This window comes from Ruegeria sp. B10, assembly GCF_056539825.1.
Genome location: NZ_JBQFVP010000001.1, coordinates 277,816 through 334,871, shown reverse-complemented (window position 1 = coordinate 334,871; position 57,056 = coordinate 277,816). Strand labels below are relative to the sequence as shown.

The window sequence follows — 57,056 nt, the reverse complement described above, 5'->3', positions numbered from 1 at the left end:
GGGCGCTCAAAAACCCGCGCCTATGCCTACCTCACAACCAAGCCGCGCCAGAAACTGACCGCCACCGCCGAAAAGCGCCTGCGTGTTTTGGGGTCGCTTGATACGCTGGGGGCCGGGTTCACGCTGGCCAGCCAAGACCTCGACATTCGTGGGGCTGGCAATCTGTTGGGCGAAGAACAATCCGGCCAGATACGCGATGTGGGCTATGAACTCTACCAGTCGATGCTGGAAGACGCGATAGCCAAGATCAAAGCCGGTGAGATGGAGGGGCTCTCGGACGCCGATGACCAATGGGCGCCTCAGATCAATCTGGGCGTACCGGTTCTGATCCCCGAGGATTATGTGCCCGACCTCGATGTCCGTCTGGGCCTCTATCGCCGCTTGTCATCGCTCTCGACCAAGGTTGAACTGGAGGGCTTTGCCGCGGAACTGATTGACCGGTTCGGCACCTTGCCGAAAGAGGTGAACACCCTGATGCTGGTCGTCCGCATCAAGGCTATGTGCAAGCGCGCGGGTATTGCAAAACTGGATGGTGGGCCGAAAGGGGCGACGATTCAGTTTCACAACGACAAATTCGCCTCGCCCCAAGGGTTGGTCGAGTTCATCCAGAACCAGCGCGGCATGGCGAAGGTTAAAGACAACAAAATCGTTGTGCGGCGCGACTGGAAGAAAGATAGCGACAAGATCAAAGGTGCCTTTGCCATTGCCCGCGACCTGGCGGAGAAAGTCGTGGCCGAAAGAAAAAAGACCAAAACAGGCGGATAGCGGGGAAGGGGGCGCTGCCCCCGCCGCGGCAAGCCGCGACTCCCCCGGGATATTTCCGGCCAGATGAAGCAGGGGATCCGGACTTCATCTGGCCAAAAATACCTCCACCGGAGGCATCGCGCGCAGCGCGATTCAGGTCTGCATGGCGGACTGAGCGCAGAAACAGGATGCGGCGACTGCGCGGTCGGCCCTTGCCAGCGCCAAATCCAGCCTCTGTTTGATCTGAGGTAGCTCAATCCTATCGCCGCGTGCTTTCAGGCAGTCGTGCAGGCCCTTCAAGCTCCAGACATTGTCTGGGTGGATCGAGGCGCGGCTGAGGGTTCCGCCAAGGCCCAGATCTTCTCGGTAAACGGTTTCCGCCTCGGTCAAATGGCCCTGTTCGAAGAGCAGCGCGCCCAGGGCGTGGCGAGTGGGTTGCATCCATCCCCAAGGCTCGTCGTAGGGCAACGTGTCGTCCAATTCGACAGATCGGCGCAGGTGAGCGAAAGCGAGATCGAAGTTTCCCTTTCGGTATTCGATCTCACCGCGCAGCATTTCGGTTGCGATCTCCAGCAGGTCGATGACGCGGTTGTTGTGCAATCGCCGAGCCTCGGGCACACGGGCTTTGGCTTTGAGGAACAGTTGCTCCTCGGCTTCGGCTTTGGGCACATCCCCGGTCGCGGCGAAAGCAAGCGCGCGGGCGTAGTGGGTGGTTGCCGTCAGCGTGCGGTACAGGTCGGGGTCGTCGGGTAGCGCCAGCGCTTTTGCCTCCTCCCATCGGCCAAAGCGGATCAGGATGTGAGGCCCCATGGACATGTAGCTTTCAAAAAAATCTGCCATGGGCGGGCTCTCGATGCGCAACATCTCTTCGGGGGTCGTGTCCCAGATACCTTGGTTGGCCCGCAGGGCCGGTTCGATCTGACCCAGAAACATCGCGCCATAGATGGTGAAGTGATAGTCATGTTGCCGGTAGCCGGTGTAGATGTTGAACGCCCCTTCACGCTCATAATATTTCAGGTCCGCTTCCGAGGCTTTCTGGTTCCAATGCACCACGTTCTGATAGTGGCCGCAGAGGATATCTATATGCGTTGGCATATGCACAAGGTGGCCTGCATCGGGGACCAGAGTGCGTAGGATATCGCCCGCTTTCAAGGCCTTTTCGGGTGTTGGGGACATCTCCATCAGGTGGACATAAAGGTGCAGAAGGCCGGGATGAGACATGGCGTCGGGGTCGTTCTGCATGGCCCATTCCAGCGCCTCTTGCGCCTCAAGCGTGGCGGCACCTTCGGCGGGTTGACCTGTTGACAGGTCCCACATTTGCCACGGCGTCAGGTTGAGCAGCGCCTCGACATAGATTGTGCGCAGGTCCAGATGATCTGGCTGAGCCTTGAAGGCCGCGCGCATCGCGTCGGCAAAATCATAGTCCCACTCATGCATGCCCTCGGTCGTGTCGCGCTGCGGATAGCGGGACGGCAGGGCGTGGATCAGAGCCTTTTCAACCTCGGTACAGCCATCGGTCAGGCTCAGCGCCTTTTGCGTGGCTTCATAGGCCTTTGTCAGGGCTTTTTGCCGTCCCCGGTCGTCTTGCAGATCCCAGGGCAGGTTGTAGTTCGGGCCGGCTGCGTAGGCGACGCCCCATTGCGCCATGGCGCAGTTCGGGTCATGTTCGACAGCTTTTTCAAAGCAGGCGACGGCCTCATCATGGTTGTAGCCATAGGTCCAGACCAGCCCTCGGTCGAACCAGAGTTGGGCTTCAGCGGATGCTGTTGAAACAGGGTAGGAATAGGTGCCCAGATCGTAGTACTCACTCATAACTGACCCTCCGCCATGTTGGTCGGGACAGCGTAGCGCGTTTGATCCGGGCTGAAAATCCTCAGGCGAGCAGTCTGTTTTCGATGCGCCCCATGTGGATCATCAGGCTGAAGGCCAGGATACACATGGTCAGAATGCCGGTAGTCAAAGGCAAGATCGAGCCGTCAAATAGCAGCCCGACCGGTGCAGCAATGGCCGCGGCGAGCACTGTCGAGACCGAGCCGATGACAGAAGCTGCCATTCCGGCGATATGCCCCATCGGTTCCATCGCGATGGCGTTCAGATTGCCCATGGTAACACCCGCCATGAAGAAAACGGTGGTTTGCCAGGCAACGAACAGGCCAAACGAGGCGTCGGGCGACAGCGGGAAGGAATTGGTCACGATCACCAGCGCCGTGATGCCAATCTGCGCCCCGAGCGCCCATGTTACCATGCGGCGCATGCCGACGCGCACCACGAGGGCCGCATTCAACACACTGGCCGATCCGGACATCAGGGCGACGAACCCGAACCAGAACGGAAAGCTTTCGGCCCGGTCGTGGATCACGTCATATACGGGCTGAACCATGGTCAGCATGGTGAACAAAATCCCCATGCACAGCGTTTGCACCATGATGGACAGGCGCACGGTTGGATGTGCGAACATCTCTTTCGTTGCGGCGACCATTAGCGGCAGGCGGAAGGGGCGACGGTTTTCTACGGCCAGCGACTCGGGAAGGCGGGTTCCCATCCAGACGCAGACGATCACGGCGAACAGAATAAAAGACATAAAGATACCGCGCCAGCCGAACAGGGCGATCACTCCGGCCCCCAACATGGGTGCCACGGCGGGTACAAGCGTGAACAGCAGCATTGCGATCGAAATGATGCGCGCCATGATCCGGCCCGAGTACAAATCGCGGATGACAGCCATAGCCACAACGCGCGGACCTGCCGCGCCCAGCCCCTGTGCCACGCGGGCCGCCAGAACGAGTTCAAGCGAGGAACTGGCCCAAGCCACGGCCGAGGCCGCAATATAAAGCGCGACACCGCCATAGATGACCGGTTTGCGGCCAAACGCATCCGACAGAGGGCCGGTAAAAAACGTGCCAATCCCCATCCCAAGCACGAAAGACGTCAGGATCAGCTGCGCGCGATTGACGTCATCCGGGCTGAGCTGCGCGCCGATCTCGGGCAGGGCAGGCAGCATCGAGTCGATCGAAAAGGCGATGGTCGAGAACATCATTGCGATCAGCGCAATGAACTCTCCACGAGACATGCGGTTGGTCATGGGGACTCCTTACCTGATCGCGCTATCACGACGGATCAGGTTGCGCCAGACCGGAATTTCGCACAGACCTCTGTGCTTCTATGCAGAGGAAGCCTCAAGTTGAGACATGATTTCTCCGATCACTTTCTCCCACATTTCAGGAGGTTGCGCGCCCGGAACGGCATGTTGATTGGCAACAATGAAGGTCGGGACCGAGCTGACGCCCATCTCGCGTGAGTGGGTGTCGCGGTTGCGGATATCCTCACGGTCGGCGTCAGATTTCAGCAATTTCATTACCACTGCCGCGTCCATGCCAGCGCTATCGGCGATGTCGGAGAGGACCTCCGGGTCGCCGATATCACGCGCTTGAACAAAATACGCGTCGAACAGAGCATCGACGACGGCGTTCTGCTTGCCCTCGATACCGGCCCAGTGGATCAGGCGATGCGCGTCCAGCGTGTTTGGCGTGCGTTTCATCCCCTCAAAGTCGATCTTGAGGCCCGCATTCTCGGCATGTTCAACCACGGGCGCATAGGCCCGTACCGCACCGTCCTTGCCGCCGAATTTCCGTTCCAGATATTCGCGCCGATCCATGCCTGCATCCGGCATGTCGGGGTTCAACTGGAACGGGTGCCACTCGATCACAAACGGATGCTCCGGAACCTTTGCCAAGGCTTTGTCCAGATGGGTTTTTCCGATGTAGCACCACGGGCAGATCGGATCGGACAAGATATCAAGCTTGACGGTCTGGGTGTTTGTTTGGCTCATGGGGTGGACGCCTTGAAATAGGCCGGCAACGCGCGGCGCAGGAGTTTGCCGTTGCCGCCGGTTGGCAACTCGGGAAGGTGAACGAAGGCACGCGGCTGTTTGTAACGCGCCAGATTGGCTTGGACATAGGTGTGCAGAGCGTCTTCGTCCAGTCTATCGGGGCCAGAGTAGAAGGCCGCTATCACAAATGTGTCCTGTTTAACCTCGACGGCTGCGGCCCCGACCTGAGTGATGCCGGGAAAGCGGGACAGGACGGATTCGACCTCAACCGGCGAGACGCGGTAGCCGCCTGCGTTCATCATGTCATCGTCGCGCCCCAAATAGGTGATCTGCCCATCAACGGCCATGGCGCCCTGATCACCGGTAAGAAACCAGTCGCCTTGCTGGCGGGCGGCGGCCTCTTCGGGAGCGTTCAGATAGGTCAGCATCAGGCCGGGGTCAGAGCGGTGAATGGCGATGGTCCCCTCAGCCCCTTGCGGCACGGGTCCCTCCGGCCCGAGGATCGCGACGCGGCGACCCGGTTGCGGTTGTCCGAGGGCATCCCCGCGCGCAGGATGGGTCGGGCTGGATGAAATGAAGGTCGAACACTCGGACATGCCAAACGCTTCGTAAAGTTCTGTTCCGGTGGCCGTTTCCCACTGGGTATGCAGGGACCGAGACAGCTTTTCCCCGGCGCACAGACCGTGGCGCAGATCGGGCAGTTCGATCTGATCCGAACCGGACAGTATCTTTCGAAAAACACCGGGCGCTGCGGCAAAGATCGTCCCGCGGTTTTGGCGCAGCATCTGCGGTAATTGAGACATATCGGTGCCGGGTTCAGGGATCAGGGCTGAGGCTCCGATCGTCCACGGATCCATAAGCCCGGTGCCCAGCGTATAAGTCCAATTGAACGCACCCGCGTGGCACAGGCGGTCGTGTTCCGTCAGGCCATACCAGCCGTCGACCATCATTTGGCGCGCCCAAATCGCTCTGTGAGCATGGGCGACTGCGCGGGGCTTGCCCGAGGTGCCAGAGGTGTAGACCACATAGGCCAGACGCTCGGGGTCGCCCATATCGAACGATGCGGGCGGTAGGTCATGCATGGCGATCAGGTCATCCAGATGGATCTGATTGGGGTGTTCGGCACAAGCCACAGAGGGGTCGCGCAAGATGGCGGCGGGCGAAAGCTCCGCGATGATCCGGGCGGTTTCCGGTTCGGTCAGTTGCGATGAAGTCGGAACAGGCACGATGCCGACGGCGATAGCCCCAAGATAGGCGATCGGAAACTCGACGGTGTTTCCAAGACGCATCAGCACGATGTCTCCGGGGTGCAGTCCGGCCTGCAAAAGGCCCTGACCCGTTCCCAGAACAGCGGCTTTCAATGCGCGATAGCTCCAGTCTTCGGATCCGTTTTGACGCAGTACTGACAGGGCGGTTTTATCAGCCAGCTGATCCGCCTTGCCCAGCACATGAGCAGCCAGATTGAACGGGGTCGGGCAGGGCGTCGGTGGCCCCTGATCGAAGATTGAAAGCATGGCAACTGGCTAACCCGGCCCATGGCGCGTTGCAAGCGCGGCTTGTGCACCCTATAGACGATGGCATGAGTACCCAAGATCCCAAATCCCTGATCCGCATTGCCCGCGACGCAGGCGAACACACGGAACCCGAGCCTTTGGACCTGGGCGCCCGCGTGCGCGAGTTGCGCAAGGCGCGCAACTGGACGCTGGAGCAGGCAGCCTCGCAGGCCGGTCTGGCGCGTTCGACGCTCAGCAAGATCGAAAATGGTCAGATGTCACCCACCTACGATGCGCTGAAAAAGCTGGCCATCGGGTTGGAGATCTCGGTGCCTCAGCTCTTCACCCCGCCGCAGCGTGAGCAGGTGATTGGTCGTATGGCCGTGACCCGGTCCGGCGAGGGGGCTGCACATGCCACTGCCACCTATGAGCATGAGTTGCTGGCTGAAACCCTGACGAAAAAGCAGATGCTCCCCTATCGCGCCCGCGTCCGCGCCCGCTCGATGGATGAGTTCGAAGGTTGGGTGCGCCATGACGGGGAGGAGTTCATGTACGTCCTGACCGGCGTCGTGCGGTTGTATACCGAGTTCTACGAACCGGTGGAGATGCGCCGGGGCGACAGCGCCTATTACGACGGCAGCATGGGGCATAATGTGATTTCGGTCAGCGATGAGGATGCGACCATCCTCTGGGTGACATCACTCGCCTAGGATCAGTTCAATTCGCGGTTCAAAGACTCCGTGAACAGAAAATCCTCGACCTCTTCGTGGGCTTCATTGACAGTTAGGTGATGGCGTTCGGCCAGATAGGCTTCGAACTGTTTGCGATCCTTGCCGACACGCGGCATATCCTGGTCCCTCAGGTTGGGAAAACGGCGTTTAGCGCGGGCGTAGCACGCGTTCCAGTCTTGTGTCAGATCGGTCCAGTTCAGCATCTGCGAGCTTTCCTTCTTCGGGTTTCAGGACGGCTCTCCCCTAGGAACAGCGTACGGACGAGTTGACGCAGCGGAAGACATGACAAGATGTCGCACCCCTGAGCAGGTCGATATTATGCCGATTAGAGTCAGGTTTGTGCCGTGGGTTTGGTGCAAAACCCGGTCGAACGTCCATATATAGGGGCGCTTTGTGATATGAGCGCATTATTTTGCGTGCCGCGGAATGTGCCAGTTTTTGCCGATCACCACGTGCATAAGGTGTCAGTTCCGGTGCGTCACACCCTATGCGCGTGGTTCTAATCAGCGTACCACCAGACCTCGGGCATGTATTGCGGGCCATCGCCGTAGATCGGCAGAGTTTCGGGGTATTTCAGCGCACTGACATGGGCGATGCGGCCGACGTCGAAGCTCCAGATCGGGATCACGTATCGGCCCGCCGTCAGAACGCGGTCGAGGGCGCGGGTGGCGGCCACGAAATCCTCGCGGCTTTCCGAAGCCAGCATGGAGTCGATCATCCCGTCAACAGCGGGTGAGGAGACGCCCATCAGGTTGCGCGTGCCCGGTGCATCAGCGGACTCGCTGCCCCAATAGAGGCGCTGTTCATTGCCTGGTGACAGTGACAGGGCACGGCGGAACGGGGTCATATCGAAATCTAGCTCAGATACCCGCCCGGTATATTGCGCATTGTCGACACGCTCAGTCGTGACCTGAATGCCCAGACGCTCCAGCGCGCGCGTGTAGATCTCGACCGCTGTCTGCATCTCACCATCGCCTTGTTGCAGCAGAACGGTGATCTGAAACGGCTCGCCCGCTGCATTGCGCAGTACGCCGTCCTGAATGGTCCAGCCAGCCTCGGCCAGCAGTTTTACCGCCTTACGCAGGTTCGCGCGGTTTCGGGCTGAACCGTCGCCCTCGGGTGGGGCGTAGCCTTCAAGCGTTCCGGGGATCAGGTCTGCGCTATAGGGCGCCAACAGTTCCGCAACGCGACCTGTCGCCCGTCCCGGTTGCATCGCCAGATCAGAGCCCGAGAAATAGGATGAGATCCGCGACTGCGCGCCGCCGGTGATCGTGTCGTTTATGAACTCGAAGTTGAAGGCCAGCGTCAGGGCTTCACGCACGCGCCAGTCATCGAACGGAGCTTTGCGAGTATTCATCACCAGCCCGGTCATGCCCGAGGGCTTGCCATGCGGGATCTCGGTCTTGATCACATCGCCACGTTGAACGGCGGGGAAGCTGTACTGCGTGTCCCATTTGTCGGCGTTGAACTCGCGCACGGCCGAAAGCTCTCCGGCTTTAAAGGCTTCGAATAGGACGGTGGCATCGCCGTAGAATTCAATCCGGATGTCATCGAAATTCATCGTGCCACGGCGAAACGGAACATCAGCGCCCCAATAGTCCGGATTTCTGCGCAGGTTCACATAGCGCCCTGCCTCATAGTCCTCGACTACATATGGGCCGCTTCCAACAGGAACGTCGTGCAGCTCGGCGTCGGCAAAATCCTTACCTTCCCATTGGGCTTTCTGAAGGATCGGACGCAGCCCCACGATCAATGCAAGTTCGCGGTCAGCCTCGTTAAAGCTGATCCGGACCGAGCGCGGACCGGTCTGTTCGATACTGTCGATCTTGGACCAGAGACCGCGATAGCGCAGTTGCCCTTCGGTCCCGAGGGTTTGAAAAGACCAGATCACGTCGTCAACTGTGACCGGGGTGCCGTCGGAGAATCGGGCCTCATCTCGGAGTGTAAATTCCACCCAAGACCGGTCTGGCGCAGTCTCAACCGATTCGGCTAACAGCCCGTAAAGAGTGAAAGGTTCGTCCCAGGAGCGGCCCATCAGGCTCTCGTGGGTCCAAAATCTTAACTGCCACGGAGGGGTGCCTTTTTGCACAAACGGGTTCAAGCTGTTAAAGCCGCCGGTGTTTCCGAAAACGACTTTGCCGCCCTTGGGCGCCTCTGCGTTCGCATAGGGTAGAGACACAAAATCCGGTGGTAAGGCCGGGTCGCCATACATAGCTATGCCATGAGTCGATTCTGCCTGTGCCAGTGAGGACGCAAAAAGCAGGGCGATTCCCGCTGCCAAACCACGAAGCGGGTGTGAAAAATACGGGCTCATTTTGGAAACAATCCTGCTCTGGCCTTATTTTGTTGGGATTCATCGTAGCGATGATTTTTCTTGTTTTCAAACTTTTAGCTTGGACGAAAGCACAGAATTGCTTATAAAGGTCTCACTGCTCGATAGGTTTCTTGCCTGTATGAAACCTGCCTCAATAACTTAACGCCCGCTTCGTGCGGGCGTTTTTTTTGGCAGATTTGCAGCCACTCATTCTGCAGTTCCCCGTTTTCTTTGCAGGTGCAGCATGGCACTCTGCGTGCCAGGTGAACTCAGAGGAAATGCAATCATGAGCCTTTCGGGAAAAACGGCTATCATCACAGGATCAAATTCGGGCATCGGTCTGGGCATCGCGCGCGAGCTGGCAAAGGCCGGGGCGGATGTGGTTCTGAACTCGTTCACGGATCGAGATGAAGATCACGCGTTGGCGGCGGAGATTTCGAAAGACACCGGTACAAGCGCGCGCTACGTTCAGGCCGACATGTCCAAAGGGGATGAATGCCGCGCCCTGATTGAGAAGGCGGGCTCCTGCGATATTCTGGTGAACAATGCGGGTATTCAGCATGTGTCCCCGATTGACCAGTTCCCGATCGACAAATGGGACGCGATCATTGCGATCAATATGAACTCGGCCTTCCATACGACCGCAGCCGCCTTGCCGTTGATGCGCGCGAGTGGGTGGGGGCGCGTCGTGAACATCGCCTCGGCTCATGGTTTGACGGCCTCTCCGTTCAAAGCGGCCTATGTGGCGGCCAAGCATGGTGTTGTTGGCATGACCAAGGCCGTCGCGTTGGAAACCGCGCAAGAGCCGATCACCTGCAATGCGGTTTGTCCGGGCTATGTGCTGACCCCTCTGGTCGAGGCGCAGATCCCCGACACGATGAAGGAATACAATATGAGCCGTGAGGACGTGATCAAGAACGTCATGCTGGAGCGGCAACCGTCCAAGGAATTTGCAACTGTTGAACAACTGGGCGGGACGGTTCAGTTCCTCTGCTCGGAGGCGGCGGCGCAGATTACGGGGACGACGATCTCGGTCGATGGTGGCTGGACGGCTTTGTGAGCTTGCATGGGGGCTCTGCCCCCACACCCTCGGGTTATTTTTTGGCTAGATGAAGAGGCGGAACCATGAAGCGGATCAATCTGGCTTTGCAGGGTGGTGGAGCGCATGGAGCGTTCACTTGGGGTGTCCTCGACCGGCTTCTGGATGAAGAGGATATCGAGGTTGCGGCGATCACCGGAACCTCGGCCGGGGCTTTGAACGGGGCTGCGTTCAAGTCCGGTATGGTTGCAAACGGGCGTGAGGGCGCGCGGGCCCGGCTGGACGGATTGTGGAAACGCATGGGGGCTCTTGGCGATATGCGAATTGCCAACTGGTTCAGGGGGCTGGAGCCGGCGAGCATCGCGCAGGCGATGGAGTATTCGCTGCCTTACTCTATTGGAGATGCGTGGTCCCGGATGGTGTCGCCCTATGCCTATGGTCCGTTCTATTCGAACCCGCTGGAATCCGTGGTGGATCGGTTCAACTTTGATGAGGTATGTGCCGATCAGGGGCCACGTCTGTTTGTGTGCGCCACTTCCGTGCGCAGCGGCAAGATCCGTGTGTTTACGGGCGATGAGATCTCGACAAATGCGATTTTGGCTTCGGCCTGTTTGCCTACGCTGTTCAAAGCTGTTGAGATTTACGACCCTGAAACCGACAGGACCGAGGCCTATTGGGATGGCGGCTTTACCGGCAACCCGGCGATGTACCCGCTGTTCGAGGGTGACCTGCCCGATGATGTGGTGATCGTGAATATCAACCCTTTGGAACGGGACGAGTTGCCGGTTACGCCGCAGCAAATCCAGAACCGGATTAATGAAATCAGCTTTAACTCATCCCTGTTTCGCGAGCTGAGGGCGATCAATTTCGTTCAGCGGCTGCTGGAAGAAGGCAAGCTGAAAGCCGGTGAGATGAGCCGCGTTTTGGTGCACATGATTGCGGATAATGAGCTGATGAACAGCTTGTCTGTGGCGACCAAAACGGTGCCCAATCCGGTAATCCTGCACAAGTTGAAGCACGCGGGCCGCGACGCGGCAGATGGGTTTCTGGCGCGCCACAAGGATGATCTTGGACAGCACAGTACCGTCGATCTGCCCGCGATGTTCGGCTGATCACTCGGGCGGCTGCGTCGGGTCTTTTTCGTTGGGATAGACCAGACCGGCTGAGATTACGAGCTTCGCAGCCTCTTCAATCGACATGTCCAGGAGGATCACATCCTCTTCCGGGAAGAACAGCAGAAAGCCGGAAGTTGGGTTGGGCGTTGTCGGGATGAATATGCTCAGGAGGTTGCCACCTGTTTCGGCGCGATTGCTAACCTCACCCCTTGCTGTGGTCGAAACGAACCCGATGGCCCAGATGCCACGGCGTGGATATTGCACCAAGCAGGCTTTCTCGAAAGAACGTTCGGTCTGCGCGAACACCGTCTCCGAGATTTGTTTGATCCCGGAATAGATCGAGCGGACGATCGGCATGCGGTCGACGAGGCTCTCGGTGAACGAGATGAAGGACCGGCCCAGAATTCCTTTGGCAACCCAGCCGACCAGAATGGTGAAAACCAGGAAGATAATGACGCCGACGCCGCGCAGGTTGATGCCCACATATTCTTCGGGGCGGAACTGCTGTGGCACCAGCGGCAGAACGGCGCTGTCGATCCAGCCCACGACGGACCAGATCAGCCAGATTGTCAGCCAGACAGGCGCAATGACAACGATACCCGTCAGGAACGAAGCGCGCAGGCGCGAGAACAGGCCGGGGCGGCGATGTGGTTCTTCGTCAAACGGTGTATTCATTACAGGTCCGAGTGGTTTGCAAAACTACCTAAGCAGTCCGATGCGCCGGTGCAATAGGGCAGGTTTACGCGCCGTTTACCAGTGCCTTAGCAATATTCGCCGCTAATCGTGCGTTGTTGCGCACCAAGGCGATGTTCGCGGTGAGTGAGCGGCCCTCGGTCTTTTCAAAGATCCGTTGCAGCAGATAGGGCGTAACTGCCTTGCCAGTGATCCGATGTGCATCGGCATCCGCCTGGGCTGCGGCGATGATCGGGGCCAGTTCCTCGGCCGGGATCTGGTCTGCAGCTGGGATCGGGTTCGCGACCAGCTGACCGCCCGGCAGGCCCAGCGCGCGGCGTGTCGCGTGGGCCTTGGCGATGGCCTCGGCGCTTTCCATGCGCAGCGGTGCGGCATAGGGGGATTGCGCGGACCAGAAGGCGGGGAAGGCGTCCTGACCATAGGCGATGACCGGAACGCCCAGCGTTTCCAGTACTTCCAGCGTTTTGGCCAGATCGAGGATCGCTTTGGCACCCGCCGCCACGACCGTCACCGGGGTTTGACCCAGCTCATGCAGGTCGGCTGAGATGTCAAACGTGGTCTCGGCCCCCTGATGGACGCCTCCGATCCCGCCGGTGGCAAAGACCTCGATCCCCGCATATTGCGCGGCGATCATGGTTGCGGCCACGGTTGTGGCCCCGGTTCCGCCGGTCGAGATACAGGCCGCCATATCCGCGCGTGAGATTTTCGCGACGCCCTGAGCCTGGCCCAAGGCCTGCAGCTGGTCGGGTTCAAGGCCCACATGCAGCACGCCTTCGATCACAGCCATGGTGGCTGGCACAGCTCCGGCATCGCGGATGTCCTGTTCCACCTGCGCGGCGACTTCAACATTCTGGGGGTAGGGCATGCCGTGGGTAATGATGGTGCTTTCCAGCGCCACGATTGGGTGGCCTGCGTCTTTCGCGGCGCGGACCTCGGCAGAGTAGTGGATAGGGATCACAGCGGAGTTTCTCCTGAAACGTAGGTTGCAGCGGCGTGGAGCGCGCGGGTCAAAGCCGTTTGCGCGTCGGCGCCGTCTGATTCTGAAGCGATATGAGCGGCCATGAACGTGTCACCAGCGCCGGTCACGCGGGTCACAAGCACGGAAGGAGGTGTCTGGGTCAGAACGCCCGAGGCCGAGCCCACGGTGGCCGAATTGCCGCCATCGGTGACGAGAACGCGCAGCGCGCCCCGGTCCAGCAGGCCTTTGGCGGCGGATTCGGAATCGGTAAACTCGCGCTGGCACAGCAGGCCAGCCTCCTCGAGGTTCACATAAAGCGTCGCGCGGGCGTGTTTGAGGAAGGGCAGTAGACGTTCAGCCTTGCCAGGCGAGGCCGGTGCAACCCGCAGGTCCGCCTTGGCGAAGGCGGGGCTTTGGGCGATTTCTTCCAGCAAGTCCAGCGTCAGGTTGCCGTCCAGCGCAATCGGCCCTTCGAACGGCGTGTTCTCATAACCCAGCGGCCCGTGCATCAACGGGCGCAGGATTTTCGCGCCTGAAGCCTCAAGCGAGTGGGCGTCAGCGATGGCCGCGATCAGGCCGTTGGCCCCTTCGACCGCCATGTAGCGATCGGTCGGCAGGTCTTGCGAGCGGTAGATATGGTCGGTGACCATGCCGAGCCGGGCGCAAGCGTGGACCAGCTCGTCACCCTCCGGGTCGCGGCCAATGGCGGTCAGCAGGGTTGGGGTCATGCCAAACCGCACCAGCGTCATGGCGATGTTCATGGCAACGCCGCCAGGCAGGCGGGTGATCCGCCCCGGCACGTCCGATCCTTGCCGCATGGCACTTGCCGAGCGTCCGATCACGTCCCATAGGACCGAGCCGATACACAGGATTTTACTGTTCTGAGTCATGTAGGTGTCATGCCGCAGCACCGAGGGCCGTGCAAGCCAGAACGTCAGCGATAACAGAGATAAGGCCTTTGTGTTCCGGTCCGTATTCGTTTCGACTTGCGATCCGATGCGTTCGGCGGGACACTCGATGTGTATGATTGATAATTTTATTGATGAGCGTCGCAGATGAGCGGTATTTTCCGTTTCCTCCTGATATTGCCTGCTTTTCTGGTCCTTTCGACATGGTCCGCGAAGGCGCAGACCCCTCCGACGATTGTCGAGTTCTGGACGAAGGCAGACACTCTGTTTCTTGAGGTCACGTTGAATGCCGAGATGTTCTTGGCCGGGGTCGACCCCGAAACCCGCCCGGATTTTGCCGATGACGCGCGGTACAGAGAGTTGCGCCGACGGGTCTCCTCAGAGCTGGAGCCTGAGGTCCGGTCGTTTGTCAAAAACTGGGCCGAGACGCTGCAGGTCGAACTCGCAGGCCCGGCCCGCCTGTCCTATGAGGGCGTGCGCATTCCCATTGTCGGGGATCCCGATACTCAGCGCCTTTCAAAGCTGCTGCTGGCCACGCCGCTGCCGGAGGGCGTGTCCAGTCTGCGCCTAACATGGCCCGAGGGGCACGGGCCTGCCGTCGTGAAACAACAGCGTGTCAACGCACCCTACACGGGCTATCTGGTCGCCGGAGAGGTCAGCCCGCTGATCCCGTTGCAAGGCGGTGCTGCGCTTGGCCCGCAACAGGTGCTGCAGGTGTTTCTGCCAAAGGGGCTGACCCGAATCCTTCCGCATGGCTACCACGAGATCGTCCTTGTTCTGCCGCTGGTCTTTATGACCCTCAGCCTGCGTCCGCTGTTGGCGCAGTTGCTGTTTGTGTCCTTCGGGCTGATCTTCGGTCTGGCGCTTTCGGTCTACGGCGCGGTTGCGTTGCCCTCTGCAGTCGCGTCTCAGGCGCTTACCGCCGCAACCCTCGTTTTGGCGCTGTGGAATTTGGCTCTCAGGCGTCTGACCGTATTCCGTCTGCTGGCCGTTTTCGGGGCCGGATTGTTGTGTGGGATCGCGCTCAGCACTTCGCTGGCGACGATTGGGGTGCCACCGGATCATTTGCCGCCCGCGATATTCGGCTATGCGGGCGGAGTACTGGTAGCGCTTTACGCCATAGCTGCCGCAGTTTTTGCGGTCTCCGCTCTGATCGCCGGCGCGTCCGAGAGGATGCGAGGCCGGATATCGGTTCTGGCTTCGATCCTGATTGCGGGAATTGCCGTCTATTGGTTGGCCGAGCCCCTGATACTCAGCTAGTCAAATGGGACAACAGGTCGTTCAGAGCGGCCGACGGGTCCTCGGCCGACCAGATTTCATCACCTATGCCGAAGAAATCCGTATGTGGGGTCAGGTCGCGGATAAGGTCTGGGGTCAGGCCGCCCTCGGCAACAACCGGGACCTCGATCATCTCCGACCACCACTGGAATAGGTCCTTTTCTGCCAAGGTTCCGTCGCCCAGAGAAGACGCTCCGACCGGGCCGAAGGCGACATAGTCGACGCCCGCTTCGCCAGCCGTCATGCCGTCATGGCTGGAGGCCCCACAAAAGCTGCCGACAATCGGATCTGCGCCCAGCTCTTTGCGTGCAGCCCGGACCGAGCGCGCCGCATCGTCCAGATGCACGCCGTCCAGCCCCAGCCGTTGCGCTAGCAGAACGTGGTTCGAGATCACGATGGCCACGTCCCGCGCATGCGCAACCTCGCGGCAGGCATCTGCGGCGCGGGCGATCGTGTCCTCGTCATTCCCAGCCAAGGCCAGCCGGATGCAAGCAATCTCGGTCCCGTCCAAAACTCGCGCCAATTGGTCGGGGAAGGTGCTAAGCGTGATGGTCGGCGGTGTGATCAGATAGATCTGCGGCTGCTCGGGGGTGTCCATTAGCGCGTCCTTCGCTTTCATTCTTTGGCGCGGTTTAGCGGATTGAGCGCGGGAAGCAAACTTTTAAGCCCACCAAGCTGGTATTTGCGAACAGAAGAAGAGGATCGGGTTGCCCTGATGGGGCTGGGTGATTAGAGCAGGCGGAACTTTCGGAGACAGACATGCCTAGTGACACCTCTCAGCCTTCCTTTGTGCTCGTGCGCCCGCAAATGGGCGAAAACATCGGGGCCGCCGCGCGGGCGATGTGGAATTTCGGGCTGGACCGGATGCGGATCGTGGCCCCTCGGGACGGGTGGCCGAACCCGAAGGCGGTGGCAATGTCCAGCGGCGCTGGTCGGCTTCTGGATGAGGCGCAATTGTTTGACGATCTGGCAGGGTCGCTGTCCGACACCACCTTTGTGTTTGCGACCACCGCACGGCAACGCGGGTTGACCAAGCCGGTCTACAGCCCGGAACGCGCCATGCAGATCGCGGCTGAAAAGGTTGCCGCCGGTGAAAAGGTGGCGGTTCTGTTTGGCCCCGAACGTGCGGGGCTTGAGAATGAGGATATCGCCAAGGCCAATGCCATCATCTCGGTGCCCGTGAACCCGGAATATGCCTCGCTCAACCTTGGGCAATGCGTGCTGCTGACCGCTTATGAGTGGATGCGTCAGACCGGTGATGTGGTGCATGAGGCCACCGATCTGGGCAAGGGCGACTGGGCGACCGGCATCGAGGTCGAGAAACTTGTTGAGCACTATGAAGATCGGCTGGAAGAGGCGGGTTTCTTCTACCCGCCGGAAAAGGCCGAGGGCATGAAGACCAATCTGCGCAACCTGTGGTCGCGGATGCGGATGACGCGGGCGGATGTGCAGATGTTGCACGGTGTCATGCGTCAGATGGTCCGTTGGAAAGACAAAGGGTAAGGCTGGACCTTGCCCCTCACTGGCCCTAGCTTGCGACGAAATCCAGAGCTTGCGACCAAATCCAGGACATATGAGGACAGCATGAGCGCAAAGCGCAGCATCTTCGAAGAAGTCTCAGACACCGAAAAACAACAGGCCGTTCAACCCGGTATGATCGACAAGGGCCGTGGCGGGGCACGCAAGACGATCCGGGCGTGGCTGATGATCCTGTTCGCTCTGGTCGTTGTGATGATCGCCGTGGGTGGCCTGACCCGGCTGACCGATAGCGGGCTGTCGATCACCGAATGGCGTCCGATCACCGGGGCCATCCCGCCGATGACCGAAGCCGAATGGCAATCCGAATTCGACAAGTACAAGGAAATCGACCAGTGGCGCATCCAAAACCAGTGGATGGAGCTGACTGATTTCAAATTCATCTACTGGTGGGAATGGGGCCACCGCCAATTGGGCCGCGTGATCGGCTTGGTTTGGGCGATTGGCTTCTTTGGCTTCCTGATCGCGCGCAAAATCCCCACGGGTTGGACCGGAAAACTCCTGATCCCCGGCGCCTTGGGTGGCGTTCAGGGTGCTGTCGGCTGGTGGATGGTCGCCTCGGGTGTGACACAGGGCGAAGGCATGACGGCCGTTGCAAGCTATCGTCTGGCGACGCATCTGGGCTTGGCCTTCGTGATCCTTGGGTTCCTCGCGTGGTATATCTTTGAGCTGGGCCGAGATGAGCGCGACCTGATGCAGGCCCGCCGAGCGAAAGAGGCGAAACTGTTCTCGCTCTCGACCGGCCTCCTGCATTTCACCTTTTTGCAAATCCTCATCGGTGCGCTGGTCGCCGGGATTGACGCCGGTCGGTCCTACACCGACTGGCCGCTGATCGGCGGGCAGCTTTTGCCGCCAGATGCGACCATGCTGGAACCGATGTGGCGCAACTTCTTCGAAAGCCCGGGTCTGGTGCAGTTCATCCACCGTTGCGCAGGATATCTGCTGTTCATCTTCGCCATCATCGTCTGGCGTCGGGGGCAGGGCAGCGCCCATGCCCAGACCCGTTTTGCCTTCAACGCAGCCTTCGCAGCCTTGTCGCTGCAGGTGGTGGTCGGGATCGTCACGGTCGTCTACGCAGCCCCGTGGCAGATCGCCATTTTCCACCAATTCATGGCCGTCGTGGTCTGGACCCTGATCCTGCGCGCGCGCTTCCTGAGCGGCTATCCCATTGCAACCTCAATCCGTGGAGCATGACCCGATGAGCGCCTTTGACGACCTGATGGCCTTTCAACGTGAAACCTCGGCCCTTGGTCAGATCGCTGGCCGGCTCGGCTGGGATCAGGAAACCATGATGCCGCGCGGAGCTGCCCCGCAACGGGCCGAGGAAATGGCCGCGATCGAGGCCGTTTTGCACGCGCGCAAGTCCGACCCGCGCGTGGCCGAATGGCTGGACCAGGCCGACGCGAGTGATGCCTCGGGTCAGGCCCAGCTACGTGAGATCCGTCGGTCTTATGAACGTACCATCAAAGTTCCTGCCGATCTGGCCAAGGCGCTTGCGCGGGTGACCTCTGCCGCGCAAGGCAAATGGGCGCAGGCGCGTGCGGATGAGGATGTCTCGGCCTTCCTGCCCGTGCTGGAAGAAGTGGTCGCGCTGAAGCGCGAGGAAGGGGCCGCGCTGGCGCAGGGCGGTGACGTCTATGACGCCATGGTCGAGGACTATGAACCTTATACGGCCGGAGCGCAGATTGCCGAGATATTCGATCAGATGCGCCCCCGGTTGGTAGCGCTGCGGGCAGCGGTTCTGGATCGGCCCGCCCCAAGGGCGCTGGACGGCTCTTTCGACGAAACCGAACAGATGCGCCTGTCACAAAAACTGGCGCTTGCGTTCGGCTATGACCTGAACCGAGGCCGCGTCGACAAGGCGGTGCATCCGTTCAGCTCGGGCAGCGGCTCGGACGTGCGGATCACGACCCGGACCAGCGTGACTGACCCGTTCAACTGCTTCTACTCAACTATTCATGAGGTTGGTCACGCCGCCTATGAACAGGGCATCAACCCCGACTACGCGCTGACGCCTCTGGGGCAGGGTGTGTCGATGGGTGTGCATGAAAGCCAAAGCCGGATCTATGAAAACCAGCTTGGGCGCTCGCGTGCCTTCACCGGATGGCTGTTCACCCAGATGCGCGACGCGTTCGGAGATTTCGGGATCGCGGATGCCGACGCCTTCTACGCGACTGTGAACCACGTCCAAAACGGCTATATCCGGACCGAGGCGGATGAGGTGCAATACAACCTGCACATCATGCTGCGCTTTGATCTGGAGCGTGCGTTGATGGCCGGAGACCTACAGGTCTCGGAACTCGAGGCCGCGTGGGACGACCGCTTCAAGGCGGATTTCGGCTATGCGGTCGACAAGCCCTCGAACGGATGTTTGCAGGATGTGCATTGGTCCGTGGGGCTGTTCGGCTATTTCCCGACCTATTCTCTAGGCAACGTCTATGCCGGGTGTCTCTATCAGGCGCTGCGCGGCGCTGTGCCGGGGCTGGATGGCCAATTGGCCGAAGGCGATACCTCGGGCGCGACCGCATGGCTGCGCGAAAACGTCCAGCAATATGGCGGGCTCTACGCCCCGCGCGAAGTCATCCAGCGTGCAAGCGGTGTTGAACCGGGGCCGGACCCGCTGCTGGGCTATCTTGAGCAGAAATTCGGCGCGCTTTACGGGCTGTAACGCGGGCCGCTCACGTTGCCGTGTGCCTGCGTGGTGTTCCGCGCGGGATTGGCTAGGGTAGGGCATCTGACCCCGGCGGAGACGACTGTGCCCTTCACATCTTTGGTAAAACCCCGGCTCGCCGAAATTATCACCAGCCGAGGTCTGCAAAACGCGCGTCGTGGCCTGCACGAACTTGGTCGTAGGGCGTGTGGTGCGCGACGCGAGGTTCACTATTTTCACGATGCGTCAGACCCGTATTGCTCACTGACAGCGCAGGTTTTGCCAGCATTCGAGGCGCGCTATGACCTTGCGCTGCGCCCGCATTTGATCTCAGGCCCGCCAGCAGAGGCGGTTCCTGATCCGAAAGCGAATCGCGAGAACGCGCTCAAAGATGCAACGCGCTTGGCGCAAAAGCTGGATTTGGACGCGCCAAAGGCGGCTGGCTTGCCGCCAGAGGTCAACGCTCATCTGGCCGCCCATCTTGGAGAGCCGGATTTCGCGCAACATCTCAAAGCCATTAGCGCCGCCCAATGGGCTGGGCGGGATTTACCTGCGGGCAAACAGAGTGATCCCGCCGCTGCTATGCGCGCCGGGGATCAGGCGTTGCGGGCGAAAGGGCACTACCTCGGCGGCACGTTTTACTACGGCGGCGAATGGTACTGGGGTGTGGACCGGCTGCACTATCTTGATGAAAGGTTACAGAGCGCCGGGCTGGGCACCGGCCCTCTTTTGGTACCGCCCCCAAGGCCGGTGCTCGACGGCCGTGCCGCGACCCCGAAAACTCTGGAGTTCTTTTTCTCATTCCGCAGCCCGTATTCCTATCTGGCTTTTGACCGGGTTCAGCATTTGGCGGAACAATGCAATGCGGAACTGATCCTGCGCCCGGTGCTGCCGATGCTGATGCGCGGCTTGCCGGTGCCCAAGGCGAAATCCCGATACATCCTGCAGGATTGCACGCGTGAGGCGCGGCGGCTGGGTATCCCGTTTGGCCGCATTAACGACCCCTTGGGTAGCGGGGTCGAGCGCGGCTATGCCTTGTTCGACCACGCCGAATCCGAAGGTCGGATGGGAGCGTTTTGCTCTGCCTTCATGCGCTCAGTTTGGTCCGAGGGCGTGGATGCGGCCAGCGACAAGGGCCTCTCTCACATCGTAAAGGCCGCAGGTTTGAATTGGACAACGGCGCGCGATGAGCTGACATCCCAGACTTGGCGTCGGCGGGTTGAGCAGAACCAAAACAGGCTGCAAGACGTTGGCCTTTGGGGTGTTCCCAGCTTCCACGTCGACGGTCAGAGCATTTGGGGTCAGGATCGGCTCTGGGCTGTGGCTGATCTATTGGGCACTGAATCAAAACAGGCGCTGCCCGGGTCCGGTTAGCGCCTGTTTCATGTGCTCTAGCCGAAAGATTATTCTTCGGCCTCGTCCTCATCGCCCTGATCGGCGATCCAGGCGACGCTGACGACCTCTTCGCCTTTACCGGTGTTGAATACCCGCACGCCGCCGGCGCTGCGGGACCGGAAGGAAATGCCATCGACCGGCACGCGGATCGACTGACCTTTTGAAGTGGCCAGCATGATCTGGTCATCAATCTCGACCGGGAACGAGGCGACAAGTTCGCCGCCGCGCATCGCCTTGTCCATTGCGGCAACGCCCATGCCGCCGCGCCCACGGACAGGGTAGTCATGGCTGGAGCTCAGTTTGCCTGCACCGCCCGCTGTGATAGTCAGGATCAGGTTCTCCGCGGCCGACATCTCGGCATAACGTTCCTGAGGCAGAACGCTGTCGGCATTGCCTTCATCCTCATCGCCCTCGGCCTCATCGGTGACGCCAGCCATCAGACGGCGCATCTTGAGATATGCGGCCCGCTCATCCGAGGTCGCATCGAAATGGCGGATGACGGACATCGAAACCACTTCGTCATTGCCGGAGAGGCGCACACCACGCACACCGACCGAGGAGCGGCTGTTGAACACCCGCACATCGGTCGTCGGGAAGCGGATTGCACGGCCGGATTTGGTGACCAGCATCACATCATCCTCTTCCGAGCAGATGCGCGCGTTGATCAGCTTCGTCTCGGCATGCTCATCCTCGAACTTCATGGCGATCTTGCCGTTGCGCTTCACATTGGTGAAGTCCGACAGGCGGTTACGCCGCACTGTGCCTGCGCTAGTGGCGAAGACGACCTGAAGGTTCTCCCATTCCTCATCCGGTACATCCACGGGCATGATCGCAGCGATGGAGACTCCGGTCGGGATCGGCAGGATGTTGACGATCGCCTTGCCCTTGCCGGTCCGTCCCGATTGCGGCAGGCGCCACGTCTTGAGCTTGTAGACCATCCCGTCGGTCGTGAAAAACAGCAGCTGCGTATGGGTGTTGGCCACGAAGAGGGTGGTGACCACGTCCTCTTCCTTGGTCTGCATCCCCGACAGGCCCTTGCCGCCACGCTTCTGCGCCCGGAAATCGGCTAGAGGCGTACGCTTGATATAGCCGCCCGAGGTGACAGTCACGACCATATCTTCGCGTTCGATCAGGTCCTCGTCTTCCATGTCGCCGGACCAATCGACGATCTCGGTGCGACGGGGTACCGCGAACTGATCTCGTACTTCGCGCAGCTCATCGCCGATGATCGACATGATGCGTTCGCGCGAGGAGAGGATATCCAGGTATTCTTTGATCTTGGCAGCCAGTTGCTCCAGCTCATCCGTGACCTCTTTGACGCCCAGTTGGGTCAGGCGCTGCAGGCGCAACTCAAGGATAGCGCGGGCCTGAACTTCGGTCAGGTTATAGGTGCCGTCGTCGTTCATCTTGGACAGAGGATCGTCGATCAGGCGCAGATAGCCTTCGATCTCGGCCGCAGGCCAACGGCGGGTCATCAACTTTTCGCGCGCCTCGGCCGCGTCGGCTGACGACCGGATGGTAGCAACAACTTCGTCCACGTTCGACACGGCCACCGCTAGACCACACAGGATATGGCTACGCTCACGCGCCTTGCGCAGATCATAGGCGGTGCGGCGGGCGACCACATCTTCGCGGAAGTCGATGAAGGATGTCAGGAACCGGCGCAGGGTCAGTTGCTCGGGTCGGCCACCATTCAGGGCCAGCATGTTGCAGCCAAACGACGTCTGCATCGGCGAGAAACGATAAAGCTGGTTCAATACCACCTCGGGCGTTGCGTCGCGCTTCAGTTCAACGACCACGCGCACGCCGTTGCGGTCGGATTCGTCCTGCACATGCGCCACGCCTTCGATGCGCTTTTCGCGCACCGCTTCGGCGATCTTTTCGATCATCGAGGCTTTGTTAACCTGATAGGGGATCTCATCCACGACAATGGCGTAGCGATCCTTGCGCAGTTCCTCGACACGTGTCTTGGCGCGGATGATAACGCTGCCACGGCCCTCCAAGTAGGCCTTGCGCGCACCGGACCGGCCCAGCATCACACCGCCAGTCGGGAAGTCGGGGCCGGGGACGTATTCGATCAACTGCTCGGACGTCAGGTCCGGGTCGTCGATCAGCGCCAGCGTGGCGTCGACCACCTCACCCAGATTGTGCGGAGGGATATTCGTGGCCATACCCACGGCGATACCGCCAGCGCCATTGACCAGCATGTTCGGGAAGCGGGCGGGCAGGACGGTCGGTTCTTTGTCTTTGCCGTCGTAGTTGTCCTGAAAATCGACCGTCTCTTTTTCAATGTCCGCCAGCAGGGCGGCGGCGGGCTTGTCCATCCGCACTTCTGTGTAACGCATGGCCGCCGGGTTGTCGCCGTCCATCGAGCCAAAATTGCCCTGACCATCCAGCAACGGCAGCGACATCGAGAAATCCTGCGCCATCCGCACCAGCGCGTCATAGATCGCGCTGTCGCCATGCGGGTGGTATTTACCCATCACATCGCCGACCGGACGGGCCGATTTGCGATACGCCTTTTCATGCGTGTTACCGGTCTCGTGCATGGCGTATAAAATCCGCCGATGCACGGGTTTCAGGCCATCGCGCAGATCGGGGATCGCGCGGGAAACGATGACCGACATGGCATAGTCCAGATAAGACGTGCGCATCTCGGATTCGATGGAGACCGTCGGGCCGTCATAGACAGGGCGCTCGGGCGGGGTTTCATCCATGTTTTCAGGTGTTTCTGGCGTATCGCTCACGTAAACTGCTCGTTTCTTGTGCAGACTCTATATTTTGTGGTTCTACTCTATCAGACCCAGCACATAAGGTGCAAGCAAGCAACGAATCCGCGCGTGAAAATCCAAAGTAACACTCGGGTAACATCTTGTTATACAACTGTTAGGTGGTTTTGCTGCTATCATGGAGAGACCCTGAATGAAATCGGAGGTCTGAATGCAGCAAAGCGAAACCGAATTAATGCTGAAGGGATACGGTCTGACGACGGCGGAATTCTTCTACCGTATGCCCGACTATATCCATGTCCTGAACACGTTCATCTGGCAGGAATATGATCTGGCGCCGGATCATCCGAAACTGTTCGAATTCATCGACTTTTGGCAACGAGAGATTGAGGGGCCTTTGCACTCGGTCAAATTCACCCATCGCAAGATGATCGCGCCGGGGGAGTGGCGCAATATGGTGGGTGAGTTCCGCGTGAACTGACGCCTTATCCCGCCCGCCACGCGTAGACCGAACACCCGGTTGAGCCCGAGCTGGTGAAGCTGTTGCCATCTTCAGCCAGACGACCGCGCCATTGAACGGTGATGCCGGGGAAATAGTCGGTGCCGCTGATCTGTTGGTCATTCACATAGATCACCGTGTTGGCTTTTTGACCCAGCGAGTCGGTGAGGCTTCCGGTGTATTTGTTGCCACCGGCATGAGAGTAGCGCACTGTTCCGGTCACTTTGACGACCACCGCGCAAGTGGCCTTGAACTGCCAGGTGCCAGCCATCGTCACACTCGCCGACACAGACGGCGCAGGGGCCGGTGTGGGGGACGGTGCAGCGACGACCTTGCAGATCGTGCCGCTTTTACCCTGCAACTCCTCCAGCGCGTGCTGAGTTCCCAAATCATCTGCCCCTAATTGCGATGCGCTCGCTTTACGGTAGCGCGCAAAGGCCTGGCGGGTACGTGGTCCAGCGACACCATCTGCGCCTCCGGCACTGCAGCCCAACGCGTTCAGGGCCGATTGCGTGGCGCGCATCACTTCGCGCGAATCTGATATGACGGGGGTGTCGGGGGTTTCGGGGGCCGGAGTGCGCTCTGTCTCGATCGGCAATTCGACCGAGGCAAGGCTGTCGCGCAGCTGCAGAGCCACCTCATAAGAGTAGTTCTCGGACTGATCCTCGTATTTCTCCAAAAATGCGTCCAGCGCCGTCACCGTCCCGACCGAGCGCGCAAGCTCTAGATCTGCGCGCATGTCATCTGTCGGGGGCGTTGGCGCGTTCCGCGGGACCGTTGCGACAGCTGGGGTGAAATAGAACTCTCCCAGCAACTCATCATAGTAGGCGGGGATTTGCGTGTGCTGAACAGTGCGGGACAGGTCGCGCACCTCGCGCCGCAGGTCCGAGACCATGCTGCGCAGCTCAAGCCCCGGTTCTGACAGGCGCGGCAGCAATGCGCGGGTGAAGACTGAGTTCTTCGCGGGTTCATCATCGCTCAGGCGGTCTAGCGCCATCTGGCCGGCCCCGGCCGAGAAGATCACGAACATACCCTCAGGCGCGTTGATGCGCCCCAGCCCGCGGGTGCGCCCGACACTGCGTCCGGACACGGTTTCAAACGGATTGTCGCGGCAGGCGTCTATAATTGCGATTGAGGTGCGCGCACCGGTGGCGCGGACGCGGTCCAGCAGGTTCGACAGGGCGATAGATTCGGATTTCACGAAATCGGTCTCACCGGACGTGGGCGCGACAATATCGGTGGGCAGCAGGTAATTCTCTCCGTCGATCTCGACCCCGTGACCGGCGAAGAACACAAAAGCAGTGTCGCCAGCCTCAAGCCGGGCCGTAAAGTCCGCGATTTTCTGGTTCATACCGCGCCGGTCGAGGTTGAGACCTTGGATGGTTTCAAAGCCCAGATTTTCCAGCTTGTCGGAAACCGCCTCGGCATCTGCGACAGCTTTCTTCAGATCAACGACCGAGTTGTATTGATCATTGCCGATGACCAGAGCCAAACGCTCTTGCGCCCAAAGCGGGGCGGCGAAACATGCAAACAGAAAAAACAGAAACTTGTTCATCTCAACAACCCAAACTGGAATGATCCTGCTACATCTATAGCGGAAAACCGCCGCGTCCCTCAGTGATTTGGATTACTTTGGCTGTACCCATCGAATAAGAGGCGGTTTTCAGGTCATGCGACGGAAAAAAGAAGTGCTAATGATTGCGCTAACATTGGACATGACCTTAGGGGCAGGTTAAGGACAACTCATGGTTTCACGCGTCATTCCCGTCGATCCTTTCGATCTGGTCATTTTCGGCGGCACCGGAGATCTTGCGCAGCGCAAGATCCTGCCCGCTTTGTTTCGCAGGTTCTGCGCGGGGCAATGGCCCGAAAGCGCGCGCATCATTGCGGCTGCGCGCAGTGAGCTTTCGACGAATGCATTCCGGACCCTCGTGGCCGAGTCGTTGCGGAGCTATGCGCCCAGACGGTCGGGCGAGGTTGAGAATCTGCAGGGTTTCCTGCAGCGTCTCGACTATGTCAGGCTTGATGCGCTTTCAACCGGCGGGTGGGATGAGCTTGCAGGCAAACTGACCCCGGACCGCGTGCGGGCGTTCTATTTCTCGGTCGGTCCCAGCCTGTTTGCCCCTCTGGCCGAACGTATCCGCGCGCATGCGCTTGCGACCGAGGATACTCGGATCGTGGTAGAGAAACCCTTTGGCCACGATCTGGACAGCGCTCGAGATTTGAATGCGACGCTGGCGGCGCATTTTGACGAAGGACAGATCTATCGGATCGACCATTATCTGGGGAAAGAAACCGTCCAGAACCTGATGGCCGTGCGGTTTGGCAACATGCTGTTTGAGCCGCTCTGGAACAGCCAATACGTCGATCACATCCAGATCACGGTGGCCGAGACAGTCGGCGTCAAAGGGCGCGAGGATTATTATGAGCGCGCCGGAGCCATGCGCGACATGGTGCAGAACCACCTGATGCAATTGCTCTGCCTTATCGCGATGGAACCACCCGCCAAGTTCGATCCGGACGCTGTACGCGACGAAAAGCTCAAGGTCATCCGCGCGCTTGATCCGGTTGAGCCGCACCACATTGTACGCGGGCAGTTCGCCGCCGAGGCTGAAGGGTCAGGCTATCGCGAGGTTGTCGGCAATCCCCGCTCGACCACGGAAAGTTACGTGGCCTTGAAGGCGCATATCAGCAACTGGCGATGGGCCGGGACGCCGTTCTACCTGCGCACCGGTAAGCAGCTGGTGGCGCGGTCCTCGGTGATCAACGTGCAATTCAAGGACGCGCCGCATTCGATATTTGGCGAGGCAGCAGGGCGACACGCCAATGCCTTGTCGATCCGGTTGCAACCGAATGAGGGGATCACCTTGAAGGTGACCATCAAAGAGCCGGGGCAAGGTGGAATGCGTCTGATCGACGTCCCGCTAGATATGAGCTTTGCCGAGGCGCTCGGTCCGGAAAATCAGGACCCGCCCGATGCCTATGAACGGCTGATCATGGACGTGATCCGGGGCAACCAGACCCTGTTCATGCGTGGTGATGAGGTCGAGGCCGCCTGGGCCTGGACCGATCCGATCATCGCCGGATGGCAGGCGCGGGGCGATGTCCCCAAACCCTATGACAGTGGCAGCACAGGGCCGGGCGACGCCGAGCTGCTGATGAAACGAGACGGTCGCCACTGGCAAGGAATCAAGCCATGAATATTCAGGAATATGCCGACCGCGACATGTTGGCGATCGACGTGGCCAACGCATTGGCCGGAGAATTAGAGGCCGCTTTGTTGCATGACGACACGGTGGCCCTTGCGGTGCCGGGCGGAACGACTCCGGGGCCGGTTTTCGATGTCCTCTGTGCCGCAGATCTGGACTGGGCGCGGATACGCGTGCTGCCGACCGACGAACGCTGTGTGCCTGCAGACAGTGACCGCTCGAACGAGCGTCTGATCCGCGAACGCCTTCTGACCAACCGCGCCTCGGTGGCGCAATACGTGCCGCTCTACGTCCCGGGGGCCGCACCCGAGGACGCTCTGCCTGAGATCGAGTCATTGATCGCACCGGTTCTGCCTTTGTCGGTACTGGTGTTGGGGATGGGAGGCGATATGCACACAGCCTCACTGTTTCCAGGAATGCAGGGGCTGGCTGAGGCGCTGGACAGCAACGCGCCGACACTGGCCGTGGCGAGGACGGATGTGCAACCGGAACCGCGTATCACCCTGACGGCTCCGGTCCTAGATGGGGCCTTGTCGAAACATCTGATCATCTACGGCGCCGAGAAGCGGGAAGCGCTGGAGAAGGCCATGTCTCTACCCCCCGAAGAGGCCCCAATTGCGGCTGTGTTGGGCGGCATGACCGTTCATTGGGCGGAGTGAGCCATGCAGCTGGATAGATTGAAAGCACTGGCAGCATCGCAACAGGCCCGCATTCTCGACCTGTTCGAGGCGGACGCGGATCGGGCACAGAATTTCTCCGCCTCAACCGGCGATATGCTGTTCGACTACTCAAAAACGCAGATCGGCGGCGAGATCCGGGATGCTCTGATCCAACTATGTGACCAAGCCGATCTGGAAGCACGCCGCGAGGCGATGTTTTCTGGCCAGAAAATCAACGAGACCGAAGATCGCGCGGTGTTGCACACGGCGTTGCGAAACCTGGACGGCGACGCGGTGCGGGTCGATGGTCAGGATGTGATGCCGGACGTTTTGGACACCTTGCAGCGGATGCGTGTCTTCGCCGAGGAGGTGCGCGGAGGCACCGCTGCCGGGGCAGGGGGCAGCTTTACCGATGTGGTGAATATCGGTATCGGAGGCTCGGATCTGGGGCCGGTGATGGCGACCCATGCGCTGTCGCCCTACCATGATGGGCCGCGTCTGCACTATGTCTCGAACGTCGATGGCGCGCATATCGCGGATACGTTGCGGCAGTTGGACCCGACCCGGACACTGGTGATCGTGGCCTCGAAAACCTTCACGACGATTGAAACCATGACCAACGCCCGCACCGCGCGGGCATGGATGAGCGAGGGCGGAGGAGACCCCGCCAAGCAGTTCGCCGCCGTCTCAAGCGCGTTGGACAAAACGCAGGACTTCGGCATCCCCGAGGACCGCGTATTCGGTTTCGCAGATTGGGTGGGAGGGCGTTATTCTGTCTGGGGTCCTGTCGGTTTGCCGGTTATGGTCGCGATCGGCTCGAACGCGTTCGATGCGTTCCTGCGGGGCGGGCAAGCGATGGACATGCATTTCCGTTCGGCCGATTGGGCCGAGAACGTTCCGGTTATGCTGGCTTTGGTCGGAATCTGGCATCGTCAGGTGCTGGGCCATGCCAGTCGAGCGGTGTTGCCCTACGACCAGAGGCTGCTGCGCTTGCCGGCTTATTTCCAGCAGCTTGAGATGGAATCGAACGGCAAATCGGTCGCAATGGATGGCAGCGCGCTGACAGTGCCGTCCGGGCCTGTTGTCTGGGGTGAGCCGGGCACCAATGGCCAGCATGCCTTCTACCAGCTGATCCATCAGGGCACCGACGTAATCCCCTGCGAATTCATGGTCGCCGCCGAAGGGCATGAGCCTGAACTGGCCCATCACCACCGCCTGCTTCTGGCCAATTGCCTCGCGCAGTCCGAGGCTTTGATGCGCGGCAGGTCTTTTGACGAAGCCAGCGCCCGAATGGCGGCCAAAGGCTTGACGGGCGATGAACTCGACCGTCAGGCGAGGCATCGGGTCTTTCCAGGCAACCGGCCCTCGACCACCTTGATCTACCCCAAACTGACGCCGTTTGTGTTGGGTCAGATCATAGCGCTTTATGAACATCGGGTGTTCGTCGAAGGCGTTCTTCTGGGCATCAATTCCTTCGATCAATGGGGCGTCGAGCTGGGCAAAGAACTTGCCACCTCACTCGGGCCGATCGTGGACGGAGAAGAAAGCGCGGACGACAAGGACGGCTCGACTGCGGCCTTGGTCGCCTATGCCCTGCGTCACCGCAATTGACGTGGTGAAACGCGGCCCGGGGCAATCTCGGGCCGCAATCTTTTTATTGTCAGACAAATAATTGCTTGGCAGGGTTCTTCCCAATGAACCGTCATGATTGATCGCCCGGCCACAGGCTCGCGTATCACTCAAAGCACGGAATGGCCGCCGACAGCGTGGCCTGAACAAAAAAGGGAGGATGCCCATGCTGGGACAGATGATGACGCAGCCCTTGCTGATCTCGTCACTGATTGATCACGCCGAGCGCTACCACGGTCAGACTGAAATCGTGTCGGTTGAGACAGACGGCACCGTAACGCAAACCAATTGGTCCGAAGTGGCACGCAACGCTCGCCGGTTGGGATCGGCATTGACCAAGCTTGGACTGGAACCACAAGACCGCATCGGAACCCTGGCCTGGAACAACCGCCGCCACCTTGAGAACTACTACGCGACTTCGGGTGCCGGTTTCGTGTGTCACACGATCAATCCACGCCTCTTCCCCGAACAGCTGACCTACATCATCAACCACGCCCAGGATCGCGTTCTGTTTTTTGATGCCACCTTCATCCCTCTGGTCGCAGCGTTGCAAGAGGGGCTGGGCGAGGTTCATCACTTTGTGCTGATGGGCCCCCGGGATGATGAAGCGGCGGCTCAGATCGACGGGCTGCAATTCTATGATGAATTGATCGAGACGGGTGATGCCGATTTTGCATGGCCGGACTTGGATGAAAACACGGCGTCCGGCCTGTGCTACACCTCGGGCACAACGGGCCATCCCAAGGGGGTGCTGTACTCGCATCGCTCGACCGTGCTGCATGGCTTTGCCTCGAATGCGCGAGACGTCATTGGCTATTCGGCGATGGATGTCGTGATGCCTGTGGTGCCGATGTTCCATGTCAATGCATGGGGGTCGCCCTATGCCTGTGCCATGTCCGGCTCGCGCATGGTTTTGCCTGGGCCAGGCCTGCATGGTGAGGCGCTGGTCAACCTGATTGACAGCTATGGCGTGACGGTCGCAATGGGTGTTCCCACGATCTGGCAGGGCCTTCTGGCCCATGCCGCGCAATCCGGCAGCAAACTCGCCAGCCTTGATCGCACCGTGATCGGAGGTGCCGCTTGCCCACCCTCGATGATCGAAACCTTCCGTGAGGTCTACGACGTCGATACCGTCCACGCGTGGGGCATGAGTGAGATGAGCCCGCTGGGCACAACCAATGTCCCGATTGCCAAACATCGCGACCTGCCGATCGACGAGCAGCACCGCCTACGCGAAAGCCAGGGGCGGCCTCCTTATGGGGTTGAGTTGAAGATCGTGGATGACGACGGCAATGATTTGCCCCATGACGGCGAAACCCAGGGCGACCTGATGGTGCGCGGCCCGTGGGTACTGGACAGCTATTTCCAGATGCAGGACGAGGCGCTTTTGCAGGACGGCTGGTTCGCCACCGGCGATGTCGCAACTCTGGATGCCGACGGCTACATGACGATCCGCGATCGGTCCAAGGATATCATCAAATCGGGCGGCGAATGGATCAGCTCGGTCGAGTTGGAAAACATCGCGGTCGCCCATCCAAAACTCGCCACAGCCGCCGTGGTTGGTGTGGCGCACCCCAAATGGGATGAGCGCCCGATTCTGGTCGCCGTGAAGGCCGAGGGAGAGGAGCCGTCAGAGGACGAACTGCTGTCCTTCTTCGATGGCAAGATCGCCAAATGGCAAGTGCCGGACAAGGTTGTGTTCATCGACGCTCTGCCGTTGAACGCAACGGGAAAGGTGCTGAAACGGACCCTGCGCACGCAGTTTGCCGACGTTTTGACGGAGTGATCTGGGAGAATTGGCTCCGGCGGTAGGGATCGAACCTACGACCAATTGATTAACAGTCAACTGCTCTACCGCTGAGCTACGCCGGAACGGTTCGCGCCGTATAGCAAGCTGTTTTCATGGCGTCTAGATCATCTTGTGGGATTTTGAGTAAATTTATCAAACAGGCCGCTTCTCCTCGGTACTGATCTCTTCAGACTTCGGTTCAACCCCCTGTTCGTTTGCCGCGAGAAAGAATTGCAATTTGCTATCGTCGTTCGAAAAAGGCGCAAGAAGTACGCCAAATACGGCACTCGTCGGCATAAAACGCAACAGCCGTTTCGAGACAGTGTTTGTCAGGCTTGAACACTGGCGTTGCGAAATAGAGCGATGCGACCGATGACTCAAAAACCTCTTCCTAGACCATCGCCCTGGCTTTGACACTCATTTAGCTGCAAAAGAACTCAATGAGTTCAAAACCAAAGGTCTCTGCGCGTATTTTAGCACGCTTGACCTTGATTTAGTTTTCTTTTGTTTGTCAGCTGCGGAGCGCAGTATCTGGTTCAAATCACTGTCGTTCATGATACTTTTCTTTGGAGATCAGTTAGATGCATTGTAACAACTTGGAGACCGAATTGAACACAGCTCAGCTCAAGAAACCAGTTCTGACTATGCCTTATGACGTGCAGGAAGTACTGCGCGAGCATTATCAAAAATCTTCTGTCATTCTGGAGTATGGATCCGGGGGATCCACTGTATTGGCAGGGGAATTGGAGAATAAAAAAGTCTTTAGTGTGGAAAGTGATCAATACTGGGCCCAAATGATGCATCGGTGGTTCCAGGAAAATCCTCCTAAGACGAGTACTGAAGTCAATATTTCATGGGTGAACATTGGGAAGACAAAGAAATGGGGTTTCCCGGAAAATACGAAGGAATCGAACCTGTTTCCCAGATACCCATTGTCAATTTGGCAAAGCGATGGGTTTCAGCATCCTGATGTAGTGCTGGTGGACGGACGGTTTCGCGTCGGTTGTGCCCTGGCGACGGCTTTTAACATCAAGCGACCGGTGACACTTTTGTTTGATGACTACCTTCACCGCCCGCGTATGCGCGCTGCCGAAGAGTTTCTTAGGGCTCCGAAGTTTGTCGGTCGGATGGCGATTTTTGACGTTGAGCCTATGGAAATTCCAGTAGATCGGTTGGTTCGTGTGATTCGTTTGTTGACAACCGCCTAGTCGAATCCTTCGACCCCACGTTGTGTGGCTCTGTAGGTGCTATGATTTGTTCATAGGCGTTAGGATAGTGTGGGTTCTACCAAACGGAGGCGGTGGGCTTTATTGTCCGATTAATACCCGAAAAAGCTCTAACCCTATTTGTCTTTTTCTCACCAAGACCTGCGAAGGTTCTACGCAGAGGAAAACTAACCAACTTGCTGAGAAGATTGGCTCCGGCGGTAGGGATCGAACCTACGACCAATTGATTAACAGTCAACTGCTCTACCGCTGAGCTACGCCGGAACTGAGGGGCGTATAACAACCCCGATTTTTGACGTCCAGAGGGGAAGCGCGAGAAATCTGAATTTTTTCACGCGCTCACGAAAGTCGCCGGAAAACCGCATCTGATGCAAGGGCGCCATCGTAGGTGACCTTGGATTTTCCTGCCAAATCAATCAAATGCGCCAGGACGTTACGCTCGGCTGCAGGCAGTAGGGCTTTTGGGGTTTCGGTGTAGATACGCTCGGCCAATTGCCGGGCCGAGCCTTGCCGATCTGCCAGCGCCGCCAGGATTTGTGCTTCTCGTCCTAGCCTATGCTGAATCAACCACTCCAACCGCTCAGCAGGGTTTTCGATGGGTGCGCCGTGACCTGAGTGAAAGACGGACCAGTCGCGCTGTTGCAGCCGGTGGCAGGCCGCCATGAAGTCGGTGAGGTCTCCGTCAGGGGGAGAGACGAGCGAGCTGGCCCAACCCATCACGTGATCCGCCGTAAAGCACACATCGCCCCAGGCCAGCGCGATATGATTGCCCAGATGGCCAGGGGTGTGGATGACCTCAAGCTGCCAGTCGTCACCTGTGACGCGTTCTCCGTCCGCCAATTCGATATCTGGCCGGAATGCGGTGTCGATGCCTTCTCCGCCTTGCACCATGCCACTCTTGGCGAGGTCGGACATGACCGGACTGCGCCCGGCCTCGGGTCCTCCGAAGGCCAGAATTGGTGCACCCGTGCGGGCCGCAAGCGGGGCAGCCAGAGGCGAATGGTCCAGATGGGTGTGGGTCACGAGGATGTGGCTGATTCTCTGATCGGGGGACAACGCGTCCAGAATCGTCTCCAGATGCACGTTGCTCAGCGGTCCGGGGTCGATCACTGCCAGATCCCGCGTGCCCAGAAGATAGGTGTTTGTGCCCCGATACGTCATCGGCGAAGGATTCGGAGCCAGAATGCGCCGCAAACCCGGATGCAACTCCTGCGCCACGCCAGCTGGCGGGTTGAATTCGTCAGGTGCCTGCATTCTGTCCTCTTTCTCTTGTCCGGGCAGCCCGCTAGGTTTAGCGCATGTCCACGCAATGGCTCAAACCCTATATGCCGCGCGGCCTGTATGTCCGGGCTGCGCTGATTCTCGTCCTGCCGGTGGTGGCCTTGCTGCTGGTGGTGGGCATCGCGTTTCTGCAAAAGCATCTGGAGGACGTGACCGCGCAAATGACGCAAGCCGCCGCGCGTGAGGTCCGACTGATCACTCAGACCATGGCCGAATCTGAGACTCGGCAACAGGCGCTGGCCGCCGTGCGTCCCGATCTAAGCGCTTTGTCGATGAAGATGCAGTTCCTCGATGCGGATGAGATGCCGGAAATCGGCCGGCGCAGGTGGTACGACTTTATAGCGCCACAGGTTGAGGCGGATCTGATGGCGGAATTGCCCGACCTTGTGGCAGTTGCCCTGCCCAGCGGGCAAGAGGCACGCCTGTATATGCCCACTCATCTGGGCCTGTTGCAGCTGACCTTTGATCGACGGCGTCTGTCCCCTGCAGCGCCGCATCAGTTGATTGTGACGATGGTTTTCTTTGCCATCATCATGACCTCGATCTCGTTTCTATACATGCGCAATCAGCTGCGTCCCATTACGCGGCTTGCGGATGCGGCGCAGGCTTTTGGTCGCGGACGGGTGGTGCCGTATTCCCCCGGCGGCGCGGTCGAGGTTCGGGCCGCGGGCAACGCTTTTCTCGACATGCGGGCGAGGATCGAGCGGCAGATGGAGCAGCGAACGTTGATGTTGTCCGGGGTCAGCCATGACCTGCGTACTCCGCTGACGCGGCTGAAACTTGGCCTGTCGATGTTGCCCGAAGACGAGGCTGCGCCGTTGCAGCAGGACGTAACCGAGATGCAGTCGCTTCTGGACGCGTTCCTCGACTTTTCGCGCGGTGCCGCAGAAGGCGCGCCCGAAGAGGTCGATCCCGAAGCTTTGCTGACGCAAATCGTTAGCGACGCAAAAAGGGCAGGGCATCAGGCGGAGTTGGTTGCCGTCGACGGGCAGGGGACAGCGATGTTGCGACCATCGGCCATGCGCCGGGCGGTTGAGAACCTGATCGGCAACGCCGTGCGCTATGGCAGCAAGGCGGATGTCAGCCTGACGCTGTCGCGGAAATCTCTGCGCATCCGGGTCGAGGATGATGGGCCGGGTATCCCGCCCGAACAGCGGACCGAGGCCGTTAAGCCCTTTTCCCGTTTGGACCCTGCACGTAATCAGAACCAAGGTAGCGGTGTTGGTTTGGGCCTTGCCATCGTGGCCGACATCGCCCGTGCCCATGGCGGCGTTTTGCGCCTTGGTAAAAGCGAGCGACTGGGCGGGCTGTGTGCTGACATCATCGTAGGGCGCTAGAGGCGCGGCGTTCTTATGAAAACAGCGGAATTTGGTAGGCCCGGCAGGACTTGAACCCGCAACCAAAGCGTTATGAGCGCTCTGCTCTAACCAATTGAGCTACAGGCCCGCCTGAGCGCTTTGAGTACCACGGTGATCGCCCGCGTCAAGCCTGACCGTTGCATCAAAGCGCACAATCGACTAACCCGCCCGCAAACCATTCATGAGGGATAGGCCATGACAGCGGGCAAGAACGGAATCACCTACGCCGACGCGGGTGTGGATATTGATGCAGGCAACGCTCTGGTCGACCGCATCAAGCCTGCTGCCAAACGCACCAATCGCCCCGGAGTCATGAGCGGTCTGGGCGGGTTCGGCGCGCTGTTCGACCTCAAGGCCGCTGGCTATGAAGACCCGATTCTGGTGGGGGCCACCGACGGTGTTGGCACCAAGCTGCGGATCGCGATTGATACAGGTGTTGTGGATGGCGTCGGCATTGATTTGGTCGCAATGTGCGTCAACGACCTGATCTGCCAGGGCGCTGAGCCATTGTTCTTTCTCGATTATTTCGCCACTGGCAAGCTGGACACCGATACTGCCGCGCGGATCATCGAAGGGATTGCCGAAGGCTGTGCGCAGTCGGGATGCGCCTTGATCGGTGGCGAAACTGCCGAGATGCCGGGCATGTATCCCGATGGTGATTTCGATCTGGCCGGGTTCTCGGTCGGCGCGATGGAGCGCGGTGCCGATCTGCCCGACGGCGTAGCGGCGGGCGACGTTCTGTTGGGATTAGCCTCCAACGGGGTGCATTCCAATGGCTACTCTCTGGTGCGCAAACTGGTCGAGATTTCCGGGCTGGGCTGGGAGGCCGACTCGCCCTTTAGCGACGGCACGTTGGGCGAGTCGCTGCTGACGCCGACGCGGCTTTATGTGAAGCCTGCACTGGCCGCGATCCGCGCCGGGGGTGTGCATGCGCTGGCTCATATCACCGGCGGCGGTCTGACCGAAAACCTGCCGCGTGTTCTGCCCGAAGGGCTGGGCGCGCAGATCGATCTGGACGCATGGGATTTGCCGCCTGTCTTCGGTTGGATGGCCGAAACTGGCGGGACTGCCGAAGCTGAGATGTTGAAGACTTTCAACTGCGGCATCGGCATGATCGTGGTCTGCGCCGAAGATCAGGCCGACGCGCTGACTGCTTTGCTGACTGAGGCGGGTGAGACCGTGTCGCGCATCGGCACCGTGACCGACGCGGCTGGCGTGGCCTATTCGGGCAAACTGCTGTGAGCCACAAGCGCGTCGCGATCCTGATTTCCGGCGGCGGGTCAAACATGGTCTCTCTGGTCGACAGCATGATCGGAGACCACCCTGCGCGCCCGTGTCTGGTTCTGTCCAACGACGCGCAGGCCGGTGGTCTGGCAAAGGCGCGGGATCGCGGCATCGAAACGGCCGTGGTTGATCACCGCCCCTTCAAAGGGGATCGGGCGGCGTTTGAGGCGGAGTTGCTGAAGCCGCTTGAGGCCGCGCAACCCGATATCGTCTGCCTGGCAGGGTTCATGCGGGTTCTGACCGGCGATTTCGTCTCGCGTTTTCAGGGGCGGATGCTGAACATTCACCCCTCGCTGCTGCCGAAATACAAGGGCCTGCACACCCACGCCCGCGCGATCGAAGCGGGTGACGCCGAACATGGCTGCACCGTGCATGAGGTCACCGCAGCGCTGGATGATGGCCCAATTCTGGGGCAGGCGCGGGTTACCATTGCACCCGATGACACCCCCGATAGCCTGGCCGCCAAAGTGCTGGTCTATGAGCACCAGCTCTACCCGCCTGTGCTGCGGCGGTATGCGGAAGGCAACAGGTCCGTTCTTATGCTGCCCTGATCGCCCTTGGGTGATTTACACCCGGCGGAAATTCGTCCTATGGTCGCCGATAACGCTCGGGACGGTAGAAAAACGGGCAGTCACACAAAGAACAAGAATAGTACGGCGCATGAGAACTCTGACAACGACGCAAGAGCTGGCTGATTTCTGCTCGGCTGCTGCTGCCTTTCCCTATGTCACTGTAGATACCGAATTTCTGCGCGAGCGGACCTACTATTCAAAACTGTGTCTGGTGCAGCTTGCCGTCCCCTCCGAGAATGAAGACAGCGCCGTTCTCGTCGACCCGTTGGCTGATGGTATCTCGCTTGAGCCGCTCTACGAGCTGTTCCGGAATGAGAGCGTGGTCAAGGTGTTCCACGCTGCGCGTCAGGACCTTGAGATCTTCTGGGTCGATGCGCATGTGTTCCCAACCCCGCTTTTTGACACGCAGGTTGCTGCGATGGTCTGTGGCTTTGGTGAACAGGTGGGATACGAGACGCTGGTGCGCAAGATCTGCAAGCAGGGGGTTGATAAAACCTCGCGCTTTACCGACTGGTCGCGGCGTCCTCTGACGGATGCACAAAAGACCTATGCGCTGGCCGATGTGACCCATCTGCGCAAGATCTACGAACATCTCGCGGCCGAGCTTGAGAAGACCAAGCGCAGCCATTGGGTGTCCGAGGAGTTGCGCATCCTGACCCAGCCCGGCACCTATGACATCCGGCCCGAGGATGCGTGGAAGCGTGTCAAAACGAGGACCAACTCGGCCAAGTTTCTGGCGGTTGTGCGGGAGTTGGCGCAGTTCCGCGAATCCCATGCGCAGGATAACAACATCCCACGCAACCGCGTGTTCAAGGATGACGCGCTGATCGAGTTGGCCTCGACCAAACCCAAAACGCCATCAGACCTTGGCGGCTCGCGTCTGTTGCTGCGAGAGGCGCGCAAAGGGGCAATTGCGGAAGGCATTCTGGCGGCCGTCAAAAAGGGTGTGAACTGTCCACCCGAACAATTGCCCAAGGTCGATACAAGCCGCGACAAACTAAAGGTTAACCCGGCGCTGGCCGATCTGTTGCGGGTGCTACTGAAATCGAAAACCGAAAGCTCGGGTGTGGCGGCAAAGCTTATCGCCACCAGCGCCGAACTGGACCAGATCGCAGCGGGCGAGCGCGGCCTTCCCTCTATGACCGGCTGGAGGTTCGAGGTGTTCGGTGAGGATGCTCTGAAGCTGTGCGAAGGCAAGATCGCACTGGCTGCAAAGGGGCAAAACGTGAAGGTCGTGCCCCTCTGATCGTTTAGCGGCGGCGTGATTCCAGGGCGTTTTGCTGCCCAACCACGCGGACCAGGCGAATGCCTTCAAGCTCTTGCCGGGAGACGTTGATGGCGTCGGAAACCATTCGCGAACGCTCAGTGCCTTGAGCCGTTTGCGCCTTGGGGTAATTCACCAGGAAGGTGAACTCCATCACGCCGTTCTTCTGGTTTTCTTCCGAATTCACGGGCACCAGACGGGCGTTAAACGCGCCCTGGCGTTGCGCCGTGCCCGAGGAATAGACGATCGCTCCGGTAGGCGTCGCGTCGATCCGCAGCTCGTCGATTTTTGCAATTGGAACGCTGGTGTCTTCTTCTACGGGACGATCAAACAAGCCGATGCCATCGCTTTGTCTTGGCACCAGGGCATAGGCCTCGTCTACCGGGGCGGTTTCGACCGGGGCTGGCTGGCTGGATCCGAACCAGTTCGACGGGTTCGCCCGTGAATTGCGCCAGCTATTGCAGGCAGACAGGGTCAACGCGGCGATGATAAGAAGAGACAGTGATTTTTGCATGGACCCACGGCTTTAACAGTCATTCACGCAATGGGTTAGCGCAATTTCCTTGCCTTGAAAAGCCACGGCGAGGGCTGGACAGGGGGCTATCGTCGGCATAGGTCACAATTGTGAATGAAACAGAAGGACCGCCGCGCCATGGCAACGCCCGCCTTTGAAGAAATTGTCGAAGACTTCGAGTTCCTCGAAGATTGGGAGGACCGCTATCGCCATGTGATCGAACAGGGCAAGGCGATGGAGCCACTGGACGATGCGCTCAAAGTTCCAGCCACCAAAGTGGACGGCTGCGCCAGCCAAGTGTGGCTGCACCCGATGATCGATGGCGGCGTGTTTCGTTTCGATGGGGATAGCGATGCGCTGATCGTCCGTGGCCTGATTGCGGTTTTACGTCTTCTTTACAACGACTTGCCGGTTTCTGAGGTGATCAAGGTCGACGCCGGCGGAGAGTTGGCGCGGCTGGGCCTGAATGACCACCTGTCCGCCCAGCGGTCGAACGGTCTGAGGGCGATGATCGAACGCATCCGCGAAGTCGCGCAGGAGAATGCGTAGCGTCAGCGCGTTCTTGTCGCCCAATCAGTCAGCGTGGTTTCCAGATCGCCATAGCCGGTCAGGCGGCGCTCAAAATCCAGACCCATACGCTCGGCACATTCTTTTGCGCGCGCCGTCAGCGCGGGATCATCTGTTTGGGCCTGATAGACTAGTTTGGTGTAGTTCCCGAAATACATGTCTCGCAGCTGAGGATGGCGATCCAGCCCCAGCGGTTTCCAGACAAAGGCATCGAACTGTCGGGCTAGAAAATCTGTCAGGTAGAAGGCGGTTGTCTCGTCCTCTCCCTGAGCGGCAAAGGCCTCGTTCCCTTCGAAGAACGAATAGCAATGCGGGCCTTTGACCATCTCGATACCCAGCCGGTCGCATGCCTGTTGTAGCAGGCCGCCAGTGCCGCAATCCGCGTAGACGACGAAGACCTGATCGTAGTTCTCACGATGCTTGGCAATCGCGTCCTCGACAGCCTGTGTGATTTTCTCGGGGTGGACATGAAGGATCGCGGGCAGGCAGGTCAGATCCATATGGTCCCAGCCGTTGCGGGTTTTGAGGTCCAGAATCTCGCGCGCCAACGCCCCACAGGCCAGCAACAGGATACGGCCCTTGCCGGTTTCGTCATATCCATCGGTCGTCAGACTGGCGTCATCGGGATGTTGGCTCTGTGCCATTCCTAGGTCCTCTGGTTGGCTGGTCCGGGTGATTTTGCCCGAAAACGCGGCTTGAAACAAAAAGGCCGCCCGAAATCGAGCGGCCCTTTCAGAACATAAAACGGTGTTCTTATCCCGCCAGTTGGTTGTGCTTGCGCGAGACGAAATCCTTGGCCGTCTCAACCGCCACAGCCGCGTCACGGCAATATGCATCAGCGCCGATGGCTTTGCCGAACTCTTCGTTCAGCGGTGCGCCGCCGACCAGAACGATGTAGTCATCTCGAACGCCTTGCTCGACCAGCGTGTCGATCACAACCTTCATGTAAGGCATGGTCGTGGTCAGCAGGGCCGACATGCCCAGGATGTCGGGCTGTTCGTTTTCCAGTGCTTCCAGGTAGTTCTCGACCGGGTTGTTGATGCCGATGTCTACAACTTCGAAACCTGCGCCTTCCATCATCATCGAAACAAGGTTCTTGCCGATGTCGTGGATGTCACCCTTCACGGTGCCGATGACCATCTTGCCCACGCGCGGTGCGCCTGTTTCAGCCAGCAGAGGCTTCAGGATCGCCATACCGCCCTTCATGGCGTTGGCGGCCAGCAGAACCTCGGGCACAAACAGGATGCCGTCGCGGAAGTCGTGGCCAACCACGGTCATGCCGCCGACCAGAGCTTTGGTCAGGATGTCGTAGGGGGTCCAGCCGCGCTCGAGAAGGATGTTGGTGCCTTCTTCGATCTCTTCTTTCAGGCCGTCGTAGAGATCGTCGAACATCTGTTCAACAAGCTCTTCGTCGTTCAGTTCGGACAGGATGATGTCTTCTTCGTCGGACATGGGGTGTTTTCCTGAGCTGTGCGGACCCTTGGTCCGGGGTGGCATTTTTTTCGTTTTGGCCAAAACGTCGCATATTTACTGTGACGATTGCGACCTCGGCGGTTTCGGGACCGACGTTTATGTCAAAAATCGGCATTGGGCGACAGAATAATATGCATGATCATCCTGTGTCTGGCTCAGGTTAGCAAAAACAGTGGATGGTTGCCTGGCGTTCAGTATTCGCGTATCAATATGATGAGAACGAAGAGTGAACGAATGCAACCTCAAACCAATATCCGCGCTCGAGGGACCGCATCCAATGACGCGGGTCGCTTTGAAAAACTTGCCACGGTCCAAACGGATGACGGTTGGGACATCGAAGAAGATCAACCGCTTCTGAGAACCGAGGTCCGGGACGAGGTGGCGCGCAGTGTGATCACCTATAATCGCTCGCCCGACCTGCCGTTTGACCGCTCGATCAACCCGTATCGCGGGTGTGAGCATGGCTGCGTTTATTGCTTCGCACGGCCCAGTCACGCCTATCTGGGGCTGTCTGCAGGGTTGGATTTTGAGACCCGTTTGACCGCGCGTGGCAATGCGGCCGAGGTGCTGCGCAAGGAATTGTCAGCGCGGTCCTACAAGGTCGCGCCGATTACCTTGGGTACCAACACCGACCCTTATCAACCCGTTGAAAAAGAACGCGGGATCACGCGGGCCTGTCTTGAGGTTCTGAGGGATTTCAACCACCCCATAGCGATCGTGACCAAAGGGACCCTGATCGAGAGGGATCTGGATATTCTAGCGCCCATGGCCGCGCAGGGTCTGGTTCGGGTCGGGATATCCCTGACAACTATGGACGCGGGCCTATCTCGTCGTATGGAGCCGCGCGCGCCGTCTCCCAAACGGAGGGTGGAGGTCATCCGACGTCTCACCGGGGCAGGGGTGCCGGTGCGGGTGATGACCTCGCCCGTTGTGCCCGGGCTTACGGATCATGAGCTTGAGACCCTGCTGGAGGTCGGGCATGAGGCCGGTGCCGACACTGCAAGCTGGATCATGCTGCGTCTGCCCCGAGAGGTGTCGGCGCTGTGGCAGGACTGGCTGGCCGAACATGAACCCGCGCGGGCCGAAAAGGTCATGGCGCGGCTGCGCGAGATGCATGGAGGTCGCGACTATGACCCACGCTGGGGTCACCGGATGCGGGGAGAAGGTGAGTATGCCGAATTGATCGCAAAACGCTTCAAGGTGGCCGTCAAACGTTTGGGCCTGAAGGTGAAGTCCGACGAACTGCGTCGCGATCTTTTCGCAAAACCTACGCAGTCGGGCGATCAGATGAGCCTGTTTTAGGCCGCGCGTCAGAAACTGATACCGATCCCGGCTGTGAACCCGTTGACCGTGTCGCTGCCATAGTAGCGGACCATGATCCGTGTGGTACTCACCCATGGCACCCAGGTGTCGGACAGATCAACCTCGATCCCGCCGCCGACGCGGGCCAGCCAATCTGTGCCCAGAACAATCGACTGATCCCCGGCCAGGTAAGAGATAGACAGATCCCCGACCCAACGTACCGGTCGGCCAAACATCCGACTGCCTGTCGGAAACCGGTACCGTGACCAAAGCACTGCATTTGCAGCCGTCGATTGCACGAGGAGGTCTTCGTCGTCACCAATGGGCCAGTATTCGATATGCGTGTAGCGAAGGCTCATCTCGAACTCTCGGTCATTGGTCAGAGGGCGTGCGTAATCCAGCGTCAGCGAACCGCCCGCACCTCCGGCCCAGAGACCGCCGCTTTCGAGGAAATCAGCTTCTATGCCAAGCCGCTCGGCGATCACTTGAGCGGCGACTGACGTGTCAGATTGGGTGCGCCCGATCGAGATATGCGCCATGGGCGTCAGTTTCCATCGCTCTCCCAAGTCAAATTGGTAGCCGATACCGCCTGTTACAGCGGCGCTTGTCCATTTGAGTGGCAACGTGGTGGTTTCGCCGGAGCCAGAAAAGAACAGGACCGGGTCATAGCGCGCATAGCCGATATAGCCTTCGAGGTAGATGGGCACGCCTTCGCTCAGTCGAAAGCCCCCGCCCAATTGCGCAGATTTGAAATCATACTCTCGATTTCCCGTGTTTGATTGCAGGGAGATCGCACTGGCCGAGTCATCAGGGATGCCAGCAAGGCCCAAAATAGCCAGAGAACCCGCCGCGTTTTCGCGCTGGATCTGTTTGAAAATGTCCTCAAGAATCCCTTGCGCCAAACCAGACGCCGGAAACGCAAAAAACGCCAGAAAGGCTATTTGAAGGAACCGACATACCATCGCAACACAGGGTTTCTACAATTTCACGAGACCATATCCATGGTCTTAGGCTGAGAGAAGCAGGCGCAAAAACCGCCGGGGCAAGTGACGCAGCGCTACAACAACTCAGGATCAAAAAAAAGGCCCCGGAGAACGTCCGGAGCCTTGTTTCTGTTTGATCTGTCGTGCGGTTCAGCGCTTTTCGATATCCACGTAGTCGCGAAGTGTTTCGCCCAGATACAGCTGACGCGGGCGGCCAATCTTGTTCTGAGGATCGGCGATCATCTCTTTCCACTGGCTGACCCAGCCGACTGTGCGCGACAGGGCGAAGATCGGTGTGAACATCGAGGTTGGGAAGCCCATCGCTTCGAGAATGATGCCCGAATAGAAGTCCACGTTCGGGAACAGCTTCTTCTCGGCGAAATACGGATCTTGCAGAGCTTCTTTCTCAAGCTCTTTGGCGACCTGCAGTTTGGGGTTGTTTTCAACACCGAGCAAATCCAGGACTTCGTCGGCAGATTGCTTCATCACCTTCGCACGCGGATCGAAGTTCTTGTAAACCCGGTGGCCAAAGCCCATCAGGCGGAACGGATCATTCTTGTCCTTGGCGCGGGCGATGTATTCGGGGATACGATCGACGGTGCCGATCTCTTCCAGCATTTCAAGGCAGGCCTGGTTTGCACCACCATGTGCCGGACCCCAGAGGCAGGCGATGCCGGCGGCGATACAGGCAAACGGGTTCGCGCCCGAAGACGATGCCAGGCGCACGGTCGAGGTCGAGGCGTTCTGTTCGTGATCCGCGTGCAGGGTGAAGATGCGGTCCATCGCGCGACTGAGGATCGGGTTCACCTCATATTCTTCGGCCGGAACGCTGAAGCACATGCGCAGGAAGTTCGACGCATAATCCAGATCGTTGCGCGGATACACGAAGGGCTGGCCTGTGTGATACTTGTAGGCCCAGGCCGCAATTGTCGGCATCTTGGCGATCAGGCGATGCGAAGCAACCTCGCGCTGATGCGGGTCCGAGATATCGGTCGAATCGTGATAGAAGGCCGACATCGCTCCGACGACGCCAACCATGATGGCCATCGGATGCGCGTCGCGACGGAAGCCGCGGTAAAAATACTGCATCTGTTCGTGCAGCATGGTGTGACGCGTGATCGTGGATTCGAAAGTTTCAAGATCTTTTGCAACCGGCAGTTCTCCGTAAAGAAGCAGGTAGCAGACTTCGAGGAAGTGCGACTTTTCGGCCAGCTGATCAATCGGGTAGCCACGGTGCAGCAGCTCACCTTTGTCGCCGTCGATATAGGTGATGGTGCTGTCGCAGCTGGCGGTCGAGGTAAAGCCGGGATCGTAGGTGAACACACCTGCCTGACCGTAAAGCTTGCGAATATCGACAACATCAGGCCCAGCAGTTGGAGAGTGAACGGGCAACTCATACTCTTTGCCATGGACGGTCAGAGTTGCTGTCTTGTTGCTATCAGTCATGGTTGTCCCTTCTTCATGTGTGCGCAGGTCAGTTCATTGCCCTGACCTACGGGCAATGGCTGCGCGCGGGCGCGCAGCCCGGGTGTGTTAGCGGTGCAGCGTTACCCGAATATGAAGATTGGGTTTAAACCGCTGCTTCAGAAAGCCGCGCCAGGGTTTCATCGCGCCCCAGCACAAGCATCATGTCAAAAACCGAAGGAGTGACTGCCCGACCCGCCAATGCCGCCCGAAGTGGGCCTGCCAGCTTACCGAACTTGACCTCCTTTGCTTCTGCAAAGGAATTCAGAGCCTCCTCCAGCTCGTTCCGGGACCAGCTAACATTTTGCAGCTGCGGCGTCAATTCACTCAGTATACCATCGGATACAGATGAGAGTGCCTTTTGGGCTTTCTCATCGCACTCGATGGGGCGCGAGGTCAGTACAAAATGCGCTTTTTCAAGCAGTTCCGGGAAAGTCCGAGCGCGGTCCTTGAGACAATACATCGCGCTTTCCAGATCACTGGATTGTGTTTCTGAGAGAGGTGGCAGGTCGGCCGCCGCCAAGTAGGCTTCGATTTCACGCCGCAGCGCAGCATCATCTGAGATCGCAATATGCTGGCCGCACAGGTTCTCGAGCTTTTTCAGATCGAACCGCGCCGGGCTTTTGCCGATTCCGCCCAGATCGAACCATTCTTTGGCCTGTTCATCCGTAAAGAACTCGTCGTCGCCGTGGCTCCAGCCGAGGCGGGCCAGATAGTTGCGCATCCCTGCGGCGGGGTAGCCCATCGCCTGATATTCCTGCGCGCCGAGGGCCCCGTGACGTTTCGACAACTTCTTGCCATCCGGCCCGTGAATTAGTGGGATATGAGCCCAAACCGGAACATCCCAGCCCATCGCCTCATAGATCATCATCTGGCGCGCGGCGTTGTTCAGGTGATCGTCGCCCCGGATCACATGGGTCACCCCCATGTCGTGATCATCCACCACAACCGCGAGCATATAGACCGGTGTCCCATCTGAGCGCAGCAGAATCATGTCGTCCAACTGGTCGTTCCGGATGGTCACGTCACCCTGGACCTGATCGCGGATCACAGTGGCTCCGTCTTGCGGGGCCTTAATACGGATCACGAAGGGCATATCCGGGTGGTTTGCAGGGTCGGCATCGCGCCATGGGCTGCGGAACAGGGTCGATTTGCCCTCGGCCCGGGCTTGCTCACGAAATGCCGCGATTTCGTCCTGGGTCGAGAAACACTTGTAGGCTTTGCCTTCGGCCAGAAGCTGATGCGCTACTTCGGCATGACGCGCAGCTCCTTCGAACTGGCTGATGACATCTCCATCATGATTCAGACCCAGCCACGCCATCCCTTGCAGGATCGCCGCCGTGGCCTCTGGGGTCGAGCGTTCGCGGTCCGTGTCCTCAATCCGCAACAGGAACTTGCCTCCGCGTCCACGCGCATAGAGCCAGTTGAACAGCGCAGTTCGCGCGCCGCCAATGTGAAGAAAACCGGTAGGCGAAGGGGCGAAACGGGTGACGACCTGATCGGACATTGTGTTGATTAACCTTTTGGTAACCGCGATGGGCTTAGCTTGGCGCCTGTCTAACGAGCCTCAAGGACGGGGGCAACCATGCGTGTTCTCGCACAGGTCCGGTTGGCGCTGCTGAACCAGATCGGGTTTTTGTTTCCGTGGTCTCCGGTGTGTTTGGCCCTTGGGATCGGTCTCTATTTCGGGTTGCGGTTCGAAGCTGAGGGGCCTTTGTACCTGGGTCTGGCCGTCACGGGGTTGGCTTTGATCGGCTTGGGTCGTGTGTTGCCTGCCGGATGGGGCGCGTTGGCAATCGGGGGGGCGCTGGTAGCGGCTGGCTTTCTGCTGGCAGGTGCCCGCGCCCATATGGTGGCGGAACCGGTTCTGTCATGGCGATACTATGGCCCTGTCGAGGGGAGGGTCGTCGCCATGGACCGCTCCGCCTCGGATGCGCTGCGATTGACGTTGGATCAGGTGCGGGTAGGGGACGTGCCAGAGCACCGGCGTCCGCAGCGCATCCGTCTTTCTGTTCATTCCGAGGTCGGGCCAATCGCGCCGGGACAACGGATCATGACCACGGCGCACCTGTCCCCGCCGCAAGGCCCTGTCGAGCCCGGAGGATTCGATTTCCGTCGTCACGCCTGGTTTCAAGGGCTGGGGGCCGTCGGGTACACCCGGGTGCCGGTGATGACCATCGCGCCGCCGCAGGACGCGGTGCAGGGTGTTCGGGTCACGGCCATTCGCATGGCAATCTCGGACCATGTGCGCGCCTATCTTCCGGACGAGGTCGGAGGGTTCGCAGCCGCCGTCACGACAGGAGACCGGAGCAGCATGGGGCAAGACACGCTCGATGCGCTGCGCGCGTCAAATCTTGCGCATCTGCTGGCGATTTCAGGCCTGCATATGGGGTTGCTAACCGGGTTTGTGTTCATGGCCTGCCGCATTGGATTGTCTGCAATCCCCGTTTTGGCCCTCCGTTTGCCCGTCCGCAAACTTGCCGCTGGATGTGCGCTGTTCGCGGCTGTGATCTACCTGATGCTATCCGGCGGCAATGTTGCGACCGAGCGGGCCTTTGTCATGGTCAGCGTCATGTTCGGAGCAGTTCTGATCGACCGGCGCGCCATTTCACTACGGGCTGTCGCTGTGGCCGCATTGATCGTGTTGACCCTTCGCCCCGAAACCCTGCTCAGCCCCGGCTTTCAAATGTCTTTCGCGGCGACCACCGCTCTGGTCGCTGTGTTCGGAGCGCTGCGTGATTTTCGGCCGATGCCGGGGCCGAAATGGTCCAAAGCCGCTATTGGCCTTCTAATGTCCTCTGCCATCGCGGGCCTTGCAACCGCACCAATCGGAGCGGCGCATTTTAATACGATGTCGCATTACGGCCTGCTGGCCAATCTGCTTTCGGTGCCAGTCATGGGGTCCATCGTCGTGCCCGCAGCCGTTGTCGCGGCGCTGTTGGCGCCTTTCGGGTTGGAGTGGATCGCGCTTGAGGTCATGGGGCTGGGACTGCGTTGGATTTTGATGATCGCGGAGTGGGTGTCCGGGTTGGACGGATCTCAGGGCTATGTGGTTGGCCCGCCATGGTTTGTCCTGCCCATGATCGCGTTGGGAGCGCTCTGGCTGGCTTTGTGGCAGGGCCGAGCGCGATGGGTTGGAGTGGCTCCGGTGGTCCTGGCCTTTGTGCTTTGGACCTCGGGCAACCGGCCTGAGGTTCTGATCGCCGAATCCGGCGGGCTGGTCGGCGTTATGACTAGTGAGGGCCGTGCGCTCAGCAAAGAAAAGGGCAGTGGATTCGTGGCCACGGTCTGGCTTGAGAATGACGGAGACGGACTGACCCAGGGGCAGGCGGCCAGTCGGTGGCCGGGCCATGCAGATCGTGTGCAAAGGATCGCTCTGACCGGGGCCGAGGTGATCCACCTCACCGGCAAACGCGTGGCGCTTGAGTTTGACGAATGTAAAACCGGTCAGATCATAGTGTCTTCGGTCGATCTGAAGCTCAGCGGGGATTGCACCATTTACGACCCGGACCGGCTGTATGAGACCGGGAGCCTGTCGATCTCAGGTGGCAAATTAACCTCAAGCGCCGAAATGATCGGCGATCGGTTGTGGTCCCCGAAATCCACGAGGACCCGCGCGAAAACGGGCAATCAGTAGGTCCGGATCAATCCGACCAGACGGCCCTGAACCTTTACTTTTTCCTGCGGCAGAACGCGGGTTTCATAGGCGGGGTTCGCGGCCTCGAGCGCGATGGCTTTGCCACGGCGGAAGAACCGTTTCAGCGTCGCCTCCTGATCCTCGACCAGAGCAACAACGATATCGCCATTGTCGGCAGTTGAGGTTTCGCGGATCACCACAACATCGCCATCGTTGATCCCGGCGTCGATCATCGAATCTCCACGGACCTCAAGTGCGTAATGCGACCCTTGGCCCGAGACCATCGGGCCGGGCACGGCAACGCGGTGTGAGACATGGCTGATCGCCTCGATCGGAACACCGGCTGCGATCCGGCCCATGACTGGTAGTTCCATCGCGTCGACCGAGACTGGCTCGAAATTGGCAGGGCGCGGGCCTTCGGGCTTGTCGCCCTCGATCACGCGGGGGGTGAAGCCCGCCGTGGGCTCTCCGCCTAAGCTCTCTGGAAGTTTGACAATCTCAATCGCGCGGGCGCGGTGCGCCAGACGCCGGATAAAGCCGCGTTCTTCAAGCGCTGTAATCAGTCGGTGGATGCCGGATTTGGATCGAAGGTCCAACGCCGCCTTCATTTCGTCAAAGCTGGGCGGAACGCCGTCTGCTTGTACGCGTTTGTGGATGAATTCCAGCAAATCCAGCTGCTTCTTGGTCAGCATCGCTTATACCTCGTCGCTTATGCGTTTGCATTTGTTCTACGCATGTTCACGTTTTGTGTCAACGATTTTGAGGATGTTCTACAGCGGCAGGTACTGAACTTGGGCCCCTACGGGCAAGGCTGGATCTTGCGGCGGGCGCATCAGTAAAGCATTCGCATCGGCCAGAACGCTCAGCAAGGAACTGTCCTGATCCGCGCAGGCCCGAATGCCGTTTTCACCGACGATAGCGCGCATGTAATGTTCACGCGGACCATTGGCTGCAAGCGGTTCGGTCAGTACGGCTGTTTTGAACGGGTTGAGTAAGGCCTCCAACCCGAGCATTCGCCGGACCAGAGGAACAAGGAACAGATAGCCGCAAACCATTGCACTGACCGGGTTTCCGGGCAATCCGACCATCGCCGCATCCCCCATGCGACCGGCCATCAGAGGTTTACCGGGCCGCATGCGGATTTTGTAGAAGGCGCGCTCCACGCCTAATGCCTCGGAGACGTCAGAGACGAGATCATAGTCGCCGACAGAGGCGCCTCCGATCGTGACCACCAGATCCGCGCCCATGGCCAGCCCAAAGGCGGTTTCCAGCGAAGATGCGGTATCCCGCGCGATGGGTAGTATGCGAACATGCGCGCCTTCACGCTCCAACAGCGCCTTCAAACCGAACGTATTCGACGCGATGATCTGATCCGGACCCGGAACCTCTCCGGGCATCACCAGTTCATCCCCGGTCGAGATCAACGCGATCTGAGGTTTCCGCGCAACCGGGACCTGAGGGATATTCATAGCCGCCATGAGCGCCACATCCTCGGGGCGGATCACGCGCGGGGCGGTGATTGTCGTGCCCTTGGTGAAGTCAATTCCAGCAGGTCGGATGTTGGTTTTCTTACCGGGGTCATCGCTGATGGTGATCAGGTCGCCATTACGGTCGACATCTTCCTGAATCACAACGAAATCTGCAACTTCCGGCACTGGCGCGCCGGTAAAAATCCGTACGGCCTGACCCGGACCCACTACGCCGTCAAAGCGATTTCCGGCTGCTGATTCACCCACCAGCTTGAACATGGCGTGCAGTTCGACTTCGGCCGCTTTGACCGCATAGCCATCCATTGATGAGGCCGCGAAAGGCGGTTGATCACGCGTAGCGCTCACGTCCTTCGCCAGCACACGACCTGCGGCCTCGGCCAGAGGGACGGTTTCTACGGGAAGCGTTTCAACCAGATCAAAAAGCAGGGCGCGGGCGTCTTCGACAGTGATCATGTCGCCTCGTAACGACCTGATTTTCCGCCGTCTTTCAGCAATACGCGAATGCCGCCGATCTCCATCGCTTTGTCGACCGCCTTGGTCATGTCATAGACGGTCAGCGCTGCGGTCGAGACGGCAGTCAGGGCCTCCATTTCAACGCCGGTTTGGCCCGACGTCTTGACGGTGGCCTCGATCTGAACGCCGGGCAGGTCGGGATCAAGCGTCAACTCGACCGCGACCTTGGTCACCGGCAGGGGGTGGCAAAGCGGGATCAGGTCTGGGGTTTTCTTGGCCCCCATGATCCCCGCAAGCCGTGCGATACCCAGAACGTCACCTTTCTTAGCGCGACCTTCTGAAATCAAATCAAAGGTTTCCCGGGCCATCTTGATGTGGCCAGCGGCCACGGCCACGCGGTCGGTCACCTCCTTGTCCGAGACATCGACCATATGAGCCTGCCCCTTCGCATCAAAATGGGTGAGCGGCATCACATCACTCCGGGGATCAGCGGGTTGGAGAGGATGTGGCGGGTGGCCAAGGTGACATCATCCTGCCGCATCAGGCTTTCGCCGATCAGGAAGCACCGCGCGCCGTAGCGAGCGATATCCGCCAGATCCTCGGGTGTGCTCAAGCCGCTTTCACAGACGATGGTGCGATCGCCGGGCACCAGCTTGGACAGGCGGCGCGTTGTATCCAGAGTGGTCTCGAAGGTCTTGAGATTGCGGTTATTAATCCCGATCAGTGGGCTCTTGAGTTCTGTTGCGCGCTCCAGCTCTTCCTGATCGTGAACCTCGATCAGGACATCCATACCCCAGTCAAACGCTGTCTGCTCCAACTCCGCGGCCTGAGTGTCCTCGACCGAGGCCATGATGATCAGAATGCAGTCGGCGCCCAAGGCACGTGCCTCGATGACCTGATAAGGGTCATACATAAAATCCTTGCGCAGCGCGGGCAGGTTGGTCGCGGCACGCGCGGCGGTCAGATACTCTTTCGCACCTTGGAAACTGGGCGTATCGGTCAAAACCGACAAACAGGCTGCGCCGCCGTCTTCATAGGCTTTTGCTAGAGCCGGGGGGTCAAAGTCTGGCCGGATCAAACCTTTGGAAGGGCTGGCCTTTTTTACCTCGGCAATCAGGCCATAGCCAGACCGGGCGGCTTTACGCAGAGCTTCGGCAAAGCCGCGAACCTCGGGTGCGTTTCTGGCGTCGCTTTCGAGCTCATCCAGGGATTTCTGTGCCTTGTCCGCTTCGATTTCTTCCAGCTTGTAGGCTTTGATTTTGTCCAGAACGGTCTCGGTCATGCGGCTTCCTGTGTGATCCGCGCCAGCGCGGTGACTTTTTCTTTTGCTTTGCCACTGTCGATGCTTTCAGCAGCCATTTCAACACCTTCGCGCAGATCTGACGCGGCATCAGCCACGACCAGAGCTGCCGCCGCGTTCAACAGCGTCGCATCGCGGTAGGCCGAGGGCGCGCCGTCGAGTAGAGCGCGGAACGCGACGGCGTTGTCTTCGGGTGTGCCGCCGACGATGTCTTCGAACGGATGGACGGGCAGGCCAGCATCTTCGGGATGCAGTTCGACCTCCTTGATGCGGTCGTCTTCCAAAGCGGCGACCCAGCTTATGCCTGTGATCGTCAGCTCATCCGTTCCGTCCGAGCCATGTACAAGCCACGCTCGCTCGGAGCCAAGCAGGCCCAGTGTTTCTGCCATGGGGCGGATCAACTCGCGCGTGAAGGCACCGGTTAGCTGACGTTTGACGCCCGCAGGGTTGGTCAGCGGCCCGAGAATGTTGAAGATCGTGCGGGTTCCAAGCTCTTGCCGTGAGGGCATGACATGGGCAATCGCAGGGTGATGCATGGGGGCCATCATGAAGCAGATGCCGGCCTCATTCAGCGCCTTTTCAACAACTTGAGGGCCAACCATCACGTTGATCCCCATCTGTGACTGCAGATCAGCGGTGCCCGATTTCGAGCTGAGGTTGCGGTTGCCGTGTTTGGCGACCGTCACACCGGCCCCGGCAGTCACAAAGGCCGTCGCGGTGGAAATGTTGAGGGTGTGCTTGCCGTCACCGCCCGTTCCGACGATGTCCATCGCGCCCTCGGGCGCGTTCACCGCGTTGCATTTGGCGCGCATCACGGCGGCGGCGGCGGCGTATTCCTCGACCGTCTCGCCGCGCGTGCGCATCGCCATCAACAGACCGCCAATCTGGCTGGGCGTGGCTTCGCCGTCGAAGAGGATGGCAAAGGCCTGCTCGGCCTCGGCACGGGTGAGAGGGCGGTCGGCGGACGCTCCGATCAGCGGTTTCAGGGCGTCGCTCATGCGGGAACTTTCAACTCTTGCAGGAAGTTCTTGAGCAGGGCGTGACCATGCTCGGATGCAATGGATTCCGGGTGGAACTGGACACCGTGGATGGGCAGCTCTTTGTGCTGCAGCCCCATGATGGTGCCGTCTTCCAGCTCTGCCGTGATCTCGAGGCAGTCGGGCAGGCTCTCGCGTTCAACCACTAGCGAGTGATAGCGCGTGGCCTCAAAGGGCGAAGGAAGCCCGGCGAAAACACCTTTGCCGGTGTGGTTCATGGTGCCCATTTTGCCATGCACGATCTCGTGGCATCGCACGACCTTGCCGCCAAAAGACTGCCCGATGGTCTGATGCCCAAGGCAAACACCCAACAACGGAGTTTTGGTCTCGGCTGCGGCTTCGGTCAGGGCAAGGCAGATGCCCGCCTGATCCGGGTCGCAGGGGCCGGGGCTCAGCAGAATTCCGGCGGGATTCATCGCCATGGCCTCTTGTACGTCCAGCGCATCATTTCGGCGAATGACCATTTCGGCCCCAAGTTCGCCCAGATAATGCACCAGGTTGTAGGTAAACGAGTCGTAGTTGTCGATCAGCAGCAGCATTTGGCACTTGTCTTCGCTTGGGCATTTCAGGCTGGCGATGCAGCCCCGGGCCACGGTATAATGTCGGGACATACATGCTCAGGCTTGTGAGGCAGCGTCAAGAGGACATCCCGTTCTTGACCCGCCATCAGGTCGAGCGCCACAAAAGATGGCGCAGGATGGGCGAGGCAAGACTAAAGTCGAGAGGCACGAGCAATGCGTGGATTTTTCGGAGGAATGATCGTCGGGGCGGTCGTTGTTTTGATCGTGGGAGTGACGTTGTCGCTCAACACGCCGCTGGCCAATAAGCCGGTGGTCAAGACTCAGGCACCCGAGCCGGTGGATGTTGAAACACCCAAGGCTCCGGAACAAATTGCCGAGACCCCGTCGGACGCGGATCTTGTGGAATTGCCGCCTGCTGGGCCGAAACCCGCCGAAGAGCCGGATGAGGCGCTTGATCTGTCCGATCTGGAAACGGTGCCCGACGAACAGCCCGTCGTGGCTGAGGCCGGCGACGAGTTGCAGGAACCTCAGGCCGAAGACCAAACCAGCGTGACCGTCATGACCGACGCGCCAGCTGCTCCGCGGGCACCCAGTACCGCCCCTGCCTTGCCGGAAACAGACGCGGCGCCGGTTGTTGTGGATGAAGCCCCGGAACCCTCTGCCGAGCCAGAAGATGTGGCAACGCTTTTGCCCGAACTGCCATCGCAGCTTGCGCCGGAAGAGGCTGAGCTGGATGAAGAGAATCCCTTTGAAAACAGCCCAATCGCTGTGGAAGGGGATGAGGACACCTTGCCCCGCAATCTGCCCAAACTGGCCGCACTTCCCCAGATCGGCGGAGAAGACACGACCTCGACCAACACACTGGTCGGCACGCGCGTTGTTCCCCTGACCGAACGGGACGATGCCCCGGTCGAAACCGATGAAGCGGTCGTAGATGAGATGACCGGAAAGCCGATCGAGGACTACGCTGCAAGCTTTGAGAACCCCGAAGCCAAGCCTCTGATGTCGATTATCCTGATCGATGATGAGGGCTCTTTCGGAGCCGAAGCTTTGCAGGACTTCCCGTATCCCGTCAGCTTCGCGATCAGCCCCTCTGATCCCGACGCCGCCGAGAAAATGGCCCGCCATCGCGCCGCCGGGTTTGAGGTTCTGGCCATGGCCGATCTGCATGAATCCGCCAGCGCGCAGGACGCCGAGGTATCGATGGCCGTATGGTTGGACACGCTGCACGAGACAGTAGGTATTCTGGAAGGGGTCGAAAGCGGAATTCAGGGCAACCGGAAACTGGCCGATCAGGTTGCGTCGATTGCGGCGGCCACCGGTCGCGGGTTGATCACGCAGGATAACGGGCTGAACACGGTCCAGAAACTGGCCGCGCGCAACGGCATCCCCTCTGGCGTGGTGTTCCGCGATATCGATGGTGCGCGGCAGGATCCGAAGATCATGCGTCGTTTCCTGGATCAGGCAGCATTCCGCGCCGGGCAGGAGGGGACGGTTGTAATGCTGGGACGTGTGCGCCCCGAGACGATCTCGGCCCTGCTGCTATGGGGGCTTGAGGACCGCGGCAACCGGGTTGCCATGGCGCCGATCTCAGCGGTTATGAAACGCGAAGTTCAGTAACGTGTCAGCAGAAAAGAGAAGGGCGGTTGATCAAGTGATCAACCACCTTTTCTTTATGAGTTGCGGTTGCCCGTGAACCGGGCCGCATCCGCCGCCGCTCGTCGTATGGCGTTGGATTTATGGACGGTTTCCATGTACTCGGCCTCGGGGTCGCTGTCATAGACCACGCCGCCACCGGCTTGGATATAGAGCTTGTGATCCTTCACGATGGCTGTACGCAGGGCGATGCACATATCCATGTCGCCGCCCGCACTGAAATACCCAACACCGCCGCCATAAACGCCGCGCTTTTCGGGCTCCAGCTCATCAATGATCTCCATCGCACGGACCTTGGGCGCGCCTGACACGGTGCCCGCGGGCATCCCGGCAAAGAACGCATCCAGCGCGTCTTTGTCTTCGGCCAGCTCTCCGACCACGTTTGAGACGATATGCATCACGTGGCTGTAGCGCTCGATGATGAACTCTTCGGTCGGGCGAACGGTGCCGATCTTGGCAACGCGGCCGGTGTCGTTGCGACCCAGATCCAGCAGCATCAGATGCTCGGCCAGCTCCTTTTTGTCGGCCAACAGGTCTAGTTCGTTTGCCTTGTCCTCTTCCGGGGTGGCGCCACGGGGGCGGGTGCCGGCGATCGGGCGGATTGTCACTTCGCTGCCGAAGACGCGCACCAGGATCTCGGGGCTGGCGCCCACGACCTGAAAGCCTCCAAAGTTGAAATAGAACATGAAAGGCGACGGGTTCGTACGGCGGAGTGACCGGTAGAGCGCAAAAGGCGGAAGTGGGAAGTCCTGCGTCCAGCGTTGGGCCGGGACGACCTGAAAGATATCACCCGCGCGGATGTATTCCTTGGCCTTTTCAACCGCTTCCATATAGCCGGATTTGGTGAAATTCGACACAGGTGGAGCGACCTCATGCGCCTCCCCCAGATCGCGGGTTTCGGCAGGCATTGCGCGTTCCAGATCACGCACCGCGTCCATCACGCGCTCGGCTGCCTGCGCATAGGCGGCCTTGGCCGACTGGCCATCGGTCACCCACGCCGGGGACACGACGGTCACTTCGCCCTTAACGCCGTCCAGAACTGCAATGACCGAGGGGCGTTGCATGATTGCGTCCGGCAGGCCCAGCGGGTCAGGGTTCACATCGGGCAGATACTCGACCAGACGGACCATGTCATAGCCCAGATAGCCGAACAGCCCAGCCGCCGCCTGAGGCAGATCATCGGGCAGGTCGATGCGGCTTTCGGCCAGCAGCGCCCGCAGATTGTCCATCGGATTGCCGTCTTGCGGCGTGAAGGCTTCGCCATCGAACCGGGCCGAGCGGTTCAGCTCGGACGCCTCGCCCCGGCAACGCCAGATCAGATCTGGCTTCATACCGATGATCGAGTAGCGCCCGCGCACTTCGCCTCCGGTAACCGATTCCAGCACAAAGGCATCTTTCTGCGCCCCTGTCAGTTTCAGCATCAGCGAGACAGGCGTGTCGAGATCAGCCGCAAGCCGCGTATAGACGACCTGGTTTTCGCCCGCTTCATAGGCGCGCGCGAAGCTTTCATATTCGGGTGTCAGGGCCATTTGGGTCTCGTTTAATAACTCGCCTGTACGGCGTTCAGGGCCTGCTGGTCGACAACCGGGCGCGCGCGGGTTTGGGCATCGCGCACATAGGCGTCAAAGATGTTCTGCGCCAGCGCCTGATTCATCTGCGCGGACAGAGCGTCGCTCAATTGACGCAGCTCATCGCTTTCGGCCGGGGGCAGAACTTCGTCCAGACGGACGATCAGAGCGGTTCCTTCGCCGCCAATGACGCGCAAGTCGCCCGGCTCCATCTCGAAAACTTCGTTCATGAAGTTTGCGGGGACGTCATCCAGAAACGCAGTCCGCGTCAGGGCGTTTTCCACGCGGAACGGCAGGCCGGTGGCGGTGAAATCGCCATCCGTTGTCAAGGTGGTGACAACAGAATTGGCCTGCTCTTGCAGTGCCTTGGCGGTCTCGGCGGCAACCCATGCAGCGGCCACGCGGTCACGGGCGCTGTCCAGAGGCTCCGGGCGCGGCGCCAGTTCTTCGTTCAGACGCAGGGCGAAGATCGATCCGTCCTCCAGGAAGTCGATCTCGGGGAAGTCGCCGTCGCGTACAGCCTCAGCCGCGCTGCGGAAGCCGTCATATGCGGCGACTTCATCCACACTGTCGCGGGTCCAGTCGATTTGGCCCAGCTCCATATCGGTTTCCTGTGCCAGCTCTTCCAGCGTGGCGCCACCAGCGAGCATATCGTTGATGTCTTCGGATTGTGCTTCGATCAGACGCCGCGCACGGTCCGAGGCCAGTTCTTCCCGCAAGGCAGGCTCGGCATCCTCGAACGGGACGTTGTTGGCCGCCAGAGAGCCGTTGATGCGGAACAGCGCCGGGCCGAACACGGAGGGCAGAGGGCCAACGACCGAGTCCAGCTCAGCGGCAAAGACCTCATCTGCAGCCTCGCCCAGATCTTCGCGTGTCACGTCGCCCAGATCAATGTCGCTCAGCTCAAGC

At 59.7% G+C, this 57,056-nt stretch carries 50 protein-coding genes and 3 tRNA genes (2 of these 53 only partly in view); 23 read left to right on the top strand and 30 right to left on the bottom strand.

Annotation, left to right across the window (positions count from 1 at the left end; translation table 11 throughout):
• Positions 1-765, top strand: partial view of a transcription-repair coupling factor gene (gene mfd, locus ACR0J4_RS01705; protein ID WP_170641842.1) — the 3' portion only. 2,697 nt of this gene lie to the left of the window's left edge; the window shows 765 of its 3,462 coding nt (coding positions 2,698-3,462); its start codon lies beyond the left edge, outside the window; the stop codon is at positions 763-765.
• Positions 766-897: 132 nt separating this feature from the next.
• Here the strand turns inward: mfd and ACR0J4_RS01700 are convergent, their stop codons facing one another.
• From ACR0J4_RS01700 to ACR0J4_RS01685, 4 genes are all read right to left on the bottom strand, one after another.
• The gene (locus tag ACR0J4_RS01700; protein WP_170641840.1) at positions 898-2,556 is read right to left on the bottom strand and encodes a tetratricopeptide repeat protein; all 1,659 of its coding nucleotides are present in this window, start codon (positions 2,554-2,556) and stop codon (positions 898-900) included.
• Between the two features lie 61 nt (positions 2,557-2,617).
• Positions 2,618-3,826, bottom strand: coding sequence for a multidrug effflux MFS transporter (locus ACR0J4_RS01695; RefSeq protein ID WP_170641838.1), 1,209 nt, complete (start codon positions 3,824-3,826; stop codon positions 2,618-2,620).
• A gap of 78 nt (positions 3,827-3,904) precedes the next feature.
• Entirely contained in the window at positions 3,905-4,573 is a 669-nt protein-coding gene (locus ACR0J4_RS01690; protein ID WP_170641836.1) for a DsbA family oxidoreductase, read from the bottom strand.
• Entirely contained in the window at positions 4,570-6,087 is a 1,518-nt protein-coding gene (locus ACR0J4_RS01685) for a class I adenylate-forming enzyme family protein (RefSeq protein ID WP_170641834.1), read from the bottom strand. Before ACR0J4_RS01685 ends, ACR0J4_RS01690 begins: the two co-directional genes overlap by 4 nt.
• A gap of 65 nt (positions 6,088-6,152) precedes the next feature.
• Here ACR0J4_RS01685 and ACR0J4_RS01680 point away from each other — a divergent pair, with 65 nt between their 5' ends.
• A complete protein-coding gene (locus ACR0J4_RS01680; RefSeq protein ID WP_170373845.1) occupies positions 6,153-6,776 on the top strand; it encodes a helix-turn-helix domain-containing protein in 624 nt (207 codons plus the stop codon).
• A gap of 2 nt (positions 6,777-6,778) precedes the next feature.
• Here the strand turns inward: ACR0J4_RS01680 and ACR0J4_RS01675 are convergent, their stop codons facing one another.
• Together ACR0J4_RS01675 and ACR0J4_RS01670 are read right to left on the bottom strand one after the other, a co-directional pair.
• Positions 6,779-7,000, bottom strand: a complete 222-nt coding sequence (locus ACR0J4_RS01675) for a hypothetical protein (protein WP_170458509.1) — start codon at positions 6,998-7,000, stop codon at positions 6,779-6,781.
• Positions 7,001-7,296: 296 nt separating this feature from the next.
• A complete protein-coding gene (locus ACR0J4_RS01670) occupies positions 7,297-9,111 on the bottom strand; it encodes an extracellular solute-binding protein (RefSeq protein ID WP_170641832.1) in 1,815 nt (604 codons plus the stop codon).
• 286 nt (positions 9,112-9,397) lie between these two features.
• On the opposite strand from ACR0J4_RS01670, the gene ACR0J4_RS01665 reads away from it, so the two are divergent.
• A complete protein-coding gene (locus ACR0J4_RS01665; RefSeq protein ID WP_170641830.1) occupies positions 9,398-10,171 on the top strand; it encodes a 3-hydroxybutyrate dehydrogenase in 774 nt (257 codons plus the stop codon).
• Positions 10,172-10,236: 65 nt separating this feature from the next.
• Positions 10,237-11,262, top strand: a complete 1,026-nt coding sequence (locus ACR0J4_RS01660; RefSeq protein ID WP_170641828.1) for a patatin-like phospholipase family protein — start codon at positions 10,237-10,239, stop codon at positions 11,260-11,262.
• On the opposite strand, the gene ACR0J4_RS01655 is transcribed toward ACR0J4_RS01660, so the two are convergent.
• The 3 genes from ACR0J4_RS01655 to ACR0J4_RS01645 form a co-directional block, all read right to left on the bottom strand.
• Positions 11,263-11,940 carry a DUF502 domain-containing protein gene (locus ACR0J4_RS01655; RefSeq protein WP_170641826.1) on the bottom strand — a complete coding sequence of 226 codons (678 nt, stop codon included), beginning with the start codon at positions 11,938-11,940 and terminating at the stop codon, positions 11,263-11,265.
• Positions 11,941-12,004: 64 nt separating this feature from the next.
• Entirely contained in the window at positions 12,005-12,916 is a 912-nt protein-coding gene (locus tag ACR0J4_RS01650; protein WP_170641824.1) for a pseudouridine-5'-phosphate glycosidase, read from the bottom strand.
• Positions 12,913-13,806: a PfkB family carbohydrate kinase gene (locus ACR0J4_RS01645; protein ID WP_170641822.1), complete on the bottom strand. Its 894-nt coding sequence runs from the start codon at positions 13,804-13,806 to the stop codon at positions 12,913-12,915. Before ACR0J4_RS01645 ends, ACR0J4_RS01650 begins: the two co-directional genes overlap by 4 nt.
• 165 nt (positions 13,807-13,971) lie before the next feature.
• Here ACR0J4_RS01645 and ACR0J4_RS01640 point away from each other — a divergent pair, with 165 nt between their 5' ends.
• A complete protein-coding gene (locus ACR0J4_RS01640) occupies positions 13,972-15,084 on the top strand; it encodes a HupE/UreJ family protein (protein ID WP_170641820.1) in 1,113 nt (370 codons plus the stop codon).
• Here the strand turns inward: ACR0J4_RS01640 and ACR0J4_RS01635 are convergent.
• The gene (locus ACR0J4_RS01635; protein ID WP_170374331.1) at positions 15,077-15,700 is read right to left on the bottom strand and encodes a thiamine phosphate synthase; all 624 of its coding nucleotides are present in this window, start codon (positions 15,698-15,700) and stop codon (positions 15,077-15,079) included. The two genes, ACR0J4_RS01640 and ACR0J4_RS01635, sit on opposite strands and share 8 nt — an antisense overlap.
• A 161-nt stretch (positions 15,701-15,861) precedes the next feature.
• On the opposite strand from ACR0J4_RS01635, the gene ACR0J4_RS01630 reads away from it, so the two are divergent.
• The 4 genes from ACR0J4_RS01630 (at position 15,862) to ACR0J4_RS01615 (ending at position 20,662) form a co-directional block, all read left to right on the top strand.
• On the top strand, positions 15,862-16,605 hold the full coding sequence (locus ACR0J4_RS01630) for an RNA methyltransferase (protein ID WP_170373836.1): 744 nt from the start codon (positions 15,862-15,864) through the stop codon (positions 16,603-16,605).
• 81 nt (positions 16,606-16,686) lie between these two features.
• The gene (ctaA, locus tag ACR0J4_RS01625) at positions 16,687-17,832 is read left to right on the top strand and encodes a heme A synthase (RefSeq protein ID WP_170548429.1); all 1,146 of its coding nucleotides are present in this window, start codon (positions 16,687-16,689) and stop codon (positions 17,830-17,832) included.
• A 4-nt stretch (positions 17,833-17,836) separates the two neighbouring features.
• Complete coding sequence (locus ACR0J4_RS01620; protein ID WP_170641818.1) at positions 17,837-19,306, top strand: carboxypeptidase M32; 1,470 nt, start codon at positions 17,837-17,839, stop codon at positions 19,304-19,306.
• 87 nt (positions 19,307-19,393) lie between these two features.
• Entirely contained in the window at positions 19,394-20,662 is a 1,269-nt protein-coding gene (locus ACR0J4_RS01615) for a DsbA family protein (protein WP_480668274.1), read from the top strand.
• Positions 20,663-20,691: 29 nt separating this feature from the next.
• Here the strand turns inward: ACR0J4_RS01615 and gyrA are convergent, their stop codons facing one another.
• The gene (gyrA, locus tag ACR0J4_RS01610; RefSeq protein WP_170641817.1) at positions 20,692-23,430 is read right to left on the bottom strand and encodes a DNA gyrase subunit A; all 2,739 of its coding nucleotides are present in this window, start codon (positions 23,428-23,430) and stop codon (positions 20,692-20,694) included.
• Positions 23,431-23,623: 193 nt separating this feature from the next.
• Here gyrA and ACR0J4_RS01605 point away from each other — a divergent pair, with 193 nt between their 5' ends.
• On the top strand, positions 23,624-23,893 hold the full coding sequence (locus ACR0J4_RS01605; RefSeq protein ID WP_170641814.1) for an usg protein: 270 nt from the start codon (positions 23,624-23,626) through the stop codon (positions 23,891-23,893).
• Positions 23,894-23,897: 4 nt separating this feature from the next.
• Here ACR0J4_RS01605 and ACR0J4_RS01600 read toward each other — a convergent pair whose 3' ends face one another.
• Positions 23,898-25,466, bottom strand: a complete 1,569-nt coding sequence (locus ACR0J4_RS01600; protein ID WP_170641812.1) for a caspase family protein — start codon at positions 25,464-25,466, stop codon at positions 23,898-23,900.
• 190 nt (positions 25,467-25,656) lie between these two features.
• On the opposite strand from ACR0J4_RS01600, the gene zwf reads away from it, so the two are divergent.
• The 4 genes from zwf (at position 25,657) to ACR0J4_RS01580 (ending at position 31,194) form a co-directional block, all read left to right on the top strand.
• On the top strand, positions 25,657-27,111 hold the full coding sequence (gene zwf, locus ACR0J4_RS01595) for a glucose-6-phosphate dehydrogenase (RefSeq protein WP_170641810.1): 1,455 nt from the start codon (positions 25,657-25,659) through the stop codon (positions 27,109-27,111).
• A complete protein-coding gene (gene pgl, locus ACR0J4_RS01590) occupies positions 27,108-27,779 on the top strand; it encodes a 6-phosphogluconolactonase (RefSeq protein WP_170688734.1) in 672 nt (223 codons plus the stop codon). Before zwf ends, pgl begins: the two co-directional genes overlap by 4 nt.
• A 3-nt stretch (positions 27,780-27,782) precedes the next feature.
• The gene (gene pgi, locus ACR0J4_RS01585; protein ID WP_170641806.1) at positions 27,783-29,390 is read left to right on the top strand and encodes a glucose-6-phosphate isomerase; all 1,608 of its coding nucleotides are present in this window, start codon (positions 27,783-27,785) and stop codon (positions 29,388-29,390) included.
• A 184-nt stretch (positions 29,391-29,574) separates the two neighbouring features.
• Positions 29,575-31,194 (top strand): long-chain-fatty-acid--CoA ligase, encoded by a 1,620-nt coding sequence (locus ACR0J4_RS01580; RefSeq protein ID WP_170641804.1) that lies wholly within the window; start codon positions 29,575-29,577, stop codon positions 31,192-31,194.
• Between the two features lie 11 nt (positions 31,195-31,205).
• On the opposite strand, the gene ACR0J4_RS01575 is transcribed toward ACR0J4_RS01580, so the two are convergent.
• Positions 31,206-31,280: transfer RNA gene (locus tag ACR0J4_RS01575), tRNA-Asn, on the bottom strand.
• Between the two features lie 561 nt (positions 31,281-31,841).
• Between ACR0J4_RS01575 and ACR0J4_RS01570 the strand changes: the two genes are divergently transcribed.
• Positions 31,842-32,405, top strand: a complete 564-nt coding sequence (locus ACR0J4_RS01570; RefSeq protein WP_170549906.1) for a hypothetical protein — start codon at positions 31,842-31,844, stop codon at positions 32,403-32,405.
• Positions 32,406-32,612: 207 nt separating this feature from the next.
• On the opposite strand, the gene ACR0J4_RS01565 is transcribed toward ACR0J4_RS01570, so the two are convergent.
• Both ACR0J4_RS01565 and ACR0J4_RS01560 read right to left on the bottom strand, forming a co-directional pair.
• Positions 32,613-32,687, bottom strand: a tRNA-Asn gene (locus ACR0J4_RS01565).
• A 75-nt stretch (positions 32,688-32,762) separates the two neighbouring features.
• The gene (locus tag ACR0J4_RS01560; protein ID WP_170548455.1) at positions 32,763-33,677 is read right to left on the bottom strand and encodes an MBL fold metallo-hydrolase; all 915 of its coding nucleotides are present in this window, start codon (positions 33,675-33,677) and stop codon (positions 32,763-32,765) included.
• A gap of 44 nt (positions 33,678-33,721) precedes the next feature.
• Between ACR0J4_RS01560 and ACR0J4_RS01555 the strand changes: the two genes are divergently transcribed.
• The gene (locus ACR0J4_RS01555) at positions 33,722-35,041 is read left to right on the top strand and encodes an ATP-binding protein (RefSeq protein WP_170641802.1); all 1,320 of its coding nucleotides are present in this window, start codon (positions 33,722-33,724) and stop codon (positions 35,039-35,041) included.
• 32 nt (positions 35,042-35,073) lie between these two features.
• Here ACR0J4_RS01555 and ACR0J4_RS01550 read toward each other — a convergent pair.
• Positions 35,074-35,150: transfer RNA gene (locus ACR0J4_RS01550), tRNA-Ile, on the bottom strand.
• Between the two features lie 107 nt (positions 35,151-35,257).
• Here ACR0J4_RS01550 and purM point away from each other — a divergent pair.
• The 3 genes from purM to rnd all read left to right on the top strand — a co-directional run bounded on the left by purM (position 35,258) and on the right by rnd (position 38,164).
• Positions 35,258-36,304 (top strand): phosphoribosylformylglycinamidine cyclo-ligase, encoded by a 1,047-nt coding sequence (gene purM / locus ACR0J4_RS01545; RefSeq protein ID WP_170641800.1) that lies wholly within the window; start codon positions 35,258-35,260, stop codon positions 36,302-36,304.
• The gene (gene purN, locus ACR0J4_RS01540; protein WP_170641797.1) at positions 36,301-36,897 is read left to right on the top strand and encodes a phosphoribosylglycinamide formyltransferase; all 597 of its coding nucleotides are present in this window, start codon (positions 36,301-36,303) and stop codon (positions 36,895-36,897) included. The genes purM and purN overlap by 4 nt, the downstream gene beginning before the upstream one ends.
• Before the next feature lie 109 nt (positions 36,898-37,006).
• Positions 37,007-38,164 (top strand): ribonuclease D, encoded by a 1,158-nt coding sequence (rnd, locus tag ACR0J4_RS01535; RefSeq protein ID WP_170641795.1) that lies wholly within the window; start codon positions 37,007-37,009, stop codon positions 38,162-38,164.
• A gap of 4 nt (positions 38,165-38,168) precedes the next feature.
• Here rnd and ACR0J4_RS01530 read toward each other — a convergent pair whose 3' ends face one another.
• Entirely contained in the window at positions 38,169-38,696 is a 528-nt protein-coding gene (locus ACR0J4_RS01530) for a hypothetical protein (protein ID WP_170373821.1), read from the bottom strand.
• A gap of 138 nt (positions 38,697-38,834) precedes the next feature.
• Here ACR0J4_RS01530 and ACR0J4_RS01525 point away from each other — a divergent pair, with 138 nt between their 5' ends.
• Complete coding sequence (locus tag ACR0J4_RS01525) at positions 38,835-39,245, top strand: SufE family protein (RefSeq protein WP_170467692.1); 411 nt, start codon at positions 38,835-38,837, stop codon at positions 39,243-39,245.
• A gap of 2 nt (positions 39,246-39,247) precedes the next feature.
• Here ACR0J4_RS01525 and ACR0J4_RS01520 read toward each other — a convergent pair whose 3' ends face one another.
• Positions 39,248-39,907 carry a DUF1638 domain-containing protein gene (locus ACR0J4_RS01520; RefSeq protein ID WP_170466756.1) on the bottom strand — a complete coding sequence of 220 codons (660 nt, stop codon included), beginning with the start codon at positions 39,905-39,907 and terminating at the stop codon, positions 39,248-39,250.
• A gap of 109 nt (positions 39,908-40,016) precedes the next feature.
• A complete protein-coding gene (locus ACR0J4_RS01515) occupies positions 40,017-40,715 on the bottom strand; it encodes a corrinoid protein (RefSeq protein ID WP_170373819.1) in 699 nt (232 codons plus the stop codon).
• Between the two features lie 255 nt (positions 40,716-40,970).
• Here ACR0J4_RS01515 and ACR0J4_RS01510 point away from each other — a divergent pair, with 255 nt between their 5' ends.
• On the top strand, positions 40,971-42,038 hold the full coding sequence (locus tag ACR0J4_RS01510; RefSeq protein ID WP_170641793.1) for a PA0069 family radical SAM protein: 1,068 nt from the start codon (positions 40,971-40,973) through the stop codon (positions 42,036-42,038).
• Between the two features lie 8 nt (positions 42,039-42,046).
• Here ACR0J4_RS01510 and ACR0J4_RS01505 read toward each other — a convergent pair whose 3' ends face one another.
• The 3 genes from ACR0J4_RS01505 to gltX form a co-directional block, all read right to left on the bottom strand.
• The gene (locus ACR0J4_RS01505; RefSeq protein ID WP_480668273.1) at positions 42,047-42,940 is read right to left on the bottom strand and encodes an autotransporter outer membrane beta-barrel domain-containing protein; all 894 of its coding nucleotides are present in this window, start codon (positions 42,938-42,940) and stop codon (positions 42,047-42,049) included.
• A 231-nt stretch (positions 42,941-43,171) separates the two neighbouring features.
• Positions 43,172-44,467, bottom strand: coding sequence for a citrate synthase (gltA, locus tag ACR0J4_RS01500; RefSeq protein WP_170641789.1), 1,296 nt, complete (start codon positions 44,465-44,467; stop codon positions 43,172-43,174).
• Positions 44,468-44,591: 124 nt separating this feature from the next.
• The gene (gene gltX, locus ACR0J4_RS01495) at positions 44,592-45,992 is read right to left on the bottom strand and encodes a glutamate--tRNA ligase (protein ID WP_170641787.1); all 1,401 of its coding nucleotides are present in this window, start codon (positions 45,990-45,992) and stop codon (positions 44,592-44,594) included.
• A 78-nt stretch (positions 45,993-46,070) separates the two neighbouring features.
• Here gltX and ACR0J4_RS01490 point away from each other — a divergent pair, with 78 nt between their 5' ends.
• Positions 46,071-48,122, top strand: a complete 2,052-nt coding sequence (locus tag ACR0J4_RS01490; protein ID WP_170747368.1) for a ComEC/Rec2 family competence protein — start codon at positions 46,071-46,073, stop codon at positions 48,120-48,122.
• On the opposite strand, the gene lexA is transcribed toward ACR0J4_RS01490, so the two are convergent.
• The 6 genes from lexA to ACR0J4_RS01460 form a co-directional block, all read right to left on the bottom strand.
• Positions 48,116-48,814, bottom strand: a complete 699-nt coding sequence (gene lexA / locus ACR0J4_RS01485) for a transcriptional repressor LexA (protein WP_170548481.1) — start codon at positions 48,812-48,814, stop codon at positions 48,116-48,118. The genes ACR0J4_RS01490 and lexA overlap by 7 nt on opposite strands.
• Positions 48,815-48,892: 78 nt before the next feature.
• Positions 48,893-50,065 (bottom strand): molybdopterin molybdotransferase MoeA, encoded by a 1,173-nt coding sequence (locus tag ACR0J4_RS01480; RefSeq protein WP_170548484.1) that lies wholly within the window; start codon positions 50,063-50,065, stop codon positions 48,893-48,895.
• A complete protein-coding gene (gene moaC, locus ACR0J4_RS01475) occupies positions 50,062-50,535 on the bottom strand; it encodes a cyclic pyranopterin monophosphate synthase MoaC (protein WP_170548488.1) in 474 nt (157 codons plus the stop codon). The genes ACR0J4_RS01480 and moaC overlap by 4 nt, the downstream gene beginning before the upstream one ends.
• Positions 50,535-51,347, bottom strand: a complete 813-nt coding sequence (gene trpC, locus ACR0J4_RS01470; RefSeq protein WP_170641781.1) for an indole-3-glycerol phosphate synthase TrpC — start codon at positions 51,345-51,347, stop codon at positions 50,535-50,537. Before trpC ends, moaC begins: the two co-directional genes overlap by 1 nt.
• Positions 51,344-52,363 (bottom strand): anthranilate phosphoribosyltransferase, encoded by a 1,020-nt coding sequence (trpD, locus tag ACR0J4_RS01465; protein WP_170641780.1) that lies wholly within the window; start codon positions 52,361-52,363, stop codon positions 51,344-51,346. The genes trpC and trpD overlap by 4 nt, the downstream gene beginning before the upstream one ends.
• Positions 52,360-52,941, bottom strand: a complete 582-nt coding sequence (locus ACR0J4_RS01460) for an anthranilate synthase component II (protein ID WP_170459279.1) — start codon at positions 52,939-52,941, stop codon at positions 52,360-52,362. The genes trpD and ACR0J4_RS01460 overlap by 4 nt, the downstream gene beginning before the upstream one ends.
• 195 nt (positions 52,942-53,136) lie before the next feature.
• Here ACR0J4_RS01460 and ACR0J4_RS01455 point away from each other — a divergent pair, with 195 nt between their 5' ends.
• Positions 53,137-54,543 carry a divergent polysaccharide deacteylase family protein gene (locus ACR0J4_RS01455; protein WP_170641778.1) on the top strand — a complete coding sequence of 469 codons (1,407 nt, stop codon included), beginning with the start codon at positions 53,137-53,139 and terminating at the stop codon, positions 54,541-54,543.
• A 53-nt stretch (positions 54,544-54,596) separates the two neighbouring features.
• Here the strand turns inward: ACR0J4_RS01455 and trpE are convergent, their stop codons facing one another.
• Together trpE and ACR0J4_RS01445 are read right to left on the bottom strand one after the other, a co-directional pair.
• Positions 54,597-56,108, bottom strand: coding sequence for an anthranilate synthase component I (gene trpE / locus ACR0J4_RS01450; RefSeq protein ID WP_170641776.1), 1,512 nt, complete (start codon positions 56,106-56,108; stop codon positions 54,597-54,599).
• 11 nt (positions 56,109-56,119) lie between these two features.
• Positions 56,120-57,056, bottom strand: partial view of a SurA N-terminal domain-containing protein gene (locus ACR0J4_RS01445; protein WP_170641774.1) — the 3' portion only. 905 nt of this gene lie beyond the right edge of the window; the window shows 937 of its 1,842 coding nt (coding positions 906-1,842); its start codon lies off the right edge, out of view; its stop codon occupies positions 56,120-56,122.

Coding starts and splice junctions, on each gene's coding strand:
- purM (WP_170641800.1), top strand. CDS start 35,258: ATGACAGCGGGCAAGAACGGAATCACCTACGCCGACGCGGGTGTGGAT.
- zwf (WP_170641810.1), top strand. CDS start 25,657: ATGGTTTCACGCGTCATTCCCGTCGATCCTTTCGATCTGGTCATTTTC.
- pgl (WP_170688734.1), top strand. CDS start 27,108: ATGAATATTCAGGAATATGCCGACCGCGACATGTTGGCGATCGACGTG.
- ACR0J4_RS01570 (WP_170549906.1), top strand. CDS start 31,842: ATGCCTTATGACGTGCAGGAAGTACTGCGCGAGCATTATCAAAAATCT.
- ACR0J4_RS01480 (WP_170548484.1), bottom strand. CDS start 50,065: ATGATCACTGTCGAAGACGCCCGCGCCCTGCTTTTTGATCTGGTTGAA.
- ACR0J4_RS01695 (WP_170641838.1), bottom strand. CDS start 3,826: ATGACCAACCGCATGTCTCGTGGAGAGTTCATTGCGCTGATCGCAATG.
- ACR0J4_RS01515 (WP_170373819.1), bottom strand. CDS start 40,715: ATGTCCGACGAAGAAGACATCATCCTGTCCGAACTGAACGACGAAGAG.
- ACR0J4_RS01635 (WP_170374331.1), bottom strand. CDS start 15,700: ATGGACACCCCCGAGCAGCCGCAGATCTATCTGATCACACCGCCGACC.
- pgi (WP_170641806.1), top strand. CDS start 27,783: ATGCAGCTGGATAGATTGAAAGCACTGGCAGCATCGCAACAGGCCCGC.
- ACR0J4_RS01520 (WP_170466756.1), bottom strand. CDS start 39,907: ATGGCACAGAGCCAACATCCCGATGACGCCAGTCTGACGACCGATGGA.
- ACR0J4_RS01530 (WP_170373821.1), bottom strand. CDS start 38,696: ATGCAAAAATCACTGTCTCTTCTTATCATCGCCGCGTTGACCCTGTCT.
- ctaA (WP_170548429.1), top strand. CDS start 16,687: ATGAGCGCAAAGCGCAGCATCTTCGAAGAAGTCTCAGACACCGAAAAA.
- ACR0J4_RS01680 (WP_170373845.1), top strand. CDS start 6,153: ATGAGTACCCAAGATCCCAAATCCCTGATCCGCATTGCCCGCGACGCA.
- moaC (WP_170548488.1), bottom strand. CDS start 50,535: ATGCCGCTCACCCATTTTGATGCGAAGGGGCAGGCTCATATGGTCGAT.
- trpD (WP_170641780.1), bottom strand. CDS start 52,363: ATGAGCGACGCCCTGAAACCGCTGATCGGAGCGTCCGCCGACCGCCCT.
- ACR0J4_RS01580 (WP_170641804.1), top strand. CDS start 29,575: ATGCTGGGACAGATGATGACGCAGCCCTTGCTGATCTCGTCACTGATT.
- ACR0J4_RS01605 (WP_170641814.1), top strand. CDS start 23,624: ATGCAGCAAAGCGAAACCGAATTAATGCTGAAGGGATACGGTCTGACG.
- trpC (WP_170641781.1), bottom strand. CDS start 51,347: ATGACCGAGACCGTTCTGGACAAAATCAAAGCCTACAAGCTGGAAGAA.
- rnd (WP_170641795.1), top strand. CDS start 37,007: ATGAGAACTCTGACAACGACGCAAGAGCTGGCTGATTTCTGCTCGGCT.
- gltX (WP_170641787.1), bottom strand. CDS start 45,992: ATGTCCGATCAGGTCGTCACCCGTTTCGCCCCTTCGCCTACCGGTTTT.
- ACR0J4_RS01490 (WP_170747368.1), top strand. CDS start 46,071: ATGCGTGTTCTCGCACAGGTCCGGTTGGCGCTGCTGAACCAGATCGGG.
- ACR0J4_RS01555 (WP_170641802.1), top strand. CDS start 33,722: ATGTCCACGCAATGGCTCAAACCCTATATGCCGCGCGGCCTGTATGTC.
- ACR0J4_RS01675 (WP_170458509.1), bottom strand. CDS start 7,000: ATGCTGAACTGGACCGATCTGACACAAGACTGGAACGCGTGCTACGCC.
- gltA (WP_170641789.1), bottom strand. CDS start 44,467: ATGACTGATAGCAACAAGACAGCAACTCTGACCGTCCATGGCAAAGAG.
- ACR0J4_RS01525 (WP_170467692.1), top strand. CDS start 38,835: ATGGCAACGCCCGCCTTTGAAGAAATTGTCGAAGACTTCGAGTTCCTC.
- ACR0J4_RS01660 (WP_170641828.1), top strand. CDS start 10,237: ATGAAGCGGATCAATCTGGCTTTGCAGGGTGGTGGAGCGCATGGAGCG.
- ACR0J4_RS01600 (WP_170641812.1), bottom strand. CDS start 25,466: ATGAACAAGTTTCTGTTTTTTCTGTTTGCATGTTTCGCCGCCCCGCTT.
- trpE (WP_170641776.1), bottom strand. CDS start 56,108: ATGGCCCTGACACCCGAATATGAAAGCTTCGCGCGCGCCTATGAAGCG.
- ACR0J4_RS01640 (WP_170641820.1), top strand. CDS start 13,972: ATGAGCGGTATTTTCCGTTTCCTCCTGATATTGCCTGCTTTTCTGGTC.
- ACR0J4_RS01670 (WP_170641832.1), bottom strand. CDS start 9,111: ATGAGCCCGTATTTTTCACACCCGCTTCGTGGTTTGGCAGCGGGAATC.
- ACR0J4_RS01620 (WP_170641818.1), top strand. CDS start 17,837: ATGAGCGCCTTTGACGACCTGATGGCCTTTCAACGTGAAACCTCGGCC.
- ACR0J4_RS01455 (WP_170641778.1), top strand. CDS start 53,137: ATGCGTGGATTTTTCGGAGGAATGATCGTCGGGGCGGTCGTTGTTTTG.
- ACR0J4_RS01700 (WP_170641840.1), bottom strand. CDS start 2,556: ATGAGTGAGTACTACGATCTGGGCACCTATTCCTACCCTGTTTCAACA.
- ACR0J4_RS01645 (WP_170641822.1), bottom strand. CDS start 13,806: ATGACTCAGAACAGTAAAATCCTGTGTATCGGCTCGGTCCTATGGGAC.
- ACR0J4_RS01665 (WP_170641830.1), top strand. CDS start 9,398: ATGAGCCTTTCGGGAAAAACGGCTATCATCACAGGATCAAATTCGGGC.
- ACR0J4_RS01510 (WP_170641793.1), top strand. CDS start 40,971: ATGCAACCTCAAACCAATATCCGCGCTCGAGGGACCGCATCCAATGAC.
- ACR0J4_RS01630 (WP_170373836.1), top strand. CDS start 15,862: ATGCCTAGTGACACCTCTCAGCCTTCCTTTGTGCTCGTGCGCCCGCAA.
- ACR0J4_RS01460 (WP_170459279.1), bottom strand. CDS start 52,941: ATGCTGCTGCTGATCGACAACTACGACTCGTTTACCTACAACCTGGTG.
- ACR0J4_RS01690 (WP_170641836.1), bottom strand. CDS start 4,573: ATGAGCCAAACAAACACCCAGACCGTCAAGCTTGATATCTTGTCCGAT.
- ACR0J4_RS01655 (WP_170641826.1), bottom strand. CDS start 11,940: ATGAATACACCGTTTGACGAAGAACCACATCGCCGCCCCGGCCTGTTC.
- lexA (WP_170548481.1), bottom strand. CDS start 48,814: ATGCTGACCAAGAAGCAGCTGGATTTGCTGGAATTCATCCACAAACGC.
- ACR0J4_RS01560 (WP_170548455.1), bottom strand. CDS start 33,677: ATGCAGGCACCTGACGAATTCAACCCGCCAGCTGGCGTGGCGCAGGAG.
- ACR0J4_RS01685 (WP_170641834.1), bottom strand. CDS start 6,087: ATGCTTTCAATCTTCGATCAGGGGCCACCGACGCCCTGCCCGACCCCG.